We start from the raw sequence: 57148 nt of genomic DNA, 5'->3' as shown, positions 1-57148 counted from the left end.
CTTTGACCGTATAAGCGCCGGCTTCATAAGCCTTTTTGACAAGCAAACGGACCAGCTCGGCCGCGTCGAGCGCCGCGTTGATGACGAGCGTCTGCCCTTTTTGAATATTGACGCCGATGTTGACGATAATTTGCGCGTATTGATTTAACTGCTTATCGAAATTGCCCATCAGAGCCCTCCTATGGAAATGATTTTCTATTGTCTTTTTTATCTTAGCAAAAAGCGGCGCGAACTCCAAACGGTGCAGCCGAAAAAAAGTTGGCGAAAAAGAGTTGCACTAGAGAAACATTTTTGTATATAATATGCATAAGTTGTATTAAGGAAACAAATATTTAGAAAGGAAACAATTTGTCTATAGGTAAAAAGTTAAAAAATGGAATGGGAGTGAAGGAGATCGTGAAAAGCGGGAAGGTAATATCATCGTTTCGAAGATTGGTTATGACGTTTATATTTTTGGCGGTCGCTGTGGGGCTATCGGCTTGCGGGCAGCCGCAGCAAGGAGCTTCTCCGGCGAGCGAAGGCAAGATCAAGGTGACGGCGACGATCGGAATGATCTCGGACGTGGTGAGGCAGGTAGGCGGGGAGCATGTGGAAGTGACGGGACTGATGAAATCCGGAGTCGATCCGCATTTGTACAAAGCGTCCCAAGGGGATGTGAAGAAGCTGGAGCAGGCCCAAATCATTTTTTATAACGGCCTTCATCTGGAAGGGAAAATGGTGGAGATTTTCGAGAAGATGACGAAGGAAAAGCCGACGGTAGCGGTATCGCGCAATATTGCCGAGCAGCAATTAAGAGGCTGGGAGGGAGGCGAGGCGGCCCATGATCCGCATATTTGGTTCAATGTGCGGCACTGGATTTCGGCAACGGAGGTGATCCGCGAGGAGCTGACGAAGCTGGACCCCGCCCACGCCGACGACTATAAGAAGCATGCGGACGATTACACGAAGCAGCTGCAAGAGCTGGACGATTACGCGAGAAATCAGATCGCCTCGATACCGGAGCAGCAGCGGGTGCTCGTCACCGCGCATGACGCCTTCGGATACTTCGGAGATGCTTACGGCATTAAGGTGATGGGGCTGCAGGGCATCAGCACGGCTTCGGAATACGGGTCCAAAGACATTAGCGACCTGCGCGATTTTATGGTGGCCAACCAAATCAAGGCGGTATTCGTGGAATCGAGCGTGCCCAAGAAATCAATTGAAGCCGTGATCGAAGGAGCGAAGAAGCAGGGGCATGAAGTGAAGATCGGCGGCGAGCTGTTCTCCGATGCAATGGGGGAAGAAGGAACCCCGGAAGGAACGTATATCGGGATGGTTCGCCATAATGTCGACACGATCGTTAGCGCATTAAAATAAACCGTGCAAGCAAGGAGGAGAATAAACCGATGCAATCCCCTTTAAGCATTCGCAATTTGACCGTGGCTTATCAGAAAAAGCCGGTTTTAAGAGATATTTCGCTGGATATTCCGGAGGGCAATCTGATCGGCATCGTCGGGCCGAACGGGGCCGGCAAGTCGACGCTGATCAAGGCGGCTTTGGGGCTTATCCCGCGGGTTGCCGGCGAGGTGGCGCTGTACGGCAAGCCGTACCGCGAACAGCGCAAGCTCGTCGGCTATGTGCCGCAGCGCGAGTCCGTCGACTGGGATTTCCCGACCAGCGCGCTGGATGTAGTGATGATGGGACGCTACGGCCATCTGGGATGGTTCAGGCGCCCCGGCCTGACGGAGCGCGAGCTCGCGATGGAATGCCTGGAGAAGGTCGGCATGGCCGACTTCGCGGGCCGGCAGATCAGCCAGCTGTCCGGAGGCCAGCAGCAGCGAATATTCCTCGCCAGGGCGTTGGCGCAGGACGCCAAGCTGTATTTCATGGATGAGCCGTTCGTCGGGGTGGATGCGGCGACGGAGAAGGCGATCATCACGCTGCTTAACGAGCTGAAGAAGCAGGGCAAGACTGTGCTGGTCGTTCATCACGACCTTGCGACGGTGAAAGAATATTTCGACTGGGTCATCCTGCTCAACGTACGGCTGATGGCTATCGGGCCGACCGGACTTGTATTCACGAGAGAGCTGCTGCAGCAAACCTACGGCGGCAGGCTCGCGCTGCTGGATCGCGACGATGAAGCGGTCATCGCCGGCGGGAGGTGAAGGTCATGGCGAACATCAACTGGCTGGAATTGTTCCTCGATCCGAATACGCAGTGGATTTTGCTCGGCAGCATACTGCTGGGGTTAAGCAGCGGCGTGCTGGGCAGCTTCGCTTATTTGCGCAAGCAGAGCTTGATGGGCGACGCGCTCGCCCATGCGGCGCTGCCCGGCGTCTGCATCGCCTTCATGCTGACCGGCTCCAAGTCGATCCTGTTCTTCCTGATCGGAGCCGCCGTCTCGGGAATTATTGCGACGTTCGGCGTCGGCTTCGTGACGCGCAATTCCCGGATCAAGCAGGATTCGGCGCTCGGCATCGTGCTGTCCGTCTTTTTCGGCTTCGGGATCGTGCTGCTCACGCAAATTCAGCATGGCGGCAGCGGCAACCAAAGCGGGCTCGATAAGTTTCTGTTCGGCCAGGCCGCTTCGATGATTCATTCCGACGTTGTCGTGATGACGATCGTCGCCTTGGTTCTGGTGGCCGCCTGCGCCCTGCTGTTCAAGGAGTTCAAGCTGCTGAGCTTCGATTCGGGCTTTGCCAAAGGACTCGGCTATCCCGTCGCTTTCCTGGAGCAGCTGCTGATGTTTCTGATCGTCGTCGCGGTCGTCGTCGGCATTCAGGCCGTCGGCGTCGTGCTCATGTCGGCGCTGCTGATCACGCCGGCCGTCTCCGCCCGGTACTGGACGGAGCGCCTCGGTTTCATGGTCGCGCTGTCCGGCTTGTTCGGCGCGGTCAGCGGCTTCGCCGGGACGCTGGCGAGCACGACGGCGAATAACTTGCCGACCGGGCCGCTTAGCGTGCTGGCGGCCACGGCGCTGTTCGCCGTCTCCGTCGTTTGCGCGCCTCGGCGCGGGCTGCTCGCCAAGCTGCTGCTCCGGCTGTCCGTGCGCCGGGCGGTGCTGGACGAACGGGAGCCGGGGACGCCGCTGCGGCGCGGGCAGACCGCCGCTTCGCTGGCGGCCGAGACGCAGGCGCGGAAGGAGGGGCAGGCGTGAACGACTTCTGGATTATATTGACGGCGGCGCTGGTTGCTTGCTCCTGCAGCCTGCTCGGCTGCTTCCTCGTGCTGCGCAAGATGGCGATGATCGGCGACGCGATCAGCCATTCGGTGCTGCCCGGGATCGTCATCGCCTTCCTGCTCAGCGGGTCGCGCGATTCGCTCTTCATGATGCTGGGCGCTTCGGCGCTCGGGCTGATCACCGTCTTCCTGATCCAGCTGTTTCAGCAAAGCGGCGTGCAGTCGGACGCTTCCATCGGCGTCGTCTTCACCGCCCTGTTCTCGGTCGGCGTCGTGCTGGTCAGCATCTATACCCGCCAAGTCGACCTGGATCTGGACTGCGTACTGTACGGGGAAATTATCCGCGTTCCGTGGGATACGCTGACGTTCGGCGGCGTCGATATCGGGCCGAAGGCGGTGTGGGCGCTCGGGCTGGTGCTGCTGCTCAGCGCAGCGGTCATCGGCCTGTTCTACAAGCAGTTCAAGCTGTGCTCCTTCGATCCGGCGCTGGCGGCTGCGGTAGGCATTCCGGTCGTTCTGTTTCATTACGTGCTGATGGGGCTCGTATCGGTGACTACGGTAGCTTCCTTCGAAAGCGTCGGCGCGATTCTGGTCGTCGGCATGCTCGTCGTTCCGGCCGCCACCGCGTATTTGCTGACGGAACGGCTCGGGTCCATGATCGGCTGCAGCATGGCGGTCGGCATCGTCAGCGCAGTTGCGGGTTATTACGCGTCGATGCTGCTCGACGCCTCCATCGCAGGCTGCATGATCAGCATCGCCGGGGTGCTGTTCGTGCTCGCGCTGCTGTTCTCCCCGACTCACGGCGTGCTCTGGCGCAAGCTGAGGCAGCGGCGCAGCCTGTCGGGGAAGACGGCTTGATCGGTGCGGCGGCCGATGCAGATCGGGCAACGCCATACCGCACTGCGCGCGGTAGCTGAATTTCGTTCGGCGTCCGGTTTCATGCGGCGGCAGAACGCGACCTGCCATATACGGCGGCAGCCCCTGAAGAGGGTTCTCTTTCAGGGGCTGTCTCTGTGTGCTGCGGCTTGGCTCTTTTAATATAGCCGGTGGACCGAATAGGTCTCGCGCAACGGCGCATCATGGCATGAACTTATCGAATCGGGCGCGGGAGGCTCATCTACGCGGATCATTTTTATCTGCAATCATCCGCTTTAATCGTAACGCAAGCCGTTCGAGATCGTATCCAATTGCTCCCAATCGAGCACCTCGAAGCTTTTGCGGGCTTTTTGCAGTATTCCCAGCGCATGCAGCTTATGAATCACGCGGTTCAGATGCCTTGGCGTGGTGCCGATCACCGAGGCGATTTCCGGAATATGCGGCGTCTGGATTTCCTTGCCGAACTCGTTCGGAAAACGGGTGGTCAAAAGATAAATCGCCAGCCGTTCCTCGACGGAAGCCAGCAGGTTGATTCGCGATGCCGTTGTACAAGTCTGAAGCTTGTAGGCCAAGTGCTTTAGCAGCTCGTTTAAAAATCGGTGCTCGCGCATCAACTTTCGCTCCACCGTCCGTTTGTCGATATAGAGAAAGCGGGAGGCTTCCACGGCTTCGACCCTGGATTGTACGGCTACTTTCTGAATAAGCTCAATATCGCCGAAGATGGAGAGCGGACGGCAAAACCGCAGCAGCAGCGATTTTCCCGTTTCCACGCTTGATGAAACCTTGGTCAGCCCCTCAACCTGAAAATATAAACCGTCCAGCTCGTCGCCCTCAGCGAGAACGGATTCGCCGCGCTCGTATTCGCGAAGCTGAATCGTTACAGAAGGAGGATCAATGAAAATTTGGCTTAAATCAAACTTGGACATATAGGGCTGCAGCTTGTGATGCTCGGTGTAAACCTTCACCAAATTCACCTCTTTTGGACATCGGTCCTTTTCATTATATATGAACTTGATATGATTGAAAAAAAGGGGGAAATGAGATGAAATTCGTTTTCGATTTGGATGGAACGATTTGTTTTCGGGGCAAGCCGTTAAGCGAGAATATGGTGCATGCGTTGGACGAGCTCGTGAACGAGGGGCATGAAATCATCTTTGCTTCGGCCAGACCGATCCGCGATCTGCTGCCAGTTTTGCCTGCCCATATGCGCCGGTTTCCGATGGTGGGGGGAAACGGCGGGTTCGTTTACCGCGAGGGGCGTCAAGTTTGCGTTTATCGGCTGGAACCGTCCGTAGCGCAGCCGATTATGAGTTTATTACAGCAGTTCGAAGCGGATTATTTAATTGACGGGTTCTGGGACTACTGCTATTCCGGCGATCCGCAGCACCCGATTCGAAGCAATCTCGACCCGGAAGGCAGCGCCCGCAACGTCCCGATAGAGGAATTGGGGGATATTGTAAAAGTAGTTGTATTGCGCAGCCGAAACCATCGGCAGTTGCTTGGGGAGCTGGAGAAGCTGCCGGTGATGATGTATATGCACGGAACGGAAAATATCATTGATCTCAGTCCGGCGGGAATCGATAAATGGACAGGCTTGCAGGCGCTTGGCCTTAGTCCCCGTACGTTCATTGCATTCGGAAACGATGCGAACGATGTTCCCATGTTCAGGGTTGCAAGCCGTTCGGTTTGCGTCGGAGAGCATGCGGAGCTTAGGAGAATGGCAACGGAGAGTGTGGCCGGCGATGAGGAAGCGGTTATCCGGAAAATCGGCGAGATGGCGTCTTTGCCAAGTTAATTCAAGGCGGAATCGAGCAGGGTAACAATGTGAGAAGCCTTCACGCAAGCGCGAGATGTTTCAAAGTCCGACAGCCGCATCAGCGTCGGGAACCGATCTGGCCGTAACCTTCGGGTTGCGGCTTTTTTGATCCGTTTCGGTAAAAAATCCCAATTCCCCGGTCATACCATTCTATTTCCTGAATCCGCCGCGAATATGGTATACTAGACTATCGAATGATTTAACCGTTGCTGTAAGGGACGTTTGAGGAGGAAGCAATACGATGTGCGGGATTACCGGAGCAATGTATTTTGAAGATAGAGAGCCGTCGCAGGCGATGCTGAAGGCGATGACGGATGTCATCATCCATCGGGGGCCGAACGACGTCGGATTCTGGTCGGAGAACCGGATCGGCCTCGGATTCCGCAGGCTGTCCATCATCGATATTCAGGAAGGGCATCAGCCTATGTCCAATGAGGACGATACCGTGTGGATCGTGTTCAACGGAGAAATTTACAACTACAAATATTTGCGCAGCACGCTGCAGGAGAGAGGCCATCAGTTCAAAACTCACTCCGATACCGAGGTCATCGTCCATATGTACGAGGAATACGGCGAGGATTGCGTCAAGCAGCTGCGCGGAATGTTCGGGTTCGTCATTTGGGATCGCCGCAAGAAGCTGCTGTTCGGCGCGCGCGACCAGTTCGGGATCAAGCCGTTCTATTATTTTAAGGACCGCAAACGGTTTTTGTTCGGATCGGAAATTAAGAGCCTGCTGGCCGCCGACGGAATGGACCGCACGATACATACGGAAAGCCTGCTGAACTACTTGACGTTTCAGTACGTGCCTGAACCGGATACGATGTTCCGGGGGATTCACAAGCTGCCGCCGGGCCACTCGGTAACGGTATCCTACGACGGCGATATGACGATTCGCAGGTATTGGGACCCGATGTTCGAGCCGGAGGAGCGTCCGTTCGAAGACTATGTCGAGCAGATTCGCGAAGGGTTGAAGGACTCGGTCATCCATCATATGCAGAGCGACGTGGAGCGGGGCTGTTTCCTGTCGAGCGGGATCGATTCCACGGCCATCGCCGCCCATATGCGTTCGATCGAGCCGATCCGCACGTTCTCCGTCGGATTCGAAGGCCCGAACAACGAGACCGAGATCGCCCGCCAGACGGCGTCGGCGCTCGATACGGAGCATTCTGCCCGGATTATCACGCAGAACGATTTCTTCGCCGCGCTGCCGAAGGCGGTATGGCATCAGGACGAGCCTGTAGCCGACCCGTCGGCCATCGCGCTCTATCATGTCGCCCAGCTCGCCCGCGAGCAGGTGACGGTGGTGCTCTCCGGCGAGGGCGCCGACGAGCTGTTCGGCGGCTATCGCATTTACCGCGAGCCGCTGGCGCTGCAGCCGATCGAACGGCTGCCCCACGCGCTGAAGCGGCTGATGCATGCGGTGGCGCGCCTTATGCCCGCCGGTCTGAAGGGCAGGAACTACGTGCTGCGCGGAACGACCCCGCTGGAGGAGCGGTTTATCGGCAACGCCAAAATTTTCAGCGAGGACATGAAAGCGGAATTGGTCCGCATCGACAAAGAGATGCTGAGCAGCTACAAAAATCCGCTGCAAATCGCCAAGCAATTTTACGATAAGACCCGTCATCTCGACCCTGTCACGCGGATGCAGTACATCGATATGAATCTGTGGCTGCCCGGCGACATTCTAATGAAGGCGGACAAAATGACGATGGCGCATTCCCTGGAGCTGCGCGTACCGTTTCTCGATGTGGAGCTGTACGAGATCGCCCGGAAAATTCCGGCGCGTTACCGGATCGCCGAAGGGACGACCAAGTATATTTTCCGCAAAGCGATGGAGGGGCTCATTCCCGACTTCATCCTGAATCGGCCGAAGCTCGGCTTCCCGGTTCCTGTGCGCGATTGGGTGAAAGGGAACCAGGGCAAGGTGATGATGGAGCAGATCGCCGCCAGCGGCATCGAGGACTACATCAATTTGGACACGGTCCGTCAAATGCTGGCGAGGCATCAAAACGGTCAAGGCGATTACGCCCGCAGACTGTGGACCGTGTACATGTTCGCACTATGGCATGTAACCTATATGGAAGAGCTGCCGAGGCCGTCGCTGGCGCAAGCTCTCTAGGAGGAGGAACGGCATGGCGAATTACAAGCTGATCGCTTTGGATATGGACGGAACTTTTTTGACGGAGGATAAAACAATATCGGCCGAGAACCGCAAAGCCGTGGAAGCGGCGGCCGCCGCCGGAGTGACGGTGATGTTCTCCACGGGCCGGGGCATTCAAAACGTGCTTCCTTACGTAGAGGAGCTGGGTCTTAAGTCTCCGATCGTATCGGTTAACGGCAGCGAGGTATGGACGGCTCCGGGACAGCTGCACAGCAGGACGTTCGTGGAGCCGGATCTGGTGGAGAAGATGCTGTCGCTGGCGCTGGAGTATGATACTTGGTATTGGGCTTATGCCGTCAGCGGCATTTACAATAAGGAAAAGTGGGTTCCGAAGATCGACTCGGAGCAGTGGCTCAAATTCGGTTATTACTACGAAGATGAGGCCAGTCTGCGCGCGATTCGCGAGCAGCTTATATCTTGGGATATGCTGGAAGTTACCAACTCTCATCCGTGCAATATCGAGCTGAATCCGAAAGGGGTCAGCAAAGCGAGCGGATTGAAGCAAGTATGCGAGCTGCTCGGCATCGAGATGTCCCAGGTCATCGCTATGGGCGATAGCTTGAACGACGTGACGATGATCCGCGAAGCCGGTCTCGGCGTCGCTATGGGCAATGCCCAGGATGAGGTCAAGGAATTGGCGGATGTCGTCACGGCGACGAACGAGGAGCATGGCGTGGCCAAAATCATCGAGCAATACGTATTGCGCTGATAGGCGGGATACGAGTGAATAAGCGGGGTGGCGTCTTATGGTTATAGCCGCATGGATCATTGTCGTCGCTTTGTTCGCCGTCGGGATGGCCGGCGCCGTCTATCCGGTGCTGCCCGGGGCGCTGGCGATTTACGCGGCCTTCTTCGTCTACGGCTGGATGGTCGATTGGGAGCCGTTCGGCTTCTGGTTTTGGCTGATCCAGACGACGATCGTCATCGTGCTGATGGTCGCCGATTATTTGGTCAGCGCGCTCGGCGTGAAAAAATTCGGAGGCACCCGGGCGTCGGTCATCGGGAGCACGGTCGGCCTTCTGCTCGGCCCGTTCGTCATTCCTGTCGCGGGGCTGCTGATCGGTCCGTTTCTTGGCGCGGTCATCGGGGAGATGATCGTCGGAACGGAGTGGAGACAGGCCGTGCGGGCGGGAGTCGGAGCGTTGGTCGGCTTCTTCTCGGGCCTCGTCGTCAAAGTGATTTTACAGCTTCTGATGATTGTTTTGTTTATCATTTGGGTGATGCGGTTTTAGCGGCTCCGGATTCTATGTTTCAAGAAGGGGAGCCGCGGCGCGATGGCGCGAGCCGTGCGCCGCGGTGCATTCCGTCAGTTCTTTAATCGGGAAGAGGGAACGTGTTGGCTAAGGATTCGCTGGTAAAAGGTACGCTGATTTTGACGTTGGCGGCGCTCGTTGCACGGGCTTTAGGCGTCGTGCAGCGGATTCCGCTTGTTTTTCTGCTCGGCGAGATCGGCATGGCCGCCTACGGTATCGCCTTCAATTTGTACTCGATGCTGCTGGTCGTAGCGACGGCGGGCATTCCGAGCGCGCTGAGCAAAATGATCTCCGAGCGGACTGCGCTCGGGCTTCATGCGGAGGCGAGCCGCATCTATAAGGCGGCGCTGCTGTTCGCCGCGGGAGCGGGCGTCGTCATGACGCTGTTCCTGTATATCGTTGCGCCGTATTATGCGGACAGCATTATTAATCCGCAGGCGACGCTGCCGATTCGCGCGCTGGCGCCAGCGCTGCTCTTATTCCCGCTCATTGCGATTATGCGCGGTTACTTCCAGGGGCGGCGGATGATGATGCCGAACGGCTTGTCGCAAATTATCGAGCAAATTTTCCGCGTCGTCACCTCGGTCGTTCTCGCCTACGCGCTGCTCGGCCACAGCATGGAATGGGCCGTCGCCGGAGCGTCCTTCGGCGGAGTTATCGGCAGCGTCGCGGCCGCCGCGGTGATGGCTTATTATGCGCTGAAGCTGCGCCGGTCGGATAGGGCGGAACTGGCCTCCGGGGCGGCTTCGGCCGCCGATAACGGCCGGGAGGGCGCGTCGCACAGCACGCTGCCGTTCAAAAAAATTTACGGGCAGCTGTTTCAAATTTCGATTCCGATCGTTATTTTCTCCATGACCGTGACGCTGATCTATACGATCGACTCTTCGATTGTGACGCTGCTGCTGAAGGATCAGGTCGGAGAGGAGAGCGCGAGGGAAATTCTCGGCATTCTGGTCGGCCGCGCCCAGTCGCTCGCCGGCATTCCGATCATTTTGGCCGTGGCGCTCAGCCAATCGGTCGTTCCGATCATTTCGTCCGCGTATTCGCAAAAGGATATGCAGCAGGTGTCCGATCAAACCGGCAAAGTGCTGCAGCTCTCGATCTTGTCCGGCCTGCCGATGGTGCTGCTCATCTGCCTCGCCGCCGGGCCGATCAACAGCTTCATCTTCGGCAATCCGAAGGGATCGGCGATCGTTGACGCTTACGCCGCGCCGATTATTATTGTGCTGACAGTCAGCGCGATCTTCCAGATTGTCATGCAAACCTCAGGCGCGGTATTGATGGGCATGGGCAAGATGCGCGCCCTGGTGCTGCATGTCGTGGCAGGCATCGCCGCGAAGCTGATCGCCAGCTTTGCGCTGGCGCCGTGGCTCGGCATTTACGGCATTATTGCCGCCACCTGCCTCTGCTTCATCGTCATGACCTGGTTGAACCTGCGGGTGCTGCGTTTGGAAGTGAGCTTCCGCGTGCTGAGCCGCCGCCGCTGGCTCGGCCTGACGGCGACGACGGTCGTGATCGTCATCGTCGGAGCGGCACTCGACGCGCTCGCGCAAGCCTATGCGACGCCGTTCGGCGCGGCGCGCTGGGACGCATTCCTGCAGACGGTAATCGTCTGCGCGGTCGTCGGTGCCGCTTACCCGCTGCTGCTGTTTGCTACCCGTACCGTCGGCTTGTCCGATTCGCGGCATATGCCGCGGCCGCTTCAGCGGATCATCGGCAAAGTAGCCCCGCGCTTGCTGAAAGGCAAAGAAACCGGGAACGACTAGAACCGCGGGTCAACCGTATATATAGTTTACGAACGTACCGCCGTTATGAACCGAGGGCCGCAGGCTGACTCGGAGCATAGCGGCGTTTTTTCGTTTTGCCGGAAGCCCGATGGAGAAGCGAACGAAGCGGCGATAGCAGTGCTTTCGCCTGCGCCGCAGAGCGTTTTTGATCATGCTCTTAAGAATCCGTCCTATGGAGGTGCTTCTGTGCATAGCGAACGAATAATGACTGCCTATTTTGCCGCTAATGCCGCTTCGTTATTGTCATTTTGCATCTATATACTTTCTGCGTGGTCTATGGGGCCATTTGAATCTGGAAAAGCGTTAGCGGTCGCCTTTGTCCCCGATTTCAGCAGCGATCGGAAGCAACGGACACAGCGGCCGTTATATAAACCATATCGTCCGCTTTGGAATTCTAACGGACACAGCTGCAGCTATTTGTTGGCAAAGCCGCCTTAGAAAGCCATTCGGAGCTATATAAGCGCGCTGCTGACCGTTACGTTTCCAAAATGTCTGTTTTTGACGAATTTAGCTCCCTGGTGTCCGTTAGACTTAGAAACGATTCGACGCTCGGTTCCGAAGGCTGCGCCTCCTGCAGCTCCCTCCCAGGCCGTTCGAGCGATTACACGTTCCTTAGAAAAATGCTGGGAGGAGCAGTCCTGCTTCTATTCATTGATCTTGAAAAAAAGGCGCCCTCTATGGTATGTTGATTGGAAACTATTTTCTGGGAAACGGGGAGGATGGGTATGGCTGTCAATCCGCTTATGCTGGACTTGCCGGAAAGCTTCGAAAGCCGCCGTTTGTTAATACGCGCACCGCTGTGGGGAGATGGGGCCAAGGTGAATGAGGCCGTAGCCGAGAGCATCGATCGATTGCAGCTGTGGATGCCGTGGGCCCAGGCGCTTCCTGCCGTGGAAGAATCGGAAGCCGATATACGGCGGGCCCGGATTCAGTTTCTGGAACGCAAAGATATGAGGCTTCAGCTCTTATCCAAGGAAACCGGCATGCTCGTCGGCTGCAGCGGCCTTCACAGGATCGACTGGGACTCGCGAAAGTTCGAGATCGGCTATTGGGTGCGCACATCCTGTGAAGGACAAGGGTTTATAACCGAAGCGGCGGAGGCGATTACGAATTTCGCCGTTCGAGAGCTGCAGGCGAGCCGCGTGGAAATCCGCTGCGACTCACGCAATACGCGAAGCGCGCGAGTGGCCGAGCGGCTGGGCTTTACGCTGGAAGGCATTCTCCGTAACGACGCGCGTGCCGTGGACGGCTCGTTAAGGGATACGATGGTTTTTGCGAAGGTCCGGGGCGTGGAGTTTTCACCGGAAGGAGATTGAATACGAAATATGACTATCATTTTGCAAACGGATAGACTTCTCCTGCGGGAGTATGAGGAGGGCGATCAGGAGGAGGCGTATCGGCTGCTGTCGGACCCGGTCACGATGAGCTTTTGGCCGCAGCCGCTGGATCGGGAGCAGGCGGCCGGATGGGTGCGAAGAAGTATGGACAGCTGCCGGGAGAACGGCTTCGGCCGGTGGCTGGTCGTCGATAAGTCGACGGGCGGAAGCGTCGGCGATTGCGGCCTGATGCGGGCATCGATCGGCGGACGCGAAGAGATCGACCTCGGTTATATTATTCATCATCCGCACTGGCGCCGAGGATACGGCTTCGAGGCGGCGTCAGCCTGCATGGAGTACGGATTTGCCCGTCTCGGATTGGAGAGAATATGCGCCAATATGCCGGTGGAGCATACGGCTTCGAGCAGGGTCGCCGAGAAGCTGGGCATGATCAAGGAGAAGGAGTTCTCGAACCCGAGAAATCGCGGCATCATGACCTGCCTGTATGCCAAAAGCCGTTCGGCGGCCGAGGGTTGAATTTCTTCGCGGCTTCGCTCTATACTAAAGGGGCAGTTTTGTCACTATGATACGGTAACGGTGGTGTTCGCATTGTCGCTTTTAGCCCAGGAACGAAAAGAATTGATTTTGCAGGCATTGTTTCGCGACGGCAAGGTGAAGGTGATTCCGATGGCCGAGCAGCTCGGCGTTTCCACGGAAACGATCCGCCGCGATCTCGATGCGCTGGAAGCGGAAGGCAAGCTGCAGCGCGTATACGGCGGGGCGGTCCGCTCCGGCCATGAGCATGGCGAGCCGCCCTTTCAGCAGCGTACCCAGCTGTTTGTCGACGCCAAGCGGAAGATCGGACGGCGCGCGGCCGAGCTGATCGAGGATGGCGATACGATCGCGCTCGATGTCGGTACGACGATGATGGAGCTTGCCGCATCGATTCAAGGCAAGCGTAACTTGACGATTCTTACCAATTCGCTGCCGGTCGCCTCGCATTTATCCGAGGCATTGAACAGCCAGCGATTTACCGGGAAGGTATTCGTGCTCGGCGGACAGCTGCATGCGGAGCAGCAGTCATTGACAGGACCGCTGTGCGAGCAGATGCTCGGTCAGTTTTTTGTAAACAAGGCGTTCTTATCCGTCGGAGGGTTGTCTTTAACGGGCGGCGTAACCGATTATGATTTGAACGAAACGGCCGTTTCAAGACAATTTGCTCATGCGGCCAGGGAAGTGATCGTACTTGCCGACCAGTCCAAAATCGGCGTTCAGGCGTTTGCCCGGATCATACCGTTGGAAGAAGCGGATATCGTCATTTCCGATCAGGCATGCCCGAAGGATTGGGCAGGAACGCTGGAGCAGCACGGCGTATTATGGATAGCAAGCCAGTAAAGGCCCGGGGGAAGCGTGAACTTCATGCTTCCTAGCCGGGCCTTTTCTCTGCTTGGCGACCGTGTTGATCTTTTTTCTGCTTGCGCTACAGGTCATCGCAGCCGACGCCTGTGCTATACGATGTCCAGCAGCGCCGACAAGCTTCCGATTTCATACGTGGGACGGCGGCCGGATGATGCGGGCCTGCGCTTGTGATTAATCCAGGCGCAGGGCATGCCGATCTCCAGTGCACCCTTAATATCCGTATCCGGATTATCGCCGACCATCAGGCATTGCTCCGCAGGAAGCTTCAGCAGCCCCATCGCATGCTTGAAGATGGCCGGATCGGGCTTGCCTGCGCCGAACGTCCCGGATATAACGATGTGCTCGAAGCAGCCAGCGAGTCCGGGAATGCTGTCCACCTTCTCCTGCTGCAGGTCCGGCGCGCCGTTCGTCAGCAGCAGCAGACGATACCGGCCGCGCAGCCGGTTCAGAACGTCGAAGGTGTCCGCATAGACAAGGGGACGGTTCCGCCGTTCGTCGGCGAATTGGTCCCCTAGCTTGCGTCCGAGCTCCGCATCGTCGACGCCGGCCCGCCGCAGCCCGCAAGTCCACGCCTCCTGCCGGTAGAGCGGGGCAAGCCGTTTCAGCTTTATAAGCGAGGGATGCAGCTCGGATTCGAAGCGGCCCCATAATGCTTCAAGATAAGTGACCTCGATCTGACGCGCCCATTCGTAGATCTCCATGGAAGCAAACAATTCCTCGGCCGCCAGCCGCACCGCCTGCTCCAGCTTCACGGCATCAACTCCCGATTCCGCGGAAGCGGACCGGCAGACCGCCTCAAAGGCTTCGTCAATACTTCTTTCATCCCACAATAACGTATTATCCAAATCAAAAATAATCGCTTCCGTCTTCGACATGACTTCTCATCCTCTCCCCAAGTGCCTCTTCATTAATTTGCAACAACAAACCACAAAAGTCAACAATAAATCAACAAATCAATCAATAACTCAATATAACTCCAAAAGGTGGGGCGAACAAGAAGACGAAGTAAGGAAGCAAGGGGGGAGAAGCGGTCTGAAGAAACGGCAGCAAGAAATGAAGAAGAAAGACGGCTGGCGGAGCTGGAGCGGGCTAACCGGTTACTCCAGCAAATCTCCGGCAAGGACGGCCAGCTCGATCTTGTTCAAGCCGAAGCAATATTCATGCGTCATTTCGAAGGAGAACGGCGGCTCCGTCGAGGACAAATAGGCGAGCCATTGCTCGCGGTCGTCATGCCGGTACCAATCGCCGGGCTCGCAAGCCGCAAACGGGCAGTCCTTCCAGACGTCGCTCAGGCGGGGGCTGTACAGAGGCGATGCGCCGGGGCGGAGTTTGCAGCCGTCAAGCCATTCCTTCAGCTGTCCGCGCGGGACCGGAGGGAAATGGCGGACGGCGGAGAACAGATGAGGCCAATAATCGGCCCGCGATCCGCTGTGCCGCGTGCTTGCGGCGAAGCTCAGCGCTCCCTGGGCTACGGCCGGAATGCCGAATAAGATGGCGTACAGTCTTTTTCCGACTTCAATCCGCTCCTTTAGATGATTGAAGTTTTCGAGCACCAAGCCGGCGAGACGGAGCTGTCCGGCATCGCGGTAAGGAAGAACGATCTGATTAAGCTGGAGCAGCAGTTGAGCGTGAATAAGAAGCGTGTCGAGCACGGTTTCCCGGTAGACGGGATGGCGGACGACTCTGGACTCGATAAAATTTTGTTCGTTGACAATCATCGCTACCGTGAGCAGAGCCGAATCCCTGCGCTCCCAGAATTGTTCCCAAACCGGCCGCATAAACGAGGAAACTTGAAGGTGGCGCAGCAGCCGAAACAGCGGTTTCCCCGCTTTGAGGCTGGCTTCATAGAGCAGGAGCTGCGGATAGGAGTCATGGAATATGAGCGCGTTGGCGCGCTCCAGGAAGGCGAAGACATGCTTCTGACGCGTTTCGTTCAGCAAATAGGGGAGCAGCTCCCCCTTCAGATCGGTCATGTTCCAGCCGCCGTTGCGCGACACCATATGCGCGAGCAGCGACCAGTGCAGCTCCGGATGCCTCCGGTACATATCGAGATAGGCTTGCGTCCTTGTGACGTTGTTGCGGTTCCAATCGACGGCGGCTGCCCGAATCCGGGCCAGCAGCGCGCTTTCCGCAGCAGACGGCTCCCTCTCGTATTCTGCGTTCCCGCGGCCTTTCTTCAGACGGGCGCGCAGCTCGTCGACGGCGTCGCTTGTCAGCCGTATGCCGGTCATATGATCGAGCTGAGCGCTCTCATACAGCAAGGTGCCTGTTTTGCCTTTCGCCCATTGGACAATTTCGTGCGGCGCATCGGCCAGCTTCTCCAGCAGATCCCAGCCGTTCCATCTGAATTTACCCTGGTTCATGCCTGCTCCAGCCCTTTCAAAATTAAAGTTTGCCGTGTTTTTCATGTAAGAAAAAGGAATCGGGCGTCGGCTGTCGTAATAAATATATGTGTCGGCCGCATCATTTTTCCATAGTTTGCGTATAGATTTATGTTCGATGCTATGGAGCACTTATATCATTTTATGGAGGTAAGCAATGAAAAACAGAACAATGCAACGCCGTCTGCTTTCCCTTCTGCTGGTTGCCATGCTCATCATTACCGCAGGCTGCCAGTCCGTTAACGGGTTCGATCTGAACAAAGCGATGCAGAACAACTACGCGGTCCAATCCTCGCAAGGCACTCAGACCGTTACGATGGAGCTGATCCCGAACGCTTCGGCGCAGCCGGCCGAGGAGGAGAAGCAGCTTCTTGATCTGTTCAGCAAGGTGAAGCTGAATCTTACGGAAATCAACCAGCAGGATAGAACTCATGTATCCGTCAAAGGCGAATTGGAATACAATAAGGGCAAAATTCCGTTCCAAATGGTCATGTCGGATCAGGATTACACCTTCCTGGTAGACGGAGCGAAGAAGCCGATTGTCGTACATAACAGCGTAGGGGCCATGGAAAAGGCCCAGGAAACGATGTCCAAAGAAATGCAAGAGCAGTTCAAGCAGCTGTACAAAAAATCGGTCGATTTCGTTCCGGGCTTTATGTCGTACATTACGGGGAATCTCCCGAACCCGAAAAACATTGCGGTATCCGACGCGACCGAAACGATTCATAACGAAGGATTGTATTTGAAACGCGTCCATGCCGAGATCCGCGGCAATGAAGTGAGCGATCTTATCAAATCGTTTTTGAAAAATTTGCTGGCGGACGAGAAAGGCATGAAGGATATTCTCAGCCAAATCTATGATATGGTCTTGCCGCTTGCCCAGCAGGCCATGAAGGAAGACAGCAGCGGAAGCAGCGCGATGAACGACATGATCGCTCCGTATTTGAACAATAAAACGCTGGCTGTAGAATTTGCCTTCACGTTCTTGAAGACCAATCTGCAAAAAGCGGTCGACAACTACGATCAATCGTTGAACGAGGCGTTGAACGGCTACCAGGGCGAAGAGCTCAAAAAGCTGCTTAGCGAAAAGCAGTACGTCAAATACGATATGTACGTCGACAACGATCTGATGCCGCGCAAAACGTCGATGGAGGTATCCTTGACCCAATTGGGCTCGGAGTACAGTGCGATCGACGGGCTGAAGATTACGATGACGTCGGAGCTGTGGAATATTAACAAGCCGGTCACGGTTAATGCAATCGATACAAGCAGCGGACAATTGGAGCTGACGTCGCTGGATAAACCAGGCAAAATATTGGCGGCTTTGAACCCCGATTCCCAGTTGTACCGGCTGCTTAAGAACGATTTGAAAATAACGAAAAAAGAAATTACCATGTTTATGGATGAAGAATCCTATTACGACGGTGATTTTGTCAAACCGTACAACCGGAACGGCAATGTCATGGTGCCTGCGCGCTTCGTCGTCGAGCAGTTGGACGCGGACGTAGCCTGGGACCCTGCTACCCAGCAGGTGACGATTGCCGATTCGATCACCGGAACGGTGATCAAGCTGAACATCGGCAGCAAGCAAGCGCTGGTTAACGGCGCGATTACTCCGATGGAAGTTGAAGCCGAGCTGGAGAACGGAACGACGTTCGTGCCGATTCGCGTAATTGCCGAAGGCATGGGAGCCAAAGTCGCTTGGGATCAAGAGCTTCAGATGGTAACCATCACTCGCGATTAGTTTACCCTGCATACAGCGCGGCATGAATGAGAATAAGCAAAAAGCCTGATTCCGCCGGATCAGGCTTTTTGTTATGCGCGTTTTTTACGAATCTCCGGGAGGCTCCGTGCCGTGCGGGACATCGTCGGGCGCTGCGGAAGGGCGCGGGCCGGGCAAACGTCCGGATTTGGCCGCGGCTTCCCGCAGCAAAAATTCGATATGTCCGTTTACGCTGCGAAATTCGTCAGCCGCCCAACGCTCAAGAATCTCATACAGCTTCGGGTCCAGCCGGAGAGCGAAGTTTTTCTTCGGTGCCATAATGCAAGCCGGCGCTAAGGCAGGCCTAATACAGACTGCCCGTGTTAATGATAGGGTTAGCGGAACGATCGGATACGATAGCGACCAGCAGATTGTTGATCATAGCGGCTTTGCGCTCTTCGTCAAGCTCGATGACGCCTTCCCGCTGCAGCTGCGCGATCGCGAGCTGCACCATACCGACAGCTCCCTCGACGATTTTCGAGCGCGCCGAGATGATGGCAGTCGCCTGCTGCCGCTGCAGCATGGCGCTGGCGATCTCCGTGGAATAGGCGAGGTGGGTAAGCCGCGCTTCCATCACTTCGACTCCGGCGACGGACAGACGTTCCTGCAGCTCCCGGCTCAGCTCATGGGCGATTTCTTCGGAATTGCCGCGCAGCGAGTAGCCTTCGACGTCGAACACATCGTACGGGTATTTATTGGCGACATGACGCAGCGCGGTCTCGCTTTGGATCTCTACGAACTGCTCGTATTTATCGACGTCAAACATCGCTTTGGCCGAGTCGATGACCCGGAAGACGACGACGGCGGCGATTTCGATCGGATTGCCTTCGATATCGTTGACTTTCAGCTTGGCGCTGTTGAAGTTGCGGACGCGCAGCGATACCTGCTTGCGCATCGAGAACGGAACGGTCAGCCATAATCCGCTTTCCCGGATCGTGCCGATGTAGCTTCCGAAGAAAGTGACGATAAAGCCTTGATTCGGCTGTACGACTGCAATGCCGGACATCAGCGCCGCCGCCGCGATAAGCAGAATGATACCGGCCACAACATTGTCGTTAATGAGCAGAAGAACTCCTCCGACGGCCAGTACGACGATTAACAGCACACCGATAAAGCCGTTTAATACCCATGCTTTTTGTTCTTTCATATTGTCTCGCTCCTTTGTCGAATTATTATGTGATGGAATCAATTAAATATTGATTTGATATTTTTATGATATCACTTTTAGAAATAACTGTAAAGTGCTAACAATTGCCACTAACGGAAACGGGCGTTGACACGGGCGGAATAGGCATGCTATAAGTGTTGATAAGACTCATGCCAAAGGCGGTGTATTTGTTATGGAACCAATTAAATCCGAGCAAGCGTTCGAAGAAAAAATCGCTGGGGTCAAACCGACGATTGCCGTTTTCAAAACGACCTGGTGCAAAGACTGCCATTTCATCGATCCGTTCATGCCGGAAGTGGTGGAAGCCTATAAGGACCGGTTAAATTTCATCCAGCTGGATCGCGACGAGGTGCCTGATTTGTGCGAGAAGCTGAATATTCTCGGCATTCCGAGCTTCATCGCCTTCCGCGAAGGCAAGGAGCTTGCCCGTTTCGTCAGCAAGCTGCGCAAAACCCGCGATGAAATCGAGCAATTCCTCAACCGTTCGCTGGAAATCGCCGACGCTTTGCCGAGATAATCCAGGCCGGAGCAGGCGCTCGGCTGACCCTGTCCGCTCATTTGGCGGACGGGGTCTTTTTTTACAGTTATGTAGCGAGTTGTTCACCTTTACCTTCAATGCTTTGTAACATTTCCGCATGGATTTGGTTTGGTTTTATGGCTATAATGAAACATGAGCGTTCTGATTTGTCTCTTCTTGTCGAGACCTAAAAAGTGGGTGATTCACTAACATGAATATGCAAAAATGGCTTAAACGCTTTTCCTTCGCAAGCATGTACGGCATGTTCCTGATTCTGGTTATGGGCGCGCTCGTTACCAAGACGGAATCCGGACGCGGCTGCGGCGACGACTGGCCGCTGTGCAACGGCAAATTCGTGCCGGCCTACACGATCGAATCCTTTATTGAATACAGCCACCGTTTTGTGACCGGCATAGTCGGTATCATATTGCTGGTGAACCTGATTCTGGTTTTTGTCTATGGCAAACGGAAAGACGCCAAATGGTTCGTCGGCGGGGCGATGTTTTTTACGATTCTGCAGGCGATTCTGGGAGCGATGGCCGTCATTTGGCCGCAATCCTCGGCTACATTGGCGCTTCATTTCGGAATTTCGCTGGTCGCTTTCGCCTTTACGCTGCTGCTGGCTTTGGTGTACACGCGATTCGGCACCATGCTCTCGCGGGAAGGAACCCCTTTGACCTCGGGGATCAGGTCGGCGATCTGGCTGATCTCGATTTATTGTTATATCGTCGTCTATCTCGGAGCCTTCGTAAGGCATACGAATTCGGGCGGAGGCTGCTACGGCTGGCCGCTATGCAACGGACAAGTCATTCCCGAACTGACGGGAGCTACGCTTATCGTATTTATTCACCGGCTCGGAGCCGCGCTGTTATTGGTATTCATCATCTGGTTTTATCTGGTTGTACGCCGGAGCATGCAGACGCAGAACAATGTGTTTCAGGCGGCGAAGTGGTCTTTGATTCTGGTCGTATTGCAAATATTGAGCGGCGGTTATGTGACGCTGTCCTACGGCTATGACTGGTACTTGCTGGCGAGCATGCTGCATACGATCTTGATTTCGGCGTTATTCGGCGTCCTGAGTTATTTATGCGTTCTTGCCTTGCAGTCCAAGAGAACAATCGGCTGATATGACAGGCTTACGGAGCTGGTGCTGCTCGCGTAAGCCTTTTGCACGCCGAACGCGGAATAAGTGCGAATAAAGGGGAAGATTAACGATATGGTTTATACGAATTTGCGTCAGTTTTTGGATGCGCTCCGCAAGGAAAATCAATTGGTTGAAATCTCCGCGCCCGTCGATCCGAATCTGGAACTGGCGGAAATCCATCGCCGGGTCATCGACGAGGAAGGCCCCGCTCTGCTTTTTACGAATGTCAAAGGCGGCTCGTTTCCCGTCGTAACGAATTTGTTCGGCACCAGCCGCAGAGTCGATCTCGCCTTCGGACCGAAGCCGGAGCAGTTCATGAAGCAGATTATCGGCGCGACGAATACGCTGATGCCTCCGACGCCGAAAGCGCTGTGGAACGAGCGCGGACTCATCATGGATTTGATGAAGGTCGGCACCAAAACCGTACCTGCGTCCGCGGCGCCGGTGATGCAGCAGTGCCGCAAGGAGGCGCCGCTGGCCGGCTTGCCCGTGCTGACCTGCTGGCAGGAGGACGGCGGCCCGTTCTTCACGCTGCCGCTCGTTTATACGGAGCATCCGGACGGCGGGCATCATAATCTCGGCATGTACCGTATGCAGGTGTATGACGACCGCACGACGGGGATGCACTGGCAAATACATAAGGGCGGCGGCTTCCATCACTATGAAGCCGAGCAGCGAAACCGCGCGCTTCCCGTCACGGTGTTCCTGGGCGGCCCGCCGGCTCTGATCGCCTCGGCGATCGCGCCGGTGCCGGAGCATCTGCCGGAGCTGATGCTCACATCGCTGATCCTCGGGCAGAAGCTCCCGGTGGCCGACAACCCGCACGGCGGCCACCGTCTCGTCGCCGAAGCCGAATTCGCCTTCTGCGGCTCGGTTCCGCCGCATGTGAGAAGACCTGAAGGGCCGTTCGGCGACCATTACGGCTACTATTCGCTCACCCATGATTTCCCCGTGTTCAACGTCGATCATGTGTGGCATCGCAAGGACGCGATCTATCCCGCCACGATTGTCGGCAAGCCGCGTCAGGAGGATTACTATCTCGGCGAATTTTTACAGCGCCTGCTGTCTCCGGCATTCCCGATGGCGATGCCGGGCGTGAAGGAGCTGTGGACGTATGCCGAGACCGGGTTTCACTCGCTGGCGGCCGCGGTCGTGCGCGAGAGCTACAGCCGCGAAGCGCTGGGCACCGCGTTTCGGATTCTCGGCGAAGGCCAGCTGACGCTGACCAAGTTCCTGATCGTCACCGATCAGGCCGTTCCGCTCGACCGGTTCGACCGGCTGCTGGAAGCGGTGCTGGAGCGGTTCGACCCGTACCGCGACCTGTTCATATTCAACAATACATCCCATGATACGCTCGATTATACGGGCGGGCGGCTCAACCACGGCAGCAAGGCGCTGATGCTCGGCGTAGGCGAGCCGGTGCGAGAGCTTCCGGGCAGCTACGAGGGCGGAGTCATCCCCGAGATCGAGGATGCCGCCGTATACTGCCGCGGCTGCCTGCTGATCTCCGGCGCTTCGTACGAGAAGGAGCCGGAGCTTGCCGGACGCATCGCCGCCGCCTCCGGCGATAAGCTGAGCGCATGGCCGCTCGTCGTGCTCGTCGACGACGCATCCGCCGCCGCAAGCGATCAGACGGCGTTCCTGTGGACGGTGTTTACCCGTTTTAACCCGGCGAGCGACATCTATGCCCGAACTCATGTCCAGGGCCACCATCTGGCCTATGATTTGCCGATCGTTATCGACGCGAGAATGAAGCCGGGCTACCCGGACGAGCTGATTCCCCGCGAAGATATTGTGAAGCTCGTCGACCAGCGCTGGAGCTCGTATTTTACTTAAGGCACGGCGCGCGAAGCGGATCGTCGCTAACGTTTTCTCATATCAACCGGCACGGCGCAGCGTCAGGCTGCCTTATGTGCCGGTTTTTTCGCATACATGGAGAAAGCCCGGATTACAAGCTTGAGAAGTAGCCAGCCGCCTTGCTGGGCATACTTACAAGTACTATGAGCAAAGATCCAAGCGGGCGAACAAGTGTACATTTTTGTATAAACACAATCGTATTGTTAAATGTTTAACGGGAGGTGCGTCAACATCCTAAGGACGCTATTCAATGAACCGCGCCGCGAAGATACGGGAGAGATCAAGGCGGCGAACGAAGCGATCGAGCGGTACGTTCGGCTGCTACGTTCGCTGCCTGCCGGCGAGCGGAATTTGCAAGAGCGGCGGTACTTGATCTGGAGCGGCAGCTTCCTCCGTTCGCTCGACGAGCTGGAGCAGAGCCATTATGCGGCCAAACGGTGCGGCAGCCTGGTATCGTCCGTCTATGTCGACGAGATGGATCAGGATGAGCTGGATCACTATCATCGCCATCTTTATTTCTATAAAAATACGATCATCCGGATGTTCGCCATTCTGGACAAGCTCGGGCAGTTTATGAACGAGCGGTTTCGGCTCAAAACGGAGGAGATCAAGTCCCGCTTTTCGTACTTCACCGTGCTGCGGAACATGCATGAAAACCGTCTGTATATCGAGCTCGAAGAGCTGCTCTACAGTCTGAAGGAGCGGTATAAGGAACCGGTGGAACGTTTGCGGAAGCAAAGAAATCTCGAAATCCATACGATCAACGCTGACCTGCTCGATGACCTGCTTCAGGCGGCGGAGGAGCATCAGGGGGCCGAGCTGCGCATCAAAGCGGAGGACATCAAGCAGCATTTGGCCGACCTGGAGCACGGCTGCGATATGACCTATCAAGCGGTGCGGCAAGCCTTCTCCTATATTTACGATTTGTCCGAATCTTCCGGCCAATATCCCCACCCTAGCTCAAAATAGGTTGAACAGGCCGCGCGGTTATTTTATACTTATGGCAACCAGTCCATAAGAGCCAGAGCCGCGGGCATATTCAATTGCTCACCTAACATATACATTGGCGTGGGGAAAATTTAGGGGAGGGCGGACACGGGAATGAAGAAACAGCGGAAGGTCGCACTCATTACGGGAAGCGCCAAAGGACTGGGCAAAATGACGGCGCTGTCGCTGGCCGATGCCGGCTGTGACATTGTCATTAATTATGTCAACAGCGATCGGGAAGCTCAAGAGCTTAAAGCGCACATAGAGGTCAAGGGAGTTCGCTGTTTGGCGATCCGCGGCGACGTGGCGGATTTCGGCCAAATGAAGGAGCTTGTGGAACAAGCCGTCTCAGAGCTGGGAGGCATCGATATATTAATTAACAATGCGGGTCCGTTCATTAGGGAACGCAGGTTATTCGCGGAGTATGAGCTGCGGGAGATCGAATATTTAGTGAACGGCAACCTGCTCGGGGTTATGCAGCTTGATCATCTGGTGCTGCCGCTGATGAGAAGAAACCGCTGGGGCAGAATTGTCCATTTCGGTTTCGGACATGCCGCCGAGGCGAGAGGCTGGCCGCACCGGGCCGTATACGCAGCCGCCAAGGTCGGGCTCGTTTCGTTCACCAAAACGCTGGCGGTGGAGGAAGCGGCGAACGGCATTACGGTCAATATGATCTGTCCCGGGGATATTCGCGGAGCCAATAAAGAGAAGACGATTGCGGAAGTGGAGCATGAGGTTGACCAAGAGTCGCCGCGCGGCCGCCCTGGCGCTGGAGAAGATATTGCCAGGGTGATCGCTTTTTTGTGCGAGGAGCGTTCCGATTTTATTACCGGCAACATGATGGATGTATCCGGCGGTTTGGACCCGATCCGCACGATTGTCGGGGCGCACGCTCCGGGAGCGAACTAAACGAAAAAAAAGACCTGGCGCATAGCGCGCACAGGCCTTCGGTTCATCTTTCGAAAAAGATGGAATTAGAATACTTGGACAACCTCTTGAACGCCTTCAACCTCTTCGAGCAAAGCGCGTTCAATACCGGCTTTCAGCGTAATCGTCGAGCTCGGGCAGCTGCCGCAGGCACCCATCAGCTTCAGCTTGACGATGCCGTCCTCAACATCGACCAGTTCGACGTCGCCGCCGTCGCGCTGCAAGAACGGACGCAGCTTATCTAAAACTTCCAGCACTTCATCGTACATGGTGCTTTGTGCATTTTCACTCATTTGGTTCAACTCCTTTCTATTTCTATATTATATTACATCGGGTTCAAAATTAAAATGGTTAACAAGGCGGTTGATGAAATCATGAGACCCATCATCGAATTTTGCACGAATAATATGCACCACGGAACGGATCAGCTCATGAAAAAGCTCGAGAACAATCCCGAATACGATGTCATCGAATACGGCTGTCTTGGCAACTGCGGAGAATGCTATCTGTTTCCGTTCGCTTTGGTCAACGGAGAGATCGTCGCCGCGGCCAGCGCGGAAGAGCTGGAGCTGCAGGTAGAGCAAAAAATTAAAGAGATCGAAGCGATGTTCGATCTCTTTGAGTGAGCCATAAGGCTTTATCCGAAATGCCGCTTCGATCTCCACAGCACGCCGCTCTTGATGGCTCTTGGCACGATGCCGGTCATCGGGCGTTTGCCGAGCAGAGCAAAGCCGGATTTTTTGCCGAGCGATCCGAGAACCCCTTTGAGCTTGATTTTGCCGAGCCGAGGGGTTTCGTTTCTCCATACGGCGCGAAGCACGTCCGCGATTTGTTTTCCCTGGCCTTGCGCCGCCTGAGCGCTCGGAGAGAGCGGCAGCGACGCACAGTCGCCGATCACGTACACCTCGGGGTAATCGTGGATCTGATGGTATTCGTTAATAATAATCCGCCCCTGGCTATCTTTGGGCAGCTGTAGTTTTTGCACGATCGGGCTAGGTTGAATGCCGGCTGTCCAGATGGTTACGTCCGTATAAATGAGCTCCTGCTGATTATGCAAAATGCCCCCTTCGAGACGGGTAAGACCAACATGCGACCGCATTTCGATATCATGCTCCATCATCCAATCCCGCACGAATCTTTGCAGTTTTTCCGGGAACGCGGACAATACGCTGCCCCCGCGGTCCAGAATGCGGATATTCAAATCCGCGCGGCTCTCCCGCAGCTCCGCCGCCATCTCGACGCCGCTCAAACCGCCGCCGACGATCGTGACTTGCCCGTAAGGGGCGATATCGTTGACCGCTTGATACGTTTTGCGCGTCGAGGACATCGTCTGAATGCTTTGAGAAAACTGCTGGGCTCCCTCGATGTTATGATATTTATCGACGCAGCCGAGTCCGATAACGAGCCAATCGTACGAGAGCGGTTCGTCGTTTTCGAACAAAATCAGCTTCTGCTCCAGATCGACGCCCGTCACTTCGCCGTATTTCAGGATGAGCCTGGGATCGACAGGGAATTGGACGCGGATGTCCTGGTCGGATATCGTGCCGGCAGCCAGAGCGTAATATTCGGTTTTCAGCCCTTGATAAGGCATGCGGTCGATCAGCACAAGCACCGTATCCGACGGCAAATCTTTTTCCAGCAGCTCGGTAGCGACGGTAAGTCCGCCGTACCCTCCGCCCAAAATAACCATTTTCTTCATCAGTCATTAACCCTTTCTGTTATGCGCACACCATGGCAGGCAAGTGGAATCAGTATACTTTGATTTCGTTATAGAATGTATCGCGCTCAACCGGAATGCGCCCGGCTCCCTTCACAAGCCAGACCAGCTCGTCGCGCGTCATGCTGTCCGGGGACAGAGCGCCGGCGGCATGGCTGATGCGTTCCTTCACAATCGTTCCGTGGACGTCGGAGGCTCCGAAGGTGAGAGCGATTTGCGTCAGCTGGGTTCCCAGATTAATGAAGTAGGCTTTAATATGCTGAATATTATCGACCATCAGACGGCTGATCGCGAGCGTTTTAAGATTGTCGAAGGCCGATACGCGGCGCTTGATGCCGGCGTTGACGCTGGCAGGCTGCACGGAGTTCGGAATAAACACCATAAAGCCGTTCGTTTCGTCCTGCAGCTCCCGCAGCAGGATCATATGCTGAATGCGTTCCTCCAGCGTTTCGATCGAGCCGTACAGCATCGTGGCATGCGTCTTGAGGCCGAGGGAGTGAGCGTCCCGCTGAACCTGGAGCCATTGGTCGGTAGTCGCTTTGCCGACGCCCATTTTTTTGCGGTAACGCTCGGACAATATTTCCGCGCCCCCGCCCGTCAGCGTCTCCAGTCCGGCGTCCATCAGCGTTTGCAGAACCTCTTTATAGCTTAACCCACTGATGCGCGAATAAAACTCGATCTCCGCCGCGGTATGCGCTTTGATCGTCACATGAGGATAACGCTCCTTCAGCTTGCGGATCGAATCGACATAATATTCGAACGGCACATGCGGATTATGGCCCTGGGCGATATGGAATTCGCGCAAGCCGGGCTGGATATGAGCGTCGATAAATTCGAACATCTCTTCCGGGCTTAACGTATAGGCTCCTTCCTCGCCTTCGTCGCGGCGGAAATGACAGAACGCACAGTGGGCCTCGCACACATTGGTAAAATAAAGGCTCATATTGTCGATGAAATACACCTTTTTACCGTTTTTCCGCAGGTTCACTTCATTAGCTAATTGACCAATGGTTAGCAAATCCTCCGATTGGTAGAGGAATACCCCGTCTTCCAGGGATAATCTTTCTCCATGCTTTACTTTTTCTGCAATTTCGGCCATCCGCTGATCGGGATTGGTGATTACGATGCTCATAAAGCCACCTCCGTATAATCGATATAATATAGGAAAAAATACGTGTCTGGCACGCATGAAACCAGCGTTTCCGAATAATGCAGCGCTTCATGGGCGCAAGCGAAAAAAATGCCCTGAAATGCTTCGTGGACATGACTAAGGTCAACAGCCGATTCTAGGTTGTGAAAGGTTGCACATGCGCATTCGCCAGCCGTCAAACAACCGGGCGAAATTGGATGTTTATAGCAGGAAGATACGAAACAATATTATCTATTATAAACCTCATATGAAGGCGGGGCAATACACAGTTGGACAAAATGGAGTCAAGGCTTCTTCGGGCCGTCAAATTGACGCGCGGAAGGGATAGAAGTCCTTGAGGTGAAACCTTAATAGGAGTATACTGTAGAGGTAGAAGCTTTATGAGCTTTCGGGGCATGTTTCTTGGCAAGGCGAGTGCGTCTTTCATGGCCTTCCGCATGAGGGAGGGCGCTGACTATATATTCCGTAAGGGAGGATAATACGATGATTAAAATCAGCGAATCGGCAAGCGATAAAATTAAAGAATTGCTGGAGAACGAAGGAACTCCTGGATTGTTCCTGCGCCTCGGCGTCAAAGAGGGCGGCTGCAGCGGGTTCTCCTACGGCATGGGCTTCGACGATAAGGAAGCGGAGGACGACAAAACCTTCGAAATGAACGGCTTGAAGGTCGTCGTCGACGCGGATTCGGCCAAATATTTGTATGGAGTCGAAATCGACTACAAAGACGCCGGCATGGGCGGGGGCTTTACCATCGATAATCCCAACGCGGTTGCTTCCTGCGGCTGCGGTTCTTCCTTCAAAGTGAAGGACGAAGAGGGCGCGCCTGAGAAATGCGACGATAAAGTCGAAGCGTAACGTGGAGTATCGGCGTTTGAGCACCTAATTTGCACGCTTATAGATTGTTAATCAAGCCTCCTTAACGGTTGATATCGCATCAAACCGGTGAGGAGGTTTTTGTTTTATGCAGGGAACGTATGCTAAAGGATTACTGTGATGGCGGTGACATTAAGGAGGGCATTTCCTAGCTTGGAATACATTTGACAATTGCCTTCGGGTTAAAAGTGAGATAAAGTAGGGTATAACCTTTCAAAGCTGACGCTTCTCTCGGTTTTGGGAGGTTATTTCTTATTCGTTCAAGCTTTCGCTGCGCCAAGCAGCCATAAGACGATAAGAACCTACAGAAATCGAGCGGAAGATAGGCGGAAAATTTTTTGGAGCGGCTGCAAATTTCGAGCGTCTTTTTAAAAGCTTTCTTATATAATGCATAGTACTCTTAGAAAACTATGAGAAAATCCAACGTGAATAGGGATGATGCAATATGGCATTTGTTGATCATATGAATTATGCGAACGCGGCGGGGAATGTGTACTGCTGCTTGCGCAACAAGGTGGTTTCGCTGGATGACGCCCAGTTGAAGACGTATTGTCAGGGCTGCAAAATGTTCCGGGGCGCCGAACCGGGGAAGAGCGTGCAGTGCTACTGGAATGACTCGCGGGATGTCAGCGATCCTCATATCGTGTATGAACCGCAATTGGAGTTTAAATCGATGCAGAAGCGCAAGCTGAGAATCAGTCCGCCCGCCGATGCTGCGGAGTCGGAGACCGCCTAATACCGAAGCGGCGGCCGGGAAGACCGGTGTACAAGGAAAGCGAGCTAACGGAAGCGGGAATGTAGAAGATTCCCTGTTGCCCCTGGATATCGTTTCGGGGCAGCCGTCGTATTTCGTCTCACTTTTACGTCAATATTAGGCACGGCAGTCTATCCGATAAAGGAGAGGCTGCCGTATTTATTTTATGATCATATATTTTTATCGAAAAAACGGGAGATAGCTTGTGTATAAATCTGTCCACATTATACAGCCCATGTTTACCCCTTATTTTACACTTATTAACAATGTGCTAACAGGATATACACAAAAGCTTGTGGATAACGGAACACTTGTTCTAATTATGGGGGCGTGGTAATATAATTTTACATTAACGAAGTAAGGTGATTGTATGAGATTGATGAGCAATGAAATTTTAATCGATTCGTACTTCAAAGCGCTGAACTTGAAACTGGAAGAAGAATTTCTCGAATTGCTGCTGGCAGAGATTAGACGCCGTAAAATTAATTTGGAATACTATAACGGAGAGGTACAGGTCAGTTGACCTGCCTCCTTTTTTTTTTGTTTAGGAAATTTATGTGCAGCCATATCCTGTGGAAATCCGGGTGCTCCCCCGAAAGTAATGTCTAACCGATCCAGCTGAAGCTGGATGCGGACGGAATAAGCTTCAGAGCATCACGTCACTTTTGGGGGATTGGTTCAGCCCTTCAAATGACATAAGCGCTAGCGAGAAATCCTCATCCAAGGCTGTCTGCGACCAATTGTCAGTAAACCGGAGAATTCCCGCCGTACCTTGTGCCGCCTGGGTTTGTTTCGCTCTTTTTGTTCGAAAATAAAGCTTGCTATTTGGCTTCATACATTATATCATGTCATGAGAACTGTTTAAAACCGATCTATTTCAAGATACACAAACGATGATATATTGCTTATTTCCAGCCTAAACGATCTCAGAATAATACATTCCGGCTCGGTTTGTGTAATTTTTCACAATCGGTTTTGTGAAATCATACAATAAGACAGAAAATAACGTGATGGAAGGGATTAAACCATGAGTCGAATACCAAGAATAGTCATTTTGGGAGCAGGATACGGCGGCATCGTAACGGCTATTCGTTTGCAAAAAGAATTGAATTATAACGAAGCGGACGTAACGCTTGTTAACAAACATGACTACCACTACATTACGACCCATCTGCACATGCCGGCGGCAGGAACGGATAATCCGGAGAACGCACGGGTAAATATTTTGAAGCTGATCGACGAATTCAAGATCGATTTCGTAAAATCGACTGTCGTGCAGATTCGGCCTCACGAGAAGAAGGTTATTCTGGAAGAAGGGACGCTTTCCTACGATTATCTGGTCGTCGGACTAGGCGGAGAGCCGGAGACGTTCGGCATCCCGGGACTGAAAGAGCATGCGCTCAGCATCCGCAGCATTAACAGCGTCCGCTTCATTCGCGAGCATATCGAATATCAATTTGCGAAGTTCAAACGCGAGCCGTCGCGCACCGATTATTTGACATTCGTCGTCGGCGGGGCCGGATTTACGGGCATCGAATTCGTCGGCGAGCTGGCCGACCGGATTCCGCAGCTGTGCAAGGAGCATGACGTCGATCCTTCCATTGTCAAAATATATAATATCGAAGCGGCGCCGACGGCGCTGCCGGGCTTTGATCCGGAGCTTGTCGAATACGCGATGAAAGTGCTTGAAAATAAGGGAGTAACGTTCAAAATCGCGACAGCGATCAAAGAATGTACGCCGGAAGGCGTATCGCTCGCTACAGGAGAAGAAATCAAAGCCGCTACGGTCGTGTGGACCGGGGGCATCCGCGGCAATCATATGCTTGACGACGCCGGTTTCGAGACGATGCGCGGACGCATCAAGGTCGACGACTATTTGCGGGCGCCGGGCCACGAGAACATCTACGTGCTGGGCGACTGTTCGATCGTAATGAGCCCCGAAGGGCGTCCATACCCGCCTACGGCGCAAATTTCGATGCAGCAGGCCGATGTGTGCGCGCACAATCTGGTCGCTTCGATCCGAGGCGAGCAGCTTAAGAGCTTCGTCTATCAAAGCAAAGGCACCGTGGCTTCTCTCGGCCGCGGCGAAGCGATCGGCATCGTCGGTTCCCGCAAGTTGAAGGGCGGAACCGCCGCGGTGATGAAAAAGCTCGTCGATATGCGCTACTTATATATTATCGGCGGGATTCCGCTCGTACTTAAGAAAGGCCGGTTTTAATCTATGCGTCACTGCAGCGTGCAAGTACGCGGACTGCTGACGCGCGACGAGCTGGATCGTTACAACGCTTTGATGGACGTAGGGCATTATCTCGAATCTCAGACGCGGTACGATCTGGTCTATACTGTGCAAAAGGAAATCGACATCCTCATCATGCCCGCGATCGAGCGGCTGAAGGAGAAGTCGCGGCAGCGTGACCGGGATACGGAAGCTTATTTGGCCAGCAAGGCGGAAGCAAGCCGCGACGCGCGGTTCGACGATGACGATGACGACGAATAAACGGCAGGGCGGGCGCTAGGCTCGCCTGCAGCGCTGCCTTAACACAAAAAAATACCTTGCTCGGGCGGATCGCATCCCTCGAACAAGGTATTTTTCTCATTATATGCGGGGGGAGAGCTCCTCCGCAGACGGTTTTACAGCTTGAGCATAGCTTCCATCTTGCTGCGGTCGAGCAGGTTGCCGACATAGAAGTCGCCGAACTCTCCGAAGCGCGCGCTCGTTTCGTCGAAGCGCATTTCATGGACGATTTTTTTGAACTGCAGCGCATCGTCGGCGAACAGCGTAACGCCCCATTCCCAATCGTCGAGACCGATGGAGCCGGTGATGATCTGCTTGATTTTGCCTGCGTAGCTGCGGCCGATCATCCCGTGGGAACGCATGAAGTTGCGGCGTTCCTCGGTAGAGAGCATATACCAGTTGTCATTGCCTTCGCGGCGCTTGTCCATCGGGTAGAAGCAGACATGCTTCGCTTTGGGCAAAGTAGGCTTCAAGCGGGCCAAAATGTCCGGGTCCTGCATCGGATCGACGCCGGGCTTGGCCATATAGCCTCCGAGCTCGACGATGGACACATAGGAATAGGTCGGAACGGTCACTTGGGCGAACATCGATTTGTTGAACTCGGTTTCCAGCTCGTTCAATTCTTCCAGCGTTTCGCGCAGATGCATGAACATGAAGTCCGCCTTCTGGCCGACGATGCTGTAGAACGCCGTGCTTCCCTCTTTCCGGTCTTCGGTGCTTTGATATTGAGCCAGCAGACTGTACAGCTCGTCCTCGGCGCGGTTTCTTTCCTGTTGTGTCAGGCTCTTCCATGCATTCCAATCGATGGCGCGGAAATCGTGCAGCGAATACCAGCCTTCCAGTGTGTTTACTACATCGCTCATGGGAGACACTCCTTTGTATATAAATTCGTTATCGCTTTTTTACTTGTTTCATTGTATCCAAATCAATCCCAAAGGGCAAATTTTGGAGCCGCTTTTTTCCGCAGAAAAATAAATTTGCAAGCTTTCACGTTCATGAAGCGTTCACTTTACCCGGAGCCGAAATTTATATAAAATAGACATAACTGTATCTAAAAGTGCGGTGAACAAGCAAACGAAGCAAGCGAAAGCAATCTGGAGAAGCGAAGCGCTCGCCTTTATTTCTGGATTTCAACCGTTTCACGGGCGTACCATTCAAGAAATCCGGAAACAACAGCGATCGGAAGATGCTTTTGCATGCGCAGTCAGCGTGTTTCACCACACTTCTAAAGCTCATGAATAAAGGAGTTGGCCGACTTGCTGCAGTTGATTATCGTGACTGTACTCTTGTTCGTCCTGTTTTTCGGACTCGGGTTTATTTTGAACATGCTGATGAAAACGACCTGGTTCCCGATCTACGGTTATATCGCACTCGTTATCGGACTTGTCATTTATTGGGGATGGGAGACGGGCTCGCTTGCCTCCAACCTATCGGAATATTCGCTGGCCGACTATATCCCGGCAATCGGCGGCCTGATCGGGGCGATCCTAAGCGGCTCGACGATCAAATCGCTTCGTCAGAAAGGCTTTAAAATGTTCTAGGCGGCGCTTGCACTAGCGCCGGATGAGAAAGGGGGCATTGGAATGAACGGTCAACTTCGCAAAGACGTCGTCCCCGGCCGAAAGGTTCGCATCGTGCAAAAGCAGGATCAGCGCACCGGCAAGCTTACCGACGGAGTGGTCAAAGACATACTGACCAATTCGCCGAGCCATCCGCACGGCATCAAGGTCCGTCTGACGGACGGCATCGTCGGCAGGGTGAAGGAAATTATCGCCGAATAGATGCATCCGGCACGATACCGGAAACCGGAAAAACATGGAAATCGCCGCAGGCCGGATTGCCATGTTTTTTTCTTTGCCGACAATCGCCCAGGTGTCGATTTCTGTGGTAAAATGGAGGTTACTATGTTAGACCAAAGATGGGATTTGAGTACATGCGGATTACGAATATGCTGCATTTTTCGGAGTATCACCGTTTCTATGTGATACGCGATTTTGCGTTAAGCAGTCTGGATATGAAAATGCTTGCGGCCATTTATCAGCCGATGGTCGGAGCGTTTGCGATCAGCCTTTATTACACGCTGCTCCAGCAGCTGCCAGCGGACAAGGCGGGCTGTTCGCTGATGGAGCAGCAGCGGAAGCTGTTTTTGGCTCTGGAGCTGGAGAGCGGGGAGCGGGGGCGCAAATTTTTTATCGAGCAGACCTCGAAGCTGGAAGCGATCGGGCTGCTTAAGACGACAAGGCGGTTTGTCGAGGCTTCGGACGATTACGTGTACGAATACACGCTCTTTGCCCCGCTGGCGCCGGGCGAGTTTTTCAAAAACCAGCATTTGACGCTGCTGCTGCGGGATAAGGTCGGCAAGTATATGGTCTTCTCGCTGCGGGACGAGCTGGTGCAGCCGGAGCCGGAAGATCTGAAGCAGGCGAATTCGGAAAATTTGTCGGTGCCGTTCTACGAGCTTTTCCGGCTCAATACGCAGGTCGTCGATTACGAGCTGGAGCAGGCGTTGTTCGAACCGTCCGCTCCCGATCCTGCGGAAAGACCCGAGGTGGTGATTAAAGGCTTCCAGTATTCCGATATTATTATGCATTTTCCCCGGGGATCGGCGAACCGCGAGTTTGTGGAGCGGCTGAAGTACGAGCCCGAGCAGATGGCGAAGATCAATTATGTGGCGAAGAAATACGGCTTGTATTTGACGGATATGTGCCGGCTGCTCGACGAGGACGGCATCTTCGACGCGGGCGGCGAGATCGCGCTCGATTTGCTGCAGCATAAGGCGAACTTGGTGTTCCGTCAGGATAAGAAGCGCAGTGAAGATCGCGCCCGGTATTTGTCCAGAGTCGAGCAGAGCCGAGGAGCCGAAGACGGGACGGCGGCCGCTCCGGCGCCCGCCGCCGAAAAGGCGGTCGAGATGGAGTTTTATCTCGAAGTGCCGGATATTTTTCAAGGCGAATGCAATCAGCATCAGTACAACTATATATTGCGCAACGAGCCGTACACGTATTTGCTGGAGAAAATTTTTTCCAAAGGAACGGTGCCGGACGGGCTGCTCGACACGCTGGCCAAAGTCGATTTGAACTACGGCCTCAGCGAAGAGGTTATCAACGTACTTATTCATTATTTATACGTGAACAAACGTTCATGGTCGAAAGCGTCCATCGAGTTCAGCGTCACCGATATGCTGGCCAAGCAGGTCGGCACTTACGAGCAGGCGGTGCAATATATCCGCGAGCAGACGAGATACAAGGAGAACAAGACGGCTCCGAGAGGCGGCCGCGCATCCGCGAATGCAGGCGGACAGCGGGGAGGCGCCCGGGTCAAGCAGAAGCCGCAGCTGCCTATTGTAGAGGACACCTCCGCGTCGGCAACCCGGCGCACAGCGGAGGAGCGCGAGGCAATGCGCCGCCGGGCGCAAATGCTCGACGGGAAGCTGTAAGCCGCGGCAAACGCCAATATCGCCCATGAAGCGGCGTAAATGCGGCCGATCAGCGAAGAGGCCGGGGACAGCGCTGTTATTTAAGTCGCTCGCGCAGACGGGGAAGGAGGAAAACTTGCCATGGAATCACTCGGCGAAGTGTTGCGTTCTATACCGAATCAGAAATACCGCCGGCAGGCGGAGGAGAAAATCCGGCAAATATTGACCGATCCGCTGATTCAAAAGCTGCGGGTCAAATATCCGGTTCTTGACGATCATACGTTAAAGATCAATATGAACCGGCTGTACCAATATGTATCCGAGCATAAGACATGCTCGGAATGCCCCGGGCTCGACAAGTGCCCGAACGATTTCGCCGGGCATTATACGATGCTGAACGTGGAGACGTCGGGCGGCGAGCCTCGTCTGTACGATTACAAAGTGTCGTGCAAAAAATTTATCGCCCAGCAATCGCAGGAGGTTGTGCGCAGCCGCATTCGCAGCTTCTACGTCGACGAGCGGGCCTTGTCGCAGGGCTACTCTTCAATGGAAATTTTCGATAAGGACCCGGACAGGGAAGAGGCCGTCGACCGATTGATCAGCTATATATTGCAGACGAAGCAGGAGGGATTGCAGAAGCAGGGCTTGTATTTGGCAGGCAGCTTCGGAACCGGCAAGACGTTTCTGATGTGCTATATGCTGCATGAGCTGGCCAAAAGCGGCTATACCGGCGCTATCGTCTATATGCCCGATTTCGCCGAGGATTTAAAGGCGATGTTCCAGGACCCGATGAAGCTGAAGGAAACGATCGATGCGCTGAAGGAGACGGATCTGCTCGTCTTCGACGATATCGGCGCGGAAAATCTCAATCCTTGGCTTCGGGACCATGTGATGGGAGCCATTCTGAACTACCGGATGAACCGGAAGCCGACCTTTTTTACGTCGAATCACGATTTGACCGCGCTGGAGCAGCATTTCAGCTTCACGAGCAAGGAAGGCGACGAGGAGTTCAAAGGACGCCGCATTATGGACCGCATCCGGCCTTTCGTCGACGTCATTCTGGTCAACGGGTATAACAAGCGCGGCAAGTCAACATAACCTATAGCTGCAACCGAGTTCCGGCCGTTCATCTGTCATGTGCGGCCGGATTTTTTTGTGGACGGTAAAAAAGCCTGCCCCGCTTGTGCAGCAGAACAGACTTTTGATAACAAAGGCAAGTCGGGCGGATTAGCGGATCATCACTTGAATGACCGTAGCTATGACCGCGATCAGAAGAAGAACTCCGAAGAATGCGCCGAAAGCAGAGGCAACATCCAGAAAGTCGTTGGTGGGTTCTTCCATTACATGCAATTCAGGGTGTTTGGAATCGCTCATGTTTGAATATCCTCCTTAAAGGCAGCCCAGCGGGCAGCTTGATAAGCATAAGTCATGTTTGTCAAGCTTGTGCGTGTACTAAGTTAATCATAGTATACCCAACTTCAGAGTTCATTGTAAAGCAGGTGAAAGTGACAATTGTGCGACGTTTTTTGGACAATTTGTTCACGGAAGGCTGCGGTTCCATGGGAACAGATGGACGGGCGGGCCGCGGTTGAAAATGGGGTGCTTTGTGGTATACTTTACTTGTTGACAACATTTTATCCGTCGAAGGGAGAAAGCTTACAATGGCTATCGTAAATGTAACGGACCAATCCTTCACTAACGAAGTGGAAGGATCCGGTACGGTTCTTGTTGATTTCTGGGCGCCTTGGTGCGGACCTTGCAAAATGATCGCTCCTGTATTGGAAGAGCTTGATAAAGAATTGGGGGATAGCGTTAAAATCGCTAAAGTCAACGTCGATGACAACCCTGAATCCGCATCGCGCTTTGGAGTTATGAGCATTCCTACGTTGATCGTGTTCAAAGATGGACAACCGGTCGACAAAGTGGTTGGCTTCCAATCCAAGGACGCGTTGAAAAATGTGGTAACTCGCAATCAATAATCGTTTTCTACAGAAAACTCATAATGAGAAAAAGCTCTTTTTCTGCTATGCTGGGAAAAGGAGCTTTTTTGCTGTTTAGGGGAAAGGAGTGGAACTAAGGCGATGGTTGAAGGGGATCAAGAGCGGAAGCAAAGAGCGGAGGCAATTCGCAACAAGCTTGCGCTGCTGCCGGAGAAGCCCGGCTGTTATCTGATGAAAAATAAAGAAGGCACGATCATATACGTAGGCAAGGCCAAAGTGCTGCGCAACCGGGTGCGTTCGTATTTTACCGGGAGCCACAGCGCAAAAACGCAGGCGCTCGTAGTTGAAATCGTCGATTTCGAATATATCGTGACGGCCAGCAACGTGGAAGCGTTAATTCTGGAGTGCAATCTGATCAAAAAGTATCACCCGCGGTACAATGTGCTGCTGAAGGACGACAAGTCGTTCCCGTATATCAAGATCACGAACGAAAAGCATCCGCGCCTGGAAGTGACGCGCAGAGTATATAAAGATAAAGGCAAATATTTCGGTCCGTATCCGAACGCGTTTGCCGCGCAGCAGACGAAGAAGCTGCTCGACCGGCTGTATCCGCTGCGCAAATGCAAGACGCTGCCGGATCGCGTCTGTCTGTACTACCACCTCGGGCAATGCGTCGCACCCTGTGAGTATGAGGTGGCGAGCGAGGAATACGAGCGGATGGTTCAGGAGATCAGCCGGTTTCTGAACGGCGGGCATGACGAGATCAAGCAGGATTTGACGCGCAAAATGCACGAAGCCGCGGAGGAGCTGAACTTCGAGCGGGCCAAGGAGCTGCGCGACCATATCGTGCATATCGACGCCGTGATGGAGAAGCAGAAGATTACGACGCTTGACGCCGTCGACCGCGATGTGTTCGGCTATGCCGTCGATAAAGGCTGGATGTGCGTGCAAATTCTGTATATGCGTCAGGGCAAGCTGATCGAACGGCACACGTCGACTTTCCCTTATTACGGGGATGAATACGAGGATTTCATCTCGTTCATTACGCAATATTACAGCGATAATCCCGCGCTGCCGAAGGAAGTGTTTCTGCCTGCGGAGCCGGCGGCGGGAGAGGAAGAAGGGGACGCTGCCGCCGAAGCGCAGCTGCCGGCTGCGGAAGAGGACGGAGCGGCGGCAGGCTCGCTGAAGACGGACGTCAAGGAGGCGCTGGAGAGCTGGTTGAAGGTGAAGATTCATATTCCGCGCCGCGGCTTGAAGAAAAATATGGTCGACATGGCCTGCGACAACGGCCGGGTCGCTCTGGAAGAGAAGTTCCGGCTGATCGAACGCGACGAGCAGCGGACGATCAAGGCGGTGGAGAACCTGGGGGAATGGCTTGGCACGGGCGTCATTCACCGCATCGAGGCGTTCGACAACTCGAATATTCAAGGCTCGGACCCTGTATCCGCGATGGTCGTCTTTACCGACGGCAAGCCGGACCGCAAGGAATACCGCAAATATAAAATTCGCACGGTGCAAGGCCCCGACGATTATGAAACGATGCGCGAAGTCGTGCGCCGCCGGTACGAGCGTGTGCTCAAGGAGAACCTGCCGCTGCCCGATCTGGTCGTAATCGACGGAGGCAGGGGGCAGATCTCCGCTGCGGTGGACGTGCTGGAGAATGAGCTGGGCCTCTATATTCCGGTATGCGGGCTCGTCAAGGACGAAAAGCATAAGACGGCTCAACTGATGATGGGAGAGCCTCCCGAGGTGGTGCAGCTGCCGCGGGACAGCCAGGAGTTTTACCTGCTGCAGCGCATTCAGGACGAGGTTCACCGGTTCGCCATCACCTTCCACCGTGAGACGAGAGCCAAGTCGATGATCGTCTCGACGCTCGATTCCATCCCGGGGATCGGCGAGAAGCGCCGCAAAGCGCTGCTCAAGCATTTCGGCTCGCTGAAGAAGATCAAGGAAGCGGCGATCGAAGATTTCAAGCCGCTTGGTATCGGCGAGAAGCTCGCTGCGCAAATTCTGCAGTCGTTAAACGGCGAAGCCGAGGATAACTCCTCCGATGACGCTTCCCCGGAAGCGGAGGAAGCCGGCCAGGAGGCGTAATAGCGGGCTAGCCGCGGGCATCCGCGTGCTCTACGGGATAGAACCGGATGTCGGGCGCGAGGCGGGATCGCTTGCTCAGGCTTTGAACACAGCGATTCGACGCTTTCATTCCCGCGGTCGCAGGCTCCCGGCAGCGATCGGCGATACAATGGCAATCTCAATCAACAAAAGACGCCTTTCCTCAGGCAGGGAAGGCGTCTTTGTTCCGCATTAGAGTCGTATCAAGGTGAAAAAGGAGCGGAGAAGCTAGGTTTTTTTAAAAGAACGCCTCAGCCTTGCGTGGAGCCAATAAGCCGCCCAGCCGATCAAAGCGGGGAAGACGATATAAAACAAGCCGATTGCGCTGATCGTCCAATGCTCCCCGTCGAACAGCGACAGCCCCATTAGAATGCTGTCCATCGACGCATGAGCGAACAGCACGGTCATAAACCCGTATTTCAGGAAGGCATAGCCGAAGATGAGACCGATGATCGTCACTTCGATAAATCGCGTATAAACGGGATAAATCGGATACTGCGTATGGCTTAGCGCCCAAATCATGCCTGGGATCAATACCGCCGCGAAGCGGTTTCTGACCAGCTTCAGGAAGATGGCGATGCCGAACAGCCGGTAGACCGCTTCCTCGGAAATCGCCGCGGCCCACGCCATCAGCGGGAACAGGCCGGGCACCGTCATATTCAGCACGGAGTCGGACGGATCGTTGACCGCCCAGACGTCGAAATATTCGCCGGCAATAAAGTAGAGCGTCTGCTGAATGCCGAGAATGAACAGGCACAGCAGATAGCCGCGGAACATAGCGCTTCTTGCATGGCGTCCGAAGCCGTCGTCAGCCCATACCGGACAGGTGATCCAGCCGCGCAGCTTCCACATATGCCTGCCCGCCAAGAAGGAGAAGTAGACGCTGACGGCCATCAGCGCGATGACAATGTTCAGAAACCACAGATTGAACGTCGCCTCCCACTGCGACGGTCCGTTCGAGTGCATCGTCCGCAGCGCCGGAATCATGTTGAAATTGTTCGTGATGTAGATAGCCAGAAACGAGGCGGTCAGAAACAGACCGCGGCGGAAGGTGATTTGCCTGCGGTAGCGAATCACGACGACCAGAGCCGCCGCCGCCATCAGGAGCGAAGCCAGCATGCTGATGCGCGTCATCGTGGAAGCATTGTCGTTCTGCTCGTCCTGCCAGCTCTTGAACGAGGCGGGAATGCCGAAGTCGGCATGGAACGCGGTCGTCTTTCCTTCGGATACGGCCAGGAGCAGCCGCAGCCTGGCTTCGCCGATTTGCTTGCTTTTGCTTATGTAGACGAAACCGGTGCCGAGCGCCGACGTTTTTTGCCGGTCTTCGGGGTCGAGCGGGCTTGCCTCGCTAAAGTCGGCGGGCGAATACCCCTGCTCCGCCATCGTCCGCTCGGCCGCCTCCCGCGGATTGGAGGCTTCGGACGAGACGGTCTGCCGCTTCGCCGCCGGGGAGGTGAAGGCCGACCAGCCGAGGATGCGCAGATTCGCGAAATCCACATCTACATAGTAGGTTTTCCCTGTGCCGTTCTCGTTAATTTCGACTTCGAAATAGTCGATCGGGTAGTCCGGATAGCTTTTCAGATAAGTTTCCAGCAGCTGCTCCTTCTGCAAATATCCGCTGCGGTCCGAGTGGGACTGGAACAGCGTGCTCGCCGCATAGTCTTCCGCAAGGGAAAAGCGGTCGCGTACGAATCGGACGGCTGCGTCCGCCGCCTGCTGCTTGGTCACCTTCGGCAGCGACTCGCCGGTTTCCGCGGCATCCTCCGGATGCAGCCAAGAGGAGCCGAACAGGACGGCCAAATAAAGGATGATTCCGAAAACTGCCAATTTCAGCAGAGAAGATTCCGCAATTCGTTTCACTATGAAATTCTCCTTACCGTAGAATGGGCGATATTGTGAAAAGGGTATGGAATATAAGTACATTGTATTCATTAAACTTAGCATAGATGCACAGCGGAAATCCAATGAAATTACGAGCTACGAGGGGCAAAACGCTGAAAAGCAGCGCGGAGGCTTCCCCCGCTTCATGCCAGGTCAAGTATTGACTTGTTTATCGTTTGATTTCGAGCCAAAGCGACTTTGTACTTATAATGAAAGAACATTATAATTCATATCAATTGAATACGAAGCCGAATTTCTTATCGAAAACGGGGGAACCATTTGCAGTAAGGGGTGAATTCGATTCCATTGCCGACGAAACATCGCAATGGAAACGATAGGGTGCTGTGACCCGAATCCGTCAGCTAACCTCGTAGGCTATCGCAGGAACCTATTATGATGACATTGGGTTTCCAGTGTCTTTTTTTGTTGCCCTAAAACATTCGCCGAGGTGAAATATGACATCCGCCATAAAAAAAATCGAGCTGACTCCGCCGCAAATTCTCGTGATCGGTTTCGCCGCCATCATTTTGATCGGCGCCGCGCTGCTCTCGCTGCCGGTCGCCTCCGCCTCCGGAGAGCCGCTGCCATTTCTCGACGCTTTCTTTACGGCTACTTCGGCGACTTGTGTTACGGGGCTAGTCGTCGTGGATACGGGCACGTTTTTTTCCAAGTTCGGACAGATCGTCATTATCGCGCTGATCCAGGTCGGAGGGCTCGGATTTATGTCGATGGCGACGCTGTTTGCTTTTGCGCTGAAAAAACGAATTTCTCTCAAGGAACGGCTCGTTTTGCAGGAGTCGTTGAATCAGGGAAGCATGGAGGGGATCGTGCGGCTGATCCGCAAAGTGATCCGGTATTCGCTGACCATCGAGCTGGTCGGCGCCATTATTTTCTCGATTCGCTGGTCGCTGCAGTTAGGGCCTGCCAAGGGCATTTATTTCGGCTTCTGGCATGCGATATCGTTCTTCAATAACGCAGGCTTCGATTTGTTCGGTTCGGTTAACGGACCGTTCAGCAGCTTAACCTCATTCGTGGGCGATCCGGTCGTCAACCTCGTCACAATGGGGCTTATCGTGCTGGGCGGCATCGGCTTCGTCGTCATGTCGGATCTGCTGGAGTTCAAAAAGCGCAAGCGGCTGTCGCTCCATTCCAAAGTAGTGCTTAGCGCAACCGGTGCGCTGATTATCGCCGGCGCCCTGGTCATTTATATATTTGAATACAGCAATGCCAAGACGCTGGGCTCGCTGAGCTGGTCAGGCAAAATATGGGCCGCCTTCTTCCAGTCGGTGACGCCGCGGACGGCGGGAGCTAATACCGTCGATCTCGGCAGCTTGCGCCAGGCGACGCAATTTTTCATGATCATCCTGATGTTCATCGGGGCTTCGCCGGGCTCGACGGGGGGAGGGATCAAGACGACCACCTTCACGACGCTGATCGGCGCGATGATCGCCATGGTGCGCGGGAAAGAGGACATCGTGCTGTTCCGTTACCGCCTCGGTAAAGACCGGATTTTGAAAGCCATCACGCTGACGATGATCGCTCTATTCCTCGTCGTGTTCGTCGCGATGATTTTGTCGACGACGGAGGGGCACCCGTTTCTGATGATTTTGTTCGAAGTGACCTCGGCTTTCGGCACCGTCGGTCTCACGATGGGAATGACGACCGATTTGAGCCTCGTCGGCAAAATATTGATCAGTTTGATGATGTTTGCCGGCCGCTTGGGGCCGCTTACGTTGGCATACGCGCTCGGACCGAAAACGGAAAAAGAGCTGTATAGATACCCGGAAGGGAAAATTACGATTGGATAGGGGTACAAAAACAATGAAACGTAGTCAGTATGTCGTCATCGGGCTGGGCAGATTCGGCTCTTCTCTGGCGAAGGAATTGATCAATTTGGGTTACGAGGTGCTGGGCATCGATAAGGACGAGGAAGCCGTCGACGAGATGAGCGACACGCTGACACATGTCGTGACGGCCGATTCGACGGACGAGGACGTGCTGAGATCGCTCGGCATCCGCAATTTCGACTGCGCTATCGTGGCGATCGGCGACGACATTCAAGCCAGCATTTTGACCGCGATTCTGCTGAAGGATATCGGCGTCAAGACGGTCGTTACCAAGGCGCTTTCCGAGCTGCATGGCAAGGTGCTGCAGAAGATCGGCGTCGACAGGGTGATTTTTCCGGAGCGGGATATGGGAATTCGGGTCGCGCATCAGCTGGTCTCGCCGAATTTGCTCGATTACATCGAGCTGTCCAACGACTATACGATCGTCGAGCTGTCCGTGCCCAAACGGCTGTCCGGACGGTGCTTGAAAGATTTGGACCCGCGGGCCAAGTACGGCTGCAGCGTTGTGGCGATCAACAAGAAGCACGGCGTCATCATCGCCCCTAGCGCGGCGGACATGCTGGAAGAACAGGACGTTATGGTCATTATCGGAACGAATGATCAAATCGAATCCTTCGAGAGCGAAGTTATCAATTTATAACTATGAACAATGAAGCCGCAGAGATGATTCACCATGTGTTGTTATTATTAATTCTTATTCTTGGTTTGGGTATGCTGTTCGGCCGCCTGGCGGGCCTGATGAAGCTGCCGGATGTGGCGCTGTTCCTCATCGCCGGGATGATCGTAGGGCAAGGGCTGCATTGGGTGAGCGAGACGAGCAGCTCGTTTACGAACCAGTTCATATTGACGATCGGCTCGACGCTTATTTTGTTCGACGGAGGGCGCAATATCCGGCTTGCAGGGCTGAAAAAAGTATGGCTGACGGTCACGCTGCTCAGCGTGCCGGGCGTGCTGATTACTTGTTCCGTCGTTGCGCTGTCCGCCCATTGGCTTCTGGGAATGCCGATGGTCTATGCGGCGCTGCTCGGGGCGATTGTTTCCTCGACCGATCCGGCGACGCTCATTCCCGTGTTCAAGCAGGTGCGCATTCGCACGAAGGTGCGGGAAACCGTAGAGAGCGAATCGGCTTTCAACGATGCGACCGGCTCTATACTTACGTTCTCCGTCCTTGCCGTGATTACGGGAAGCCAAGGCTTCTCGCTGGCCGGCAGCCTGGAGGATTTCGCTCGCACGGCGCTGGGAGGCATTGCGGCGGGGGCGGCGATCGGGCTGGTTATGGCCTTCATCACCGGCCATCTCAGGCTCGGCTGGCTGCGCGATTATGCGGCGATAGCGCTGGTCGTGACGGCGCTCGGAGCTTACTGGGTTGGAGATGCGCTGCATGTCAGCGGGTTTATGGCTACTTTTACGGCGGGACTTATTTGGGGCAACGCCGATATATTCAAGCTGGATTTGAACGATAAGCTGAAGGAAATGACGCATTTCAGCGAGAACATGACGATCATTATGAGGATGCTGATTTTTATTTTGCTCGGCAGCCAAGTGAATTTGCGCATCATCGCGGCCAATTTGTGGCCGAGTCTGGCGGTAATCGCGGTTTTCATCCTGATCGCAAGGCCGCTCACAGTGCTTGCCTGCACGCTGCCCGATCGCAAGGCGGGTTGGAAGCGCGGCGAGATCCTGTTTATGTTCTGGGTGAGGGAGACCGGCGTCATACCGGCGGCTTTGTCCGGAATGGCGGCGGGGCTGGGCGTGAAGTACGCCGACGTCATCGCCTCGGTCACCTTCCTTGCCGTACTGCTGACAATTTTGCTGCAGGCGAGCACGACGGCTTATGCGGCGCGAATGCTCGGCATCGAGGAGAAGGACGAAGGATAGCGGCTGCAGCCGAGGCCTTAAGATCAGCCCGGCCGGTTGAAGTAATCCTTGGCCTTCTCGATAAACTGCTGGGCCGACGCATGATGGACGACCTCTTCCGTGAATAACAGGGAGGTCGTTCTTGTCATTTGCTCGAGCGCCGGAATGAAGCGGACGACCAGCTCGTTGTCTTTGACCAGATTGCTGCGCAAATACGATTCCGGCAGCAGCGTCGCCGTCTTGCACGTCGAGACGAGGCGAATGATCGCTTCGAACGAATCGATCTCCATTTTGACGTCGGGCGCAATGGCGTAGCGGTGGAACATTTCGTCCATCAGCACCCGGTACCAGGTGCCGCGCGAGAACAGAATCATCGGCAGCTCGTGCAGATCGGCGATTTCGATCGAGGATTTGTCGACGAAAGGATGCCCGAGCGGCAGCACCAGACAGAGATGATCGTCGAACAGCGGAATGCATTTGAGGCCGGGATGCTCGATCTTGGAGGCGACCAGGCCGATGTCCACTTTGCGGTCCTTGACCATCGGCACGATCTCGTGGGTTTTGCCCGTTACCGCCTTAATGTCCGTATTCGGATACGTCTTCGTATAGATCGTAATCAGATCGGGCAGCGTCGATTGCAGCGTCGTCAAGGAAGCGCCGATAATAATGCTGGCTGGCTTGACCGTCGTCTTGAAGTCCTGAATCGACCGCAGCAGCTTGCGCTCCAAATGGCGCTGCTCGATGGCGTATTCATAACAGATTTGCCCTGCGCGCGTAATCTCAAGCCGCTTGCCTTTCCTTAGGAACAGATCGACGCCGAGCTCTTCCTCCAGCTTCATGATTTTGCGAGACAGGGCGGGCTGGGAGATATTGAGCGCCGCGGACGCTTTGTTCAGGCTCTCCAGCTCTACGACTTTGGCGAAAATATCGATATTTTCGAACAAGAACAATACCTTCTTTCCATTATATTCGGAAGTGTGAATACGGATTTTCTCTTTTTCACCACGCTTTTAGATGAAAGAGAAGAGCCGGCCCGGCGCTCGGCTTCCCGCTTCGCGTTTTGTCTTTTTTTACGGTTAATTTGCGGTTAAGTGATTAAGTTCATTGCATATGTCAAAACTGAATAACAGTTTATAAATAATCGGCACTTCCATTATAAGCGATAATGGAGTAGTATGGTGTAAGTCACTTATTGTTCACATTTTTTCGCAGACATTTGCATAAAAAAATGTCGAACCATGGAAAATAGGCGTAGCAAATGCTGTTGACGCTTGTTTCTTGCGGGAGTACAATGAAGGTTGGTTTTGTCAACACATGTGAACAACCTACATACTTTTGAGGGGGGAAAGGATTTCAATGTTTCGTAATTCGTATTTTTCACGCAAGCTGCATTCATTGCTTGGTGTTATCCCGGTCGGGTTCTTCCTGATCGAACACCTTCTGACGAACTACTCGGCGACTAACGGACCTGAGAAGTTCATGGAGCATGTGAATTGGCTGCACGAGCTGCCTTTAATGCTGCTCCTGGAAATCGTAGGGATCTGGCTGCCGCTCGCATACCACGCGATCTACGGCCTCTATGTCGCCTACACGGCCCGGAATAACGTATCCAACTACGGCTATTTCCGCAACCAAATGTTTTTCCTGCAGCGGGTAACTGGGGTAATTACGTTCTTGTTCGTAGTATTCCACTTATGCCAAACCAGATTGCAAATCACGCTCGGCTTGCCTCAAGAAGAAATCGGGGTCCAAATGCATCACATTGCATCGAACCCGGTTTATTTTGTGCTGTACTGTATTGGCATTGTGTCCGCGGTATTCCATTTCAGCAATGGCATGTGGTCGTTCCTCGTTAGCTGGGGCGTTACGATCGGACCTCGGGCGCAGCGGGTATCCAGCGTGATCTGGATGGTAGTGTTTGTTATTATGTCGATCATGTTTATCATGTCTTTGAGCGCGTTTGTAAGCCCGGATTTCCAAAACGTGCCGCAGATGGCTAAAGGTTAAGGAGGAGTGAACAACAATGGCTAATCAAAAAGTAATCGTAGTCGGTGGAGGTTTGGCCGGGTTAATGGCTACCATCAAAGCCGCGGAAGCCGGAGTTCACGTTAGCCTGTTCTCTTTGGTTCCTGTGAAACGATCCCACTCCGTGTGCGCCCAGGGCGGCATCAACGGTGCGGTTAATACGAAAGGTGAAGGCGACTCCACTTGGGAGCATTTTGACGATACGGTATACGGCGGCGACTTCCTTGCCAACCAACCGCCGGTTAAAGCGATGTGCGACGCTGCGCCCGGCATCATTCACTTGATGGACCGGATGGGCGTTATGTTCAACCGTACGCCTGAAGGCCTGCTCGATTTCCGCCGTTTCGGGGGAACGCAGTATCACCGTACGGCATTCGCAGGAGCAACGACAGGTCAACAATTGCTGTATGCATTGGACGAGCAAGTACGCCGCTGGGAAACAGCCGGACTTGTGACCAAGTACGAGCATTACGAGTTCCTCGGAGCGGTTCTTGACGACGACGGCGTATGCCGCGGCATATCGGCCCAGGATCTTCGCAGCATGGAAATTCTAACGTTCGGAGCCGATGCGGTCATTCTGGCCAGCGGCGGTCCCGGCATCATTTTCGGTAAAACGACGAACTCCGTTATCAATACCGGTACGGCGGCGAGCGCGGTGTACCAGCAAGGCGTGCACTATGCGAACGGAGAGTTCATTCAAATTCATCCGACGGCGATTCCGGGCGACGACAAGCTTCGCTTGATGTCCGAATCCGCTCGCGGCGAAGGCGGCCGGATCTGGACCTACAAAGACGGCAAGCCTTGGTACTTCCTTGAGGAAAAATATCCGGCTTACGGTAACCTGGTTCCCCGCGATATCGCGACCCGCGAAATTTTTGCGGTGTGCGTAGACCAGAAGCTGGGCATTAACGGCGAGAATATGGTTTACCTTGACTTGTCCCATAAAGATCCGCATGAACTCGACGTGAAGCTGGGCGGTATCATCGAAATCTATGAAAAATTCATGGGCGACGATCCGCGCAAAATTCCGATGAAAATCTTCCCTGCCGTTCACTATTCGATGGGCGGAATGTGGGTTGACTTCAATCAAATGACCAACATTCCGGGCTTGTTCGCCTGTGGCGAGTGCGAGTATCAATACCACGGCGCGAACCGTCTGGGAGCGAATTCGCTGTTGTCTGCGATTTACGGCGGCATGATTACCGGTCCGAAAGCGATCGAATATATTAAAGGCTTGAACAAGCATGTAGACGACATTTCCTCCAGCGTATTCGACCGCGAGAAGAAAAGACATACGGACAAATACGAAGGCCTGCTGAAAATGGAAGGCAAGGAAAACGCCTACGTTCTGCACAAAGAGCTCGGCGAATGGATGACCAACAACATGACGGTCGTTCGTTACAACAAGAAGCTGGAAGAAACGATTGCCAAAATCAACGAGCTGAAGCAGCGCTACCGCAACATCAGCATGACGGATACGGCTCGCTGGAACAATCAGGGCGTCGCTTTCACCCGTCAGCTGTGGAACATGCTGGAGCTGTCCCATGCGATGACTTTGGGCGCTCTGCTGCGTAACGAAAGCCGCGGAGCTCACTATAAACCTGAATTCCCTGAACGCAATGACGAGGATTTCCTGAAAACGACGAAGGCCAAATGGACGCCGGACGGCCCTACGATCGATTGGGAAGATGTGGACGTGTCGCTGATCAAGCCGCGTAAACGCGACTACTCGACAGACAAGAAGGGAGGACATTAATCATGGCAGAAACGACTACGGCCGGAAAAAAAGTCAAGTTTATCGTTACACGCCAAGATTCGCCTGAGAGCAAGCCTTATACCGAGGAATTCGAAGTGCCGTACCGCCCTAACATGAACGTGATCAGCGCGCTCATGGAAGTTCAGCGTAATCCGGTCAATGCAACCGGCCAGAAAACGACGCCGATCTGCTGGGAATCCAACTGCTTGGAGGAAGTGTGCGGCGCTTGCTCGATGGTCATCAACGGCAAGCCGCGCCAAGCTTGCTCCGCGCTGGTAGATAAGCTGGAGCAGCCGGTGCGCATCGCGCCTATGAGCACATTCCCTGTCGTACGCGACTTGGTCATTAACCGCGAGCGCATGTTCTCCGCGCTGAAGCGCGTGAAAGCCTGGATTCCGATCGACGGTACGTACGATCTCGGTCCCGGACCGCGGATGGCCGAATCGAAGCGCCAATGGGCGTACGAATTGTCCAAATGCATGACCTGCGGCGTATGTTTGGAGTCTTGTCCGAACGTCAACGACAAAACGACGTTTATCGGGCCTGCGGCGGTTTCCCAAGTTCGTTTGTTTAACGCTCACCCGACGGGTGAAATGAACGCGGAAGAACGTCTGGAAGCGCTGATGGAAGACGGAGGCATCGAGGGCTGCGGCAACTCGCAAAACTGCGTGCGCTCTTGCCCGAAAGGCATTCCGCTGACGACTTCGATCGCTGCGATGAACAAAGATACAACCAAGCATTTGTTCAAGAAATGGCTCGGCATGTAATCATAGAACGATAGGGCAAATCCCTTTCGCGAGGAGCTTCCTTGCGGGAGGGATTTTTTTGTTGTTTAAGAGCCAATAAAGAGGCTCTTGACGAAGCGGACGATTATTATTAAAATTAGTTTAAACGTTTTAATTGAAACGTTTAAACCTAAATTAAAAGGAAGTTCTCTATGAGCAAACACCGTTCCGTTACCATAGTAGATATAGCGGAAGCAGCGGGCGTTTCCATCGCTACTGTGTCCAATGTATTGAACCGGCGCAAAGTGCCCATGGCCGAAGAAACGATCCGTAAGGTGGAGAAGGCGGCCGAAGAGCTGGGCTATCGCCGCAATGTGATGGCGGCCAGTCTAAGCCGCAAGAAGTCTTACGAGCTGGGACTGATCGTCCCCGGTTTTATCGGCTACTACGGGCTTTTTGCCGAAGTGATGGAACGTACGGCGCACCGGTTCGGATACCATATGTCCGTGTTCTCGGCAGGAGGTTACGACCCGGACATGGAGAAGCGGCATTTGGACGTGCTGCTTCAGCGCAGGGTGGACGGGCTGTTCTGCCACGGCTTGGCGATGTCTACGGATACGACGCGCCATATCGTTAGCGACGGGACTCCGCTTGTGCTGTTTAACGGCTGGAATTGGCCTCAGGACATCGCTGCCGGAGCGGTCAATCTGGATTTTGCCGGAGGCTGTTTGGAAGCGGTGCGGCATTTGGTTCGGCAGGGCTGCCGGTCTTTGTTTTATCTGGGGCGGTCGCGGGCGCATGAGACGAACAAGCAGCGCTTGAAAGGATTCCGCCAAGGGGCTGCCGAGGCCGGAGACGGAATTCGCTCTTATGTCTTGGAAGCGGACCCTCAGCCGATGGCCGAGCTGGTCCGCATGACCCGGGAGATGAGCGGGGACGGGCCGGTCGGCATTCTCGCCTTTGACGATCTCGTGGCGCTTCGGTTTATGTCCGCAGCGATCGAGCAGGGTTTGCGGGTGCCGGAGGAGTACAAAATTTTCGGCATCAACAACGATGTCGTCTCCCACTCCTGCTACCCGCAGATCACGACGCTCGATATCCCGTACAGCCAGCAGGCTAGGTTGGCCGTCGATCTGATGCTCCGGCAGCTGGGAGAGGATGAGAAGGCCGGCGAGGAGCATGAGCGGCAGGCGCTTCGCGAAGGGCACGAGATTCGCATCCCGCTGACCTTGATTCCGCGTTTATCGACGGCGGCTACATAAGCCAAGACCGACAGACGGGCAAACCGCTGCTGCCAATGAAGCGGCATGCTCCCGACAAAAAAAGCGATTATACAGGAGGAGAGACAGGACATGAGTATGTGGAAGCAAGCGATTGAAGATGCAGTGCAAAAGACAAGAGCGAACATTGAGAAATACGGGGATTTATTCCCTCATGTGAGCAACGACGGCAAATATTTGCTCAACGATAATGACGATTGGACGGACGGCTTCTGGTCCGGCATTTTGTGGCTGTGCTACGAATACTCCGGCGATCCGGTGTTCAAGCAAGCCGCTGAGAAGACGGTAACAAGCTTCCGCAAGCGGATGGACGGCAAAGTCGCGATCGATCACCACGATATCGGCTTCTTGTACTCGCTGTCCTCCAAGGCGCAGTGGATTATCGAGCGCGACGAGGCTGCCAAGCAACTGACGCTGGAAGCGGCCGATTGGCTGATGACCCGGTGGAGAGAGAAAGGGCAATACATTCAGGCTTGGGGTCCCGCAGGCGACCCGCAGAACGGCGGACGCATCATTATCGACTGCATGATGAACCTGCCGCTGCTTTATTGGGCGTACGAGCAAACGGGCAATGAAAAGTACCGCGACGTAGCTGTCATTCACGCGGACAAATCCCGCCGATTCCTGGTGCGCGGCGACGATTCCTCCTATCATACGTTCTACTTCGATCCGGAGACCGGAGAATCGATCCGGGGCGGCACGCATCAAGGCTACCAGGACGGCTCGACCTGGACCCGCGGACAAGCGTGGGGAGTATACGGGTTCGCGCTCAGCTATCATTACACCAAAAACCCGCTGTACCTGGAAACCTCCAAACGGATGGCTCGCTACTTCCTGGAGCGTCTGCCGGAAGACGACGTCGTGTATTGGGATTTCAACGTGCCGGTGAACGATAAGACGGAGCGCGACAGCTCTGCGTCGGCGATTACGGCGGCGGGACTGATTGAACTCTTGTCTCATCTGAGCGCCGACGATCCGGACCGCGCGTTCCTCGAAGACGGCCTGCAGCGTTCGCTGAAAGGTCTTGTGAACGGCTACGCGACTATCGGTAAGCCGGATGCCGAAGGCTTCCTGGAGCACGGCTCCTACCATGTCCGAGGCAATAACGCGCCGGACGACTATATGATTTGGGGCGACTATTACTATCTGGAAGCATTGGTTCGGCTGGAAAAAGGAATCAAAGGCTACTGGTACGAAAGATAAGCCCTGTTCTATACAAGCGGTTTAAAACCGCAGTGAAATAAGCGAGCGGCCGCTAGGCCGCTCTTTTTCGCTGTTGTTCTACTCGGAAGATGCTCTCGCATGTATAGTCAGCGTTTTTCACCATCCTTCGGTCGAGAGAAATTCGGAAAGCGCTTTCTCATTTGTTACACAATTGAAATATTTCTGTTATCGTTTTAACATGTTAGTTGTGTAATATAATTAACAAGACCCCCTTTTTAATATATAAACACTTTCAGACCTGGCCCCGTTGGCCGGGTCTCTTTTTTTGTGCAGCGCAAAATATCCCTTTAACAGTAAGGGTTTACGGGGCGTAGGTGGATATTAAAAAGGGGGAACAAGAGCATTTGAAATGATTTTGAAATGATTCGTTTTTTTTGGTTACTTTAAAAGATCTTGCAGAGCGTTTGCTGCGTCTTGCTGCATGTTAGGAGCAAGGTGTGAATATGTGTCCAAAGTGATTTGTACAGATGAGTGTCCAAGCCGTTCTTGGACTACTTTAGGATGAACACCGAGTCCTAGCAGGAGTGACGCGCAAGTGTGCCGTAAATCATGAAATCGTATTTGTCTCAGGCCAGTTTTCTTAAGAAGCCTGACCCATATGTCGCGGCAGTTATGCTTTAGATAAGGTCTACCTTTTTTCGTGCAAACAAGGAAACCTTGATCTTCGTACTTATCGCCAGCAAGATTCCGTTCCTGATGAATCGCTTGAATTCGTCTATCGATTTCCTTGATTACAAAAGGTGACAAGGAGATAGAACGATTGCCTGCATTTGTTTTAGTACCGATTTGGAGGTTCCTTTCAGAGTCCATAATATGCCTTACTGAAACAATTCCGCGTTTTAGATCGATATCCGAGAGACGCAATCCCCTAATTTCACCCATTCGCATTCCACAATGAATAGCCAATACGAAGATAACCCGTAGTCTGTGACCATGGATGGCTTGGAGGAACGCTTTTGCTTCCTCTTCTGTCCAATAGTTCATTTCTTTTTTTGCGACTTTAGGTTTGCTGATTAAGGAGGCAGGGTTCCTCAAAATCAATAATTTCCGTTCTGCGTCACGAAGCGACTTGTGAATGACCTTGAATATATTTCGTTTGAAGCTATCCGAATATTCGGTTTCGTGTACTTGTTTCATAAAGTTTTCGATAGTCATGGCATTTATCTCTGATAGTGGTGTTTGACTTATTGGAGCTGGGGTAATATGTCGGCGAATAATCATCTCATATCCAGTTCTCGTCGAGTTCCTTAAATCTGTTCGGGCATCAAGCCAATTTATCAGGTACTGTCCAAATGTAATTTTGGAAGGTTGAATATATGTTCCTTTGTTCATTGAGTCCTTGATTGCAATTTCAGCATTCTCGGCTTCCTTCTTTGTGCGGAAACCGCGTTTGGTATAGGTTTTCGTCTTACCGCTAGAATCCTTGGCTTGGAATGAATAGTACCATTGGTTTTTTTTTGCTGTTTCATTTTTATAAACGGGCATTTTTGATTTCTCCTTTGGAAATAAATTTTTACTGCTATCTCACTGTTGGGGATGAAATTATTTTTTATTTGCTAGGTTTGAAAGAGTTCGTTGTTAATTGTTGGTCCAAAGAAAAAAGCTGCTCTATTGAGCAGCTTGAATAGTTATTTTGGTAACTATTGTTCCTGTTTGTTGGACCCAGTCTGGTGGAGTCAATTCTTGTAATTATTAGCCTTACTGTTTTTAAATACTACCAAAAATAGTGAGTGGGTTAATCATTGGCTTTTTGTTTTACTTTTTGTAAGACATAGTCTTGAATGCATGCTTTAGGGATTCGATAAGCCCTACCCACTTTGAAGGATTGAATTTGACCTGACTTTAATAATTCATATGCTTTATTTCGACCAATAAAAAGTATCGCCATTAATTCTTCAACTGGGACAATATCGTCATATTGATTAAACATTAAAATCATCCTTTCATTTTATTCAATGTAATAATATAGATTTTTAATAGTATATATTACTATTAGCTCATTGTTTATGTATAGTTATATAAAATCTACAGTGATTAAGTAACGTTATTTGAGTTTAATAATTTTTTTAAAATTAATATAAAAAATATGAAAATATGAAGTAAAGTGATATAATAAATCATATATTCATATTTTTACAACCATTAATTTTATTTTCAAGGAGATCCATTATGCAGGAAAATATATTTTATATTCGAGAAAAACTAAACCAATTCAAAAGCACTTTTTGTGATAACGATTTTCAGATCAATGAGGATGGAGAATTTTGTGTTTGGAACCATGAAAGACTTGAACCAATTTGCAATTTTGTATTGATCCCACATGAAATTATACTAATTAGCGATGGTGAAAATATTCGAAAACATAAGTATGTTTTTACGGGTATTGTAAACAATGAGACTTTATTGGATAAAGTAGAAGTGCCCTTCGAAGAAATTCACAACACAAAATGGTTAAAAAAATGGAATCCTTACGGGGAAATCTATCCAAATGAGAAGAGGAACTATAGATCAATTATCAGATTTATGAACCAATCGGAGCAAAAAATTCCAAAAGTCATGGAGTATGATTCAATAGGTTGGCATTACTATAATAACGGCTGGTCATTTTTATCTGAGGGAAGCTGTATTGGCGATACTACTGGACAAGTGAGGACAACAGCAAATGGGTTTAAGCTATTAAGAGACCCTAAACTAGATCCCAAAGAGGCATTTTTAGAGAGTCTGAATATGTTAAGCATTTGTGATAAAAAACTTACACATGCATTGCTAGGCATAGTGCTAACATCTATAGTGACGACACCATTAATTCAATCAAAAGAGTTGTCGCCTAATTTTGCAATGTGGATTCATGGTAAAACCGGACTGGGTAAAACAAGAATCTCAAATTTATTCACAAGAATTTTTGATACAGAAAATACCGTGCGTGTAGATTCATATAAGAATGTAATTAAATCAACTTGTTTAAAATATAAGGATTGTGTAGCAATAATAGACGATTATGGAACGTCAAAAACCAAAGTAAATGAATATCGAACAGACGAAAAGGTAGAGTCAGTGATAAGATGGCTTGGTGATAGACAATTATCGGTAGAGTATGATATTGTCCCGAAAGGAATGGCTTTATTTACAGGAGAGAAGTTTCTTGAAATCACGGAAAAGAATAAATCAACCATAGCTCGTACAATACGAGTGAAAATGGATAATATTTTTAATCGTTCAGAAGATGGCTTTGATATTGAAAAAATTAAAAAGTTCGAACAATATGAAGGTAGTTTATATCTTCCTACAAGCATAAGTTATTACTTAGAGTGGCTTGCTGGAAAACTGAATCATCATTTTATTGATGACTATCTTAAGGATTTTTCGAAGAATAGAAAAGAGATATCGGAAGTGGCCCATGCGAGATATGTCGATAGTATTGCCCATCTGATCAATGCTTTTAATTTTTATTTATCTTATGGAAAGGAAAAAGGATTCATCACTCCAGAGGAATATTTTGAGAAGTGTAAAGAGGCTAAAGATATTTTTCTAGAGCTTCTTCAATATCAAAGTGAATCTATAATCGATCCTGAATTGGAGTTGTTTCTTAGAGAATTAGAGGAAATTATCCGCGAAGGCAAAATTGTTGTAGAGCTGAAAGATGAGAGCTTTTACAATAAATTGAATTTAGATAACAATGTTTATGGCATTTATGATGTTGACACAAATGAATTAAAATTACATTGGGAATATGTCTATTCCCTAGTTTCTGAAAATATACGTTCAAAAAATGGAGCATCAGCAGTAATTGGAGTTAAAAAGATCGGTAAAATGCTCAGTAATGCTAATTATATTATTACTAGCGGTGGTGTAACAGTTCCATTTACTGCTATACACAGAATGGTCAATCAAATAAAATGTAGAGTGATTACCTTTGATGCGAACATGATACCTGAGATTATTCAATTAATCATGGACCAGTATGATATACGCGTAAGTGAAAGGGAGAGGGAAGAAGATAATTATGATTACGATTACGACAAGAAAAATGAAAAAAGAATCAAAAAGGAAATTTCCAAAGTATTTAGAAGTATCGAATTAATGAGTTCGTCAGATGACTGATCATGGAATACACAGGAGCGGAAAGTCGCTGCTGTGTATTTTTTTATTTGCTTTAGTACATCTCAATAGGTTTAACTTCTTGAATCAATGCTGAACAAAGTAGGCAAGAAAATAAACGGGATCTAGGGTGTGATAGATATATATATTGATTAGTTTTTATCTACAGATATTTATAGAAATAGTAGAAGGGATTTCCAGTTTTATTAGATTAATTTATAGCCTACAAAAATGCGAGTGGAGGTATCACCAAGATGTCTTTTCATACAGTAGAATTGCATAAACAACTAGATTCACCAACATTTTGGAGCTTACAAAAAGCTTTGAATAAAGTAACTTCTAAAACAACCGCGTCAATTTACCAAATTGGAAAAAACGCCTATAGGTTCACTTTGTTTGATGCGCATGGGGTGAAGGTTACTTTGAAATCCAGATATTGTGATTATCATAAAGATGAGATATGTATTGTAATTAATCCTCAACGGCTAAAAGATGCAAACGAGTTCTTGAAAATAACTTCGGGTTCTGAGTATACGCTTATCTCAAAGCTCTTTACCAAATTATTAAAACCTATAAAAGAGGTGTTCCAAAAACGGAGAAAAAATAAACATTTACGCTTTGATTTTGACTTATTACACACTTACCAAGTAAGGAGAATTGACCTCGCGGTGAATATCAATACTGAATTCAAGGTTTACTATATTGAGTTAATAAAGCGGGCCAATGTTCCAAATGGGTTTGTACTTGGAGGAAAGCAAGACGAAAAAGGGCATCGTTGGAAACCCTATGATGATTCATTTTATTTAAAAGGCAACTCTGTTAATTTTCAAATTTATGATAAAGAATCTCAACTAAGTAGACAGCATGATAATTATTCACGAATTGAAGATGCAAAGAATCTAATCCGTGTTGAAGTGCAATGTTTAAAGAACAAAACTGATTACATGAAAATTTCCAATGATTGGGATTCTAAATCACTGGTGAATTTCGTGGACAAAGAGAGAAGCCTTAAAACAATTAAATTCTATTATAATAAATTTATAGGTTTAGGTGATTATTTTACTCTTGCTGGGGCAAAAGCTCAAGTTCGAGGCAATGCCAAATTAACCGATAAGACTAAAGAACAACTGGTGGCTTTCCTTGAACTTATTAATGAACGTAGGGGGATATGGAAGGCCAGAGAGGACTATGAAGGAAACGATTTTGACAAATTGATCCAAAGGCTTAATAAAATAGGCATAAATCCTGTTACAATCCCTGTACAGTGGAAGATTCCCTATTGTTACTGCTAACGTATAATGTCCGACAGTTGACGGCGTAAGTTGTCCTGCTGGTGACGGTCAATCTGTCCGCGTGAGATACAAAAGGAAGGGAGAATTATGACAATTCTCCCTGGATGACGCGCTTCACCATATGATCGTCGATGATCCGATGTTTGTTCTGTGC

At 52.6% G+C, this 57148-nt stretch carries 55 protein-coding genes and 1 riboswitch (1 of these 56 cut by a window edge); of the genes, 40 read left to right on the top strand and 15 right to left on the bottom strand.

Features of this window, described 5'->3' with window-relative positions; all coding sequences use genetic code 11:
- Positions 1–169, bottom strand: partial view of an aminopeptidase gene (locus N0M98_RS08865; RefSeq protein WP_259617594.1) — the beginning only. The gene continues 1064 nt to the left of window position 1, outside the view; only the first 169 of its 1233 coding nucleotides appear in the window; the start codon lies at positions 167–169; its stop codon lies beyond the left edge, outside the window.
- A 269-nt stretch (positions 170–438) separates the two neighbouring features.
- Between N0M98_RS08865 and N0M98_RS08860 the strand changes: the two genes are divergently transcribed.
- The 4 genes from N0M98_RS08860 to N0M98_RS08845 are packed head-to-tail and all read left to right on the top strand — an operon-like array spanning position 439 to position 4017.
- Positions 439–1356 (top strand): metal ABC transporter solute-binding protein, Zn/Mn family, encoded by a 918-nt coding sequence (locus tag N0M98_RS08860; protein ID WP_259617593.1) that lies wholly within the window; start codon positions 439–441, stop codon positions 1354–1356.
- 29 nt (positions 1357–1385) lie between these two features.
- The gene (locus tag N0M98_RS08855) at positions 1386–2144 is read left to right on the top strand and encodes a metal ABC transporter ATP-binding protein (protein ID WP_259617592.1); all 759 of its coding nucleotides are present in this window, start codon (positions 1386–1388) and stop codon (positions 2142–2144) included.
- 5 nt (positions 2145–2149) lie between these two features.
- Positions 2150–3136, top strand: a complete 987-nt coding sequence (locus N0M98_RS08850; RefSeq protein ID WP_259617591.1) for a metal ABC transporter permease — start codon at positions 2150–2152, stop codon at positions 3134–3136.
- Positions 3133–4017 carry a metal ABC transporter permease gene (locus N0M98_RS08845; protein ID WP_249861761.1) on the top strand — a complete coding sequence of 295 codons (885 nt, stop codon included), beginning with the start codon at positions 3133–3135 and terminating at the stop codon, positions 4015–4017. Before N0M98_RS08850 ends, N0M98_RS08845 begins: the two co-directional genes overlap by 4 nt.
- 293 nt (positions 4018–4310) lie before the next feature.
- Here N0M98_RS08845 and N0M98_RS08840 read toward each other — a convergent pair whose 3' ends face one another.
- Positions 4311–5000: a Crp/Fnr family transcriptional regulator gene (locus N0M98_RS08840; RefSeq protein ID WP_249861762.1), complete on the bottom strand. Its 690-nt coding sequence runs from the start codon at positions 4998–5000 to the stop codon at positions 4311–4313.
- A 77-nt stretch (positions 5001–5077) separates the two neighbouring features.
- On the opposite strand from N0M98_RS08840, the gene N0M98_RS08835 reads away from it, so the two are divergent.
- The 8 genes from N0M98_RS08835 (at position 5078) to N0M98_RS08800 (ending at position 13763) form a co-directional block, all read left to right on the top strand.
- Positions 5078–5830 carry an HAD-IIB family hydrolase gene (locus tag N0M98_RS08835; RefSeq protein WP_259617590.1) on the top strand — a complete coding sequence of 251 codons (753 nt, stop codon included), beginning with the start codon at positions 5078–5080 and terminating at the stop codon, positions 5828–5830.
- Positions 5831–6092: 262 nt separating this feature from the next.
- Positions 6093–7970 (top strand): asparagine synthase (glutamine-hydrolyzing), encoded by a 1878-nt coding sequence (gene asnB / locus N0M98_RS08830; RefSeq protein ID WP_249861764.1) that lies wholly within the window; start codon positions 6093–6095, stop codon positions 7968–7970.
- A 13-nt stretch (positions 7971–7983) separates the two neighbouring features.
- Positions 7984–8721: a Cof-type HAD-IIB family hydrolase gene (locus tag N0M98_RS08825; RefSeq protein ID WP_259617589.1), complete on the top strand. Its 738-nt coding sequence runs from the start codon at positions 7984–7986 to the stop codon at positions 8719–8721.
- Positions 8722–8758: 37 nt separating this feature from the next.
- Entirely contained in the window at positions 8759–9244 is a 486-nt protein-coding gene (locus N0M98_RS08820; RefSeq protein ID WP_259617588.1) for a DUF456 domain-containing protein, read from the top strand.
- Between the two features lie 101 nt (positions 9245–9345).
- Positions 9346–11031, top strand: coding sequence for a putative polysaccharide biosynthesis protein (locus N0M98_RS08815; RefSeq protein WP_259617587.1), 1686 nt, complete (start codon positions 9346–9348; stop codon positions 11029–11031).
- A 746-nt stretch (positions 11032–11777) separates the two neighbouring features.
- Positions 11778–12368, top strand: coding sequence for a GNAT family N-acetyltransferase (locus N0M98_RS08810; protein ID WP_375295459.1), 591 nt, complete (start codon positions 11778–11780; stop codon positions 12366–12368).
- Positions 12369–12377: 9 nt separating this feature from the next.
- Positions 12378–12905, top strand: coding sequence for a GNAT family N-acetyltransferase (locus N0M98_RS08805; RefSeq protein WP_259617585.1), 528 nt, complete (start codon positions 12378–12380; stop codon positions 12903–12905).
- 63 nt (positions 12906–12968) lie between these two features.
- Positions 12969–13763, top strand: coding sequence for a DeoR/GlpR family DNA-binding transcription regulator (locus tag N0M98_RS08800; RefSeq protein WP_375295462.1), 795 nt, complete (start codon positions 12969–12971; stop codon positions 13761–13763).
- 113 nt (positions 13764–13876) lie between these two features.
- On the opposite strand, the gene N0M98_RS08795 is transcribed toward N0M98_RS08800, so the two are convergent.
- Together N0M98_RS08795 and N0M98_RS08790 are read right to left on the bottom strand one after the other, a co-directional pair.
- The gene (locus N0M98_RS08795) at positions 13877–14662 is read right to left on the bottom strand and encodes an HAD family hydrolase (RefSeq protein WP_259617584.1); all 786 of its coding nucleotides are present in this window, start codon (positions 14660–14662) and stop codon (positions 13877–13879) included.
- A 222-nt stretch (positions 14663–14884) separates the two neighbouring features.
- The gene (locus tag N0M98_RS08790) at positions 14885–16150 is read right to left on the bottom strand and encodes a DUF2515 domain-containing protein (RefSeq protein ID WP_259617583.1); all 1266 of its coding nucleotides are present in this window, start codon (positions 16148–16150) and stop codon (positions 14885–14887) included.
- Between the two features lie 175 nt (positions 16151–16325).
- Between N0M98_RS08790 and N0M98_RS08785 the strand changes: the two genes are divergently transcribed.
- On the top strand, positions 16326–17912 hold the full coding sequence (locus N0M98_RS08785) for a copper amine oxidase N-terminal domain-containing protein (RefSeq protein ID WP_259617582.1): 1587 nt from the start codon (positions 16326–16328) through the stop codon (positions 17910–17912).
- Positions 17913–17996: 84 nt separating this feature from the next.
- Here N0M98_RS08785 and N0M98_RS08780 read toward each other — a convergent pair whose 3' ends face one another.
- The gene (locus tag N0M98_RS08780) at positions 17997–18209 is read right to left on the bottom strand and encodes a type II toxin-antitoxin system antitoxin (RefSeq protein WP_249861774.1); all 213 of its coding nucleotides are present in this window, start codon (positions 18207–18209) and stop codon (positions 17997–17999) included.
- A 25-nt stretch (positions 18210–18234) separates the two neighbouring features.
- A complete protein-coding gene (locus N0M98_RS08775) occupies positions 18235–19077 on the bottom strand; it encodes an SPFH domain-containing protein (protein ID WP_259617581.1) in 843 nt (280 codons plus the stop codon).
- Positions 19078–19270: 193 nt separating this feature from the next.
- Here N0M98_RS08775 and N0M98_RS08770 point away from each other — a divergent pair, with 193 nt between their 5' ends.
- The 5 genes from N0M98_RS08770 to N0M98_RS08750 all read left to right on the top strand — a co-directional run bounded on the left by N0M98_RS08770 (position 19271) and on the right by N0M98_RS08750 (position 24512).
- Positions 19271–19615 (top strand): thioredoxin family protein, encoded by a 345-nt coding sequence (locus N0M98_RS08770; RefSeq protein WP_259617580.1) that lies wholly within the window; start codon positions 19271–19273, stop codon positions 19613–19615.
- A 217-nt stretch (positions 19616–19832) separates the two neighbouring features.
- Positions 19833–20741, top strand: a complete 909-nt coding sequence (locus tag N0M98_RS08765) for a COX15/CtaA family protein (protein ID WP_445933607.1) — start codon at positions 19833–19835, stop codon at positions 20739–20741.
- Between the two features lie 90 nt (positions 20742–20831).
- Positions 20832–22595 carry a UbiD family decarboxylase gene (locus N0M98_RS08760; RefSeq protein ID WP_259617579.1) on the top strand — a complete coding sequence of 588 codons (1764 nt, stop codon included), beginning with the start codon at positions 20832–20834 and terminating at the stop codon, positions 22593–22595.
- 228 nt (positions 22596–22823) lie between these two features.
- Positions 22824–23585, top strand: a complete 762-nt coding sequence (locus N0M98_RS08755; RefSeq protein WP_249861779.1) for a Cthe_2314 family HEPN domain-containing protein — start codon at positions 22824–22826, stop codon at positions 23583–23585.
- 132 nt (positions 23586–23717) lie between these two features.
- The gene (locus N0M98_RS08750) at positions 23718–24512 is read left to right on the top strand and encodes an SDR family oxidoreductase (RefSeq protein WP_259617578.1); all 795 of its coding nucleotides are present in this window, start codon (positions 23718–23720) and stop codon (positions 24510–24512) included.
- Between the two features lie 65 nt (positions 24513–24577).
- Here the strand turns inward: N0M98_RS08750 and N0M98_RS08745 are convergent, their stop codons facing one another.
- Positions 24578–24823, bottom strand: a complete 246-nt coding sequence (locus N0M98_RS08745) for a NifU family protein (RefSeq protein WP_028547362.1) — start codon at positions 24821–24823, stop codon at positions 24578–24580.
- A gap of 81 nt (positions 24824–24904) precedes the next feature.
- On the opposite strand from N0M98_RS08745, the gene N0M98_RS08740 reads away from it, so the two are divergent.
- The gene (locus N0M98_RS08740) at positions 24905–25156 is read left to right on the top strand and encodes a YuzB family protein (protein ID WP_259617577.1); all 252 of its coding nucleotides are present in this window, start codon (positions 24905–24907) and stop codon (positions 25154–25156) included.
- Between the two features lie 11 nt (positions 25157–25167).
- Here the strand turns inward: N0M98_RS08740 and N0M98_RS08735 are convergent, their stop codons facing one another.
- Positions 25168–26229 (bottom strand): NAD(P)/FAD-dependent oxidoreductase, encoded by a 1062-nt coding sequence (locus N0M98_RS08735; RefSeq protein ID WP_249861782.1) that lies wholly within the window; start codon positions 26227–26229, stop codon positions 25168–25170.
- Between the two features lie 49 nt (positions 26230–26278).
- Complete coding sequence (gene mqnE, locus N0M98_RS08730) at positions 26279–27379, bottom strand: aminofutalosine synthase MqnE (protein ID WP_259617576.1); 1101 nt, start codon at positions 27377–27379, stop codon at positions 26279–26281.
- A 474-nt stretch (positions 27380–27853) separates the two neighbouring features.
- Here mqnE and erpA point away from each other — a divergent pair, with 474 nt between their 5' ends.
- The 5 genes from erpA (at position 27854) to N0M98_RS08705 (ending at position 31521) form a co-directional block, all read left to right on the top strand.
- Positions 27854–28252 carry an iron-sulfur cluster insertion protein ErpA gene (gene erpA / locus N0M98_RS08725; protein ID WP_259617647.1) on the top strand — a complete coding sequence of 133 codons (399 nt, stop codon included), beginning with the start codon at positions 27854–27856 and terminating at the stop codon, positions 28250–28252.
- A 463-nt stretch (positions 28253–28715) separates the two neighbouring features.
- Positions 28716–29006 carry a hypothetical protein gene (locus N0M98_RS08720; RefSeq protein ID WP_249861785.1) on the top strand — a complete coding sequence of 97 codons (291 nt, stop codon included), beginning with the start codon at positions 28716–28718 and terminating at the stop codon, positions 29004–29006.
- Between the two features lie 397 nt (positions 29007–29403).
- Entirely contained in the window at positions 29404–29547 is a 144-nt protein-coding gene (sda, locus tag N0M98_RS08715) for a sporulation histidine kinase inhibitor Sda (RefSeq protein ID WP_375295461.1), read from the top strand.
- Between the two features lie 504 nt (positions 29548–30051).
- Positions 30052–31242, top strand: a complete 1191-nt coding sequence (locus N0M98_RS08710; protein ID WP_249861787.1) for an NAD(P)/FAD-dependent oxidoreductase — start codon at positions 30052–30054, stop codon at positions 31240–31242.
- A 3-nt stretch (positions 31243–31245) separates the two neighbouring features.
- Entirely contained in the window at positions 31246–31521 is a 276-nt protein-coding gene (locus tag N0M98_RS08705; protein ID WP_259617575.1) for a hypothetical protein, read from the top strand.
- A gap of 134 nt (positions 31522–31655) precedes the next feature.
- Here N0M98_RS08705 and hemQ read toward each other — a convergent pair whose 3' ends face one another.
- Positions 31656–32402, bottom strand: a complete 747-nt coding sequence (gene hemQ / locus N0M98_RS08700; protein WP_259617574.1) for a hydrogen peroxide-dependent heme synthase — start codon at positions 32400–32402, stop codon at positions 31656–31658.
- A 393-nt stretch (positions 32403–32795) separates the two neighbouring features.
- On the opposite strand from hemQ, the gene N0M98_RS08695 reads away from it, so the two are divergent.
- The 4 genes from N0M98_RS08695 (at position 32796) to dnaI (ending at position 36052) form a co-directional block, all read left to right on the top strand.
- Positions 32796–33080, top strand: coding sequence for a YuiB family protein (locus tag N0M98_RS08695; protein WP_249861790.1), 285 nt, complete (start codon positions 32796–32798; stop codon positions 33078–33080).
- Positions 33081–33122: 42 nt separating this feature from the next.
- Positions 33123–33320 (top strand): YwbE family protein, encoded by a 198-nt coding sequence (locus N0M98_RS08690; RefSeq protein WP_249861791.1) that lies wholly within the window; start codon positions 33123–33125, stop codon positions 33318–33320.
- 152 nt (positions 33321–33472) lie between these two features.
- Positions 33473–34975: a replication initiation and membrane attachment family protein gene (locus N0M98_RS08685; protein ID WP_259617573.1), complete on the top strand. Its 1503-nt coding sequence runs from the start codon at positions 33473–33475 to the stop codon at positions 34973–34975.
- A 120-nt stretch (positions 34976–35095) separates the two neighbouring features.
- Positions 35096–36052 (top strand): primosomal protein DnaI, encoded by a 957-nt coding sequence (gene dnaI, locus N0M98_RS08680; RefSeq protein ID WP_259617572.1) that lies wholly within the window; start codon positions 35096–35098, stop codon positions 36050–36052.
- 129 nt (positions 36053–36181) lie between these two features.
- Here the strand turns inward: dnaI and N0M98_RS08675 are convergent, their stop codons facing one another.
- Positions 36182–36328, bottom strand: coding sequence for a YqzM family protein (locus N0M98_RS08675; protein ID WP_259617571.1), 147 nt, complete (start codon positions 36326–36328; stop codon positions 36182–36184).
- 287 nt (positions 36329–36615) lie between these two features.
- Between N0M98_RS08675 and trxA the strand changes: the two genes are divergently transcribed.
- Both trxA and uvrC read left to right on the top strand, forming a co-directional pair.
- Positions 36616–36933, top strand: a complete 318-nt coding sequence (gene trxA / locus N0M98_RS08670) for a thioredoxin (RefSeq protein ID WP_249861795.1) — start codon at positions 36616–36618, stop codon at positions 36931–36933.
- Between the two features lie 102 nt (positions 36934–37035).
- Positions 37036–38991, top strand: a complete 1956-nt coding sequence (uvrC, locus tag N0M98_RS08665) for an excinuclease ABC subunit UvrC (protein WP_259617570.1) — start codon at positions 37036–37038, stop codon at positions 38989–38991.
- 246 nt (positions 38992–39237) lie between these two features.
- Here uvrC and N0M98_RS08660 read toward each other — a convergent pair whose 3' ends face one another.
- Positions 39238–40869, bottom strand: a complete 1632-nt coding sequence (locus N0M98_RS08660) for a CPBP family intramembrane glutamic endopeptidase (RefSeq protein ID WP_259617569.1) — start codon at positions 40867–40869, stop codon at positions 39238–39240.
- Between the two features lie 257 nt (positions 40870–41126).
- Positions 41127–41282: riboswitch (cyclic di-AMP (ydaO/yuaA leader) on the top strand.
- A gap of 63 nt (positions 41283–41345) precedes the next feature.
- Between N0M98_RS08660 and N0M98_RS08655 the strand changes: the two genes are divergently transcribed.
- The 3 genes from N0M98_RS08655 to N0M98_RS08645 are packed head-to-tail and all read left to right on the top strand — an operon-like array spanning position 41346 to position 44615.
- Positions 41346–42698, top strand: coding sequence for a TrkH family potassium uptake protein (locus tag N0M98_RS08655; protein ID WP_259617568.1), 1353 nt, complete (start codon positions 41346–41348; stop codon positions 42696–42698).
- A gap of 13 nt (positions 42699–42711) precedes the next feature.
- Complete coding sequence (locus tag N0M98_RS08650; protein WP_249861797.1) at positions 42712–43377, top strand: potassium channel family protein; 666 nt, start codon at positions 42712–42714, stop codon at positions 43375–43377.
- A gap of 2 nt (positions 43378–43379) precedes the next feature.
- A complete protein-coding gene (locus N0M98_RS08645) occupies positions 43380–44615 on the top strand; it encodes a cation:proton antiporter (protein WP_259617567.1) in 1236 nt (411 codons plus the stop codon).
- 23 nt (positions 44616–44638) lie between these two features.
- Here the strand turns inward: N0M98_RS08645 and N0M98_RS08640 are convergent, their stop codons facing one another.
- Entirely contained in the window at positions 44639–45538 is a 900-nt protein-coding gene (locus N0M98_RS08640) for a LysR substrate-binding domain-containing protein (protein WP_249861799.1), read from the bottom strand.
- Between the two features lie 412 nt (positions 45539–45950).
- On the opposite strand from N0M98_RS08640, the gene N0M98_RS08635 reads away from it, so the two are divergent.
- The 5 genes from N0M98_RS08635 to N0M98_RS08615 all read left to right on the top strand — a co-directional run bounded on the left by N0M98_RS08635 (position 45951) and on the right by N0M98_RS08615 (position 51583).
- Positions 45951–46601, top strand: a complete 651-nt coding sequence (locus tag N0M98_RS08635; protein WP_249861800.1) for a succinate dehydrogenase cytochrome b558 subunit — start codon at positions 45951–45953, stop codon at positions 46599–46601.
- 16 nt (positions 46602–46617) lie between these two features.
- Complete coding sequence (sdhA, locus tag N0M98_RS08630; protein WP_249861801.1) at positions 46618–48375, top strand: succinate dehydrogenase flavoprotein subunit; 1758 nt, start codon at positions 46618–46620, stop codon at positions 48373–48375.
- A 2-nt stretch (positions 48376–48377) separates the two neighbouring features.
- The gene (sdhB, locus tag N0M98_RS08625; protein ID WP_249861802.1) at positions 48378–49142 is read left to right on the top strand and encodes a succinate dehydrogenase iron-sulfur subunit; all 765 of its coding nucleotides are present in this window, start codon (positions 48378–48380) and stop codon (positions 49140–49142) included.
- A 170-nt stretch (positions 49143–49312) separates the two neighbouring features.
- Entirely contained in the window at positions 49313–50362 is a 1050-nt protein-coding gene (locus N0M98_RS08620; protein WP_249861803.1) for a LacI family DNA-binding transcriptional regulator, read from the top strand.
- Positions 50363–50452: 90 nt separating this feature from the next.
- Positions 50453–51583 (top strand): glycoside hydrolase family 88 protein, encoded by a 1131-nt coding sequence (locus N0M98_RS08615; protein WP_259617566.1) that lies wholly within the window; start codon positions 50453–50455, stop codon positions 51581–51583.
- Between the two features lie 399 nt (positions 51584–51982).
- Here the strand turns inward: N0M98_RS08615 and N0M98_RS08610 are convergent, their stop codons facing one another.
- Positions 51983–53089, bottom strand: coding sequence for a site-specific integrase (locus N0M98_RS08610; RefSeq protein ID WP_259617565.1), 1107 nt, complete (start codon positions 53087–53089; stop codon positions 51983–51985).
- Positions 53090–53339: 250 nt separating this feature from the next.
- Complete coding sequence (locus tag N0M98_RS08605; protein WP_259617564.1) at positions 53340–53534, bottom strand: helix-turn-helix domain-containing protein; 195 nt, start codon at positions 53532–53534, stop codon at positions 53340–53342.
- 239 nt (positions 53535–53773) lie between these two features.
- Here N0M98_RS08605 and N0M98_RS08600 point away from each other — a divergent pair, with 239 nt between their 5' ends.
- Together N0M98_RS08600 and N0M98_RS08595 are read left to right on the top strand one after the other, a co-directional pair.
- A complete protein-coding gene (locus N0M98_RS08600; protein ID WP_259617563.1) occupies positions 53774–55705 on the top strand; it encodes a hypothetical protein in 1932 nt (643 codons plus the stop codon).
- Between the two features lie 251 nt (positions 55706–55956).
- Positions 55957–56994: a hypothetical protein gene (locus N0M98_RS08595; protein ID WP_259617562.1), complete on the top strand. Its 1038-nt coding sequence runs from the start codon at positions 55957–55959 to the stop codon at positions 56992–56994.
- The last annotated feature ends 154 nt before the right edge of the window (positions 56995–57148 follow it).

The sequence above is a fragment of the Paenibacillus doosanensis genome (genome assembly GCF_025060755.1).
Classification (GTDB): domain Bacteria; phylum Bacillota; class Bacilli; order Paenibacillales; family NBRC-103111; genus Paenibacillus_S; species Paenibacillus_S doosanensis.
Note: the sequence above shows the minus strand (reverse complement) of the source record. Positions and strands in the feature narration are given on the sequence as shown.

Excerpts from the sequence above, each read along its gene's own strand:
- N0M98_RS08860 (WP_259617593.1), top strand. The coding sequence starts at position 439 with ATGACGTTTATATTTTTGGCGGTCGCTGTGGGGCTATCGGCTTGCGGG.
- N0M98_RS08855 (WP_259617592.1), top strand. The coding sequence starts at position 1,386 with ATGCAATCCCCTTTAAGCATTCGCAATTTGACCGTGGCTTATCAGAAA.
- N0M98_RS08850 (WP_259617591.1), top strand. The coding sequence starts at position 2,150 with ATGGCGAACATCAACTGGCTGGAATTGTTCCTCGATCCGAATACGCAG.
- N0M98_RS08835 (WP_259617590.1), top strand. The coding sequence starts at position 5,078 with ATGAAATTCGTTTTCGATTTGGATGGAACGATTTGTTTTCGGGGCAAG.
- asnB (WP_249861764.1), top strand. The coding sequence starts at position 6,093 with ATGTGCGGGATTACCGGAGCAATGTATTTTGAAGATAGAGAGCCGTCG.
- N0M98_RS08825 (WP_259617589.1), top strand. The coding sequence starts at position 7,984 with ATGGCGAATTACAAGCTGATCGCTTTGGATATGGACGGAACTTTTTTG.
- N0M98_RS08820 (WP_259617588.1), top strand. The coding sequence starts at position 8,759 with ATGGTTATAGCCGCATGGATCATTGTCGTCGCTTTGTTCGCCGTCGGG.
- N0M98_RS08810 (WP_375295459.1), top strand. The coding sequence starts at position 11,778 with ATGGCTGTCAATCCGCTTATGCTGGACTTGCCGGAAAGCTTCGAAAGC.
- N0M98_RS08805 (WP_259617585.1), top strand. The coding sequence starts at position 12,378 with ATGACTATCATTTTGCAAACGGATAGACTTCTCCTGCGGGAGTATGAG.
- N0M98_RS08795 (WP_259617584.1), bottom strand. The coding sequence starts at position 14,662 with ATGTCGAAGACGGAAGCGATTATTTTTGATTTGGATAATACGTTATTG.
- N0M98_RS08790 (WP_259617583.1), bottom strand. The coding sequence starts at position 16,150 with ATGAACCAGGGTAAATTCAGATGGAACGGCTGGGATCTGCTGGAGAAG.
- N0M98_RS08785 (WP_259617582.1), top strand. The coding sequence starts at position 16,326 with ATGAAAAACAGAACAATGCAACGCCGTCTGCTTTCCCTTCTGCTGGTT.
- N0M98_RS08780 (WP_249861774.1), bottom strand. The coding sequence starts at position 18,209 with ATGGCACCGAAGAAAAACTTCGCTCTCCGGCTGGACCCGAAGCTGTAT.
- N0M98_RS08775 (WP_259617581.1), bottom strand. The coding sequence starts at position 19,077 with ATGAAAGAACAAAAAGCATGGGTATTAAACGGCTTTATCGGTGTGCTG.
- N0M98_RS08770 (WP_259617580.1), top strand. The coding sequence starts at position 19,271 with ATGGAACCAATTAAATCCGAGCAAGCGTTCGAAGAAAAAATCGCTGGG.
- N0M98_RS08765 (WP_445933607.1), top strand. The coding sequence starts at position 19,833 with ATGCAAAAATGGCTTAAACGCTTTTCCTTCGCAAGCATGTACGGCATG.
- N0M98_RS08760 (WP_259617579.1), top strand. The coding sequence starts at position 20,832 with ATGGTTTATACGAATTTGCGTCAGTTTTTGGATGCGCTCCGCAAGGAA.
- N0M98_RS08755 (WP_249861779.1), top strand. The coding sequence starts at position 22,824 with ATGTTTAACGGGAGGTGCGTCAACATCCTAAGGACGCTATTCAATGAA.
- N0M98_RS08750 (WP_259617578.1), top strand. The coding sequence starts at position 23,718 with ATGAAGAAACAGCGGAAGGTCGCACTCATTACGGGAAGCGCCAAAGGA.
- N0M98_RS08745 (WP_028547362.1), bottom strand. The coding sequence starts at position 24,823 with ATGAGTGAAAATGCACAAAGCACCATGTACGATGAAGTGCTGGAAGTT.
- N0M98_RS08740 (WP_259617577.1), top strand. The coding sequence starts at position 24,905 with ATGAGACCCATCATCGAATTTTGCACGAATAATATGCACCACGGAACG.
- N0M98_RS08735 (WP_249861782.1), bottom strand. The coding sequence starts at position 26,229 with ATGAAGAAAATGGTTATTTTGGGCGGAGGGTACGGCGGACTTACCGTC.
- mqnE (WP_259617576.1), bottom strand. The coding sequence starts at position 27,379 with ATGAGCATCGTAATCACCAATCCCGATCAGCGGATGGCCGAAATTGCA.
- N0M98_RS08720 (WP_249861785.1), top strand. The coding sequence starts at position 28,716 with ATGGCATTTGTTGATCATATGAATTATGCGAACGCGGCGGGGAATGTG.
- sda (WP_375295461.1), top strand. The coding sequence starts at position 29,404 with ATGAGCAATGAAATTTTAATCGATTCGTACTTCAAAGCGCTGAACTTG.
- N0M98_RS08710 (WP_249861787.1), top strand. The coding sequence starts at position 30,052 with ATGAGTCGAATACCAAGAATAGTCATTTTGGGAGCAGGATACGGCGGC.
- N0M98_RS08705 (WP_259617575.1), top strand. The coding sequence starts at position 31,246 with ATGCGTCACTGCAGCGTGCAAGTACGCGGACTGCTGACGCGCGACGAG.
- hemQ (WP_259617574.1), bottom strand. The coding sequence starts at position 32,402 with ATGAGCGATGTAGTAAACACACTGGAAGGCTGGTATTCGCTGCACGAT.
- N0M98_RS08690 (WP_249861791.1), top strand. The coding sequence starts at position 33,123 with ATGAACGGTCAACTTCGCAAAGACGTCGTCCCCGGCCGAAAGGTTCGC.
- N0M98_RS08685 (WP_259617573.1), top strand. The coding sequence starts at position 33,473 with ATGCGGATTACGAATATGCTGCATTTTTCGGAGTATCACCGTTTCTAT.
- dnaI (WP_259617572.1), top strand. The coding sequence starts at position 35,096 with ATGGAATCACTCGGCGAAGTGTTGCGTTCTATACCGAATCAGAAATAC.
- N0M98_RS08675 (WP_259617571.1), bottom strand. The coding sequence starts at position 36,328 with ATGAGCGATTCCAAACACCCTGAATTGCATGTAATGGAAGAACCCACC.
- trxA (WP_249861795.1), top strand. The coding sequence starts at position 36,616 with ATGGCTATCGTAAATGTAACGGACCAATCCTTCACTAACGAAGTGGAA.
- uvrC (WP_259617570.1), top strand. The coding sequence starts at position 37,036 with ATGGTTGAAGGGGATCAAGAGCGGAAGCAAAGAGCGGAGGCAATTCGC.
- N0M98_RS08655 (WP_259617568.1), top strand. The coding sequence starts at position 41,346 with ATGACATCCGCCATAAAAAAAATCGAGCTGACTCCGCCGCAAATTCTC.
- N0M98_RS08650 (WP_249861797.1), top strand. The coding sequence starts at position 42,712 with ATGAAACGTAGTCAGTATGTCGTCATCGGGCTGGGCAGATTCGGCTCT.
- N0M98_RS08645 (WP_259617567.1), top strand. The coding sequence starts at position 43,380 with ATGAACAATGAAGCCGCAGAGATGATTCACCATGTGTTGTTATTATTA.
- N0M98_RS08635 (WP_249861800.1), top strand. The coding sequence starts at position 45,951 with ATGTTTCGTAATTCGTATTTTTCACGCAAGCTGCATTCATTGCTTGGT.
- sdhA (WP_249861801.1), top strand. The coding sequence starts at position 46,618 with ATGGCTAATCAAAAAGTAATCGTAGTCGGTGGAGGTTTGGCCGGGTTA.
- sdhB (WP_249861802.1), top strand. The coding sequence starts at position 48,378 with ATGGCAGAAACGACTACGGCCGGAAAAAAAGTCAAGTTTATCGTTACA.
- N0M98_RS08620 (WP_249861803.1), top strand. The coding sequence starts at position 49,313 with ATGAGCAAACACCGTTCCGTTACCATAGTAGATATAGCGGAAGCAGCG.
- N0M98_RS08615 (WP_259617566.1), top strand. The coding sequence starts at position 50,453 with ATGAGTATGTGGAAGCAAGCGATTGAAGATGCAGTGCAAAAGACAAGA.
- N0M98_RS08610 (WP_259617565.1), bottom strand. The coding sequence starts at position 53,089 with ATGCCCGTTTATAAAAATGAAACAGCAAAAAAAAACCAATGGTACTAT.
- N0M98_RS08605 (WP_259617564.1), bottom strand. The coding sequence starts at position 53,534 with ATGTTTAATCAATATGACGATATTGTCCCAGTTGAAGAATTAATGGCG.
- N0M98_RS08600 (WP_259617563.1), top strand. The coding sequence starts at position 53,774 with ATGCAGGAAAATATATTTTATATTCGAGAAAAACTAAACCAATTCAAA.
- N0M98_RS08595 (WP_259617562.1), top strand. The coding sequence starts at position 55,957 with ATGTCTTTTCATACAGTAGAATTGCATAAACAACTAGATTCACCAACA.